Source organism: Solirubrum puertoriconensis (assembly GCF_001483135.1).
Classification (GTDB): Bacteria; Bacteroidota; Bacteroidia; order Cytophagales; family Hymenobacteraceae; genus Solirubrum; species Solirubrum puertoriconensis.
The window spans coordinates 972,463-1,029,373 of record NZ_LNAL01000006.1; the positions used below are offsets into that span (position 1 = coordinate 972,463).

At 60.3% G+C, this 56,911-nt stretch carries 50 protein-coding genes (2 of these 50 running past the window's edge); 22 read left to right on the plus strand and 28 right to left on the minus strand.

All coding sequences use genetic code 11. The features are described 5' to 3' along the window. The 3 genes in view from ASU33_RS08970 to ASU33_RS08980 are tightly spaced (each overlapping or abutting the next) and all read left to right on the plus strand, a layout consistent with a single transcriptional unit that may run on beyond the window. Nucleotides 1-411, plus strand: partial view of a (2Fe-2S)-binding protein gene (locus tag ASU33_RS08970; RefSeq protein WP_059070350.1) — the 3' portion only. The gene continues 123 nt to the left of window position 1, outside the view; the window shows 411 of its 534 coding nt (coding positions 124-534); its start codon lies beyond the left edge, outside the window; the stop codon is at nt 409-411. Then, nucleotides 408-1,427, plus strand: a complete 1,020-nt coding sequence (locus tag ASU33_RS08975) for an FAD binding domain-containing protein (RefSeq protein ID WP_059070352.1) — start codon at nt 408-410, stop codon at nt 1,425-1,427. The genes ASU33_RS08970 and ASU33_RS08975 overlap by 4 nt, the downstream gene beginning before the upstream one ends. After that, a complete protein-coding gene (locus ASU33_RS08980; protein WP_059070354.1) occupies nt 1,424-3,655 on the plus strand; it encodes a xanthine dehydrogenase family protein molybdopterin-binding subunit in 2,232 nt (743 codons plus the stop codon). The genes ASU33_RS08975 and ASU33_RS08980 overlap by 4 nt, the downstream gene beginning before the upstream one ends. Before the next feature lie 77 nt (nt 3,656-3,732). On the opposite strand, the gene arr is transcribed toward ASU33_RS08980, so the two are convergent. Continuing rightward, nucleotides 3,733-4,173, minus strand: a complete 441-nt coding sequence (arr, locus tag ASU33_RS08985) for an NAD(+)--rifampin ADP-ribosyltransferase (RefSeq protein WP_216818552.1) — start codon at nt 4,171-4,173, stop codon at nt 3,733-3,735. A gap of 288 nt (nt 4,174-4,461) precedes the next feature. Between arr and ASU33_RS08990 the strand changes: the two genes are divergently transcribed. Then, a complete protein-coding gene (locus ASU33_RS08990) occupies nt 4,462-5,682 on the plus strand; it encodes an XdhC family protein (RefSeq protein WP_059070355.1) in 1,221 nt (406 codons plus the stop codon). 85 nt (nt 5,683-5,767) lie between these two features. On the opposite strand, the gene ASU33_RS08995 is transcribed toward ASU33_RS08990, so the two are convergent. Together ASU33_RS08995 and moaD are read right to left on the minus strand one after the other, a co-directional pair. Beyond that, on the minus strand, nt 5,768-6,184 hold the full coding sequence (locus ASU33_RS08995) for a molybdenum cofactor biosynthesis protein MoaE (protein ID WP_059070357.1): 417 nt from the start codon (nt 6,182-6,184) through the stop codon (nt 5,768-5,770). Between the two features lie 85 nt (nt 6,185-6,269). Beyond that, nucleotides 6,270-6,512, minus strand: coding sequence for a molybdopterin converting factor subunit 1 (moaD, locus tag ASU33_RS09000; protein WP_059070360.1), 243 nt, complete (start codon nt 6,510-6,512; stop codon nt 6,270-6,272). 146 nt (nt 6,513-6,658) lie between these two features. On the opposite strand from moaD, the gene moaA reads away from it, so the two are divergent. Beyond that, nucleotides 6,659-7,651: a GTP 3',8-cyclase MoaA gene (gene moaA, locus ASU33_RS09005; RefSeq protein WP_059070362.1), complete on the plus strand. Its 993-nt coding sequence runs from the start codon at nt 6,659-6,661 to the stop codon at nt 7,649-7,651. A 40-nt stretch (nt 7,652-7,691) separates the two neighbouring features. On the opposite strand, the gene ASU33_RS21460 is transcribed toward moaA, so the two are convergent. Then, nucleotides 7,692-7,856 carry a hypothetical protein gene (locus ASU33_RS21460; RefSeq protein WP_160328165.1) on the minus strand — a complete coding sequence of 55 codons (165 nt, stop codon included), beginning with the start codon at nt 7,854-7,856 and terminating at the stop codon, nt 7,692-7,694. 253 nt (nt 7,857-8,109) lie between these two features. Here ASU33_RS21460 and ASU33_RS09015 point away from each other — a divergent pair, with 253 nt between their 5' ends. Continuing rightward, nucleotides 8,110-8,901: an alpha/beta hydrolase gene (locus ASU33_RS09015; protein ID WP_059070365.1), complete on the plus strand. Its 792-nt coding sequence runs from the start codon at nt 8,110-8,112 to the stop codon at nt 8,899-8,901. 32 nt (nt 8,902-8,933) lie between these two features. On the opposite strand, the gene ASU33_RS09020 is transcribed toward ASU33_RS09015, so the two are convergent. After that, complete coding sequence (locus ASU33_RS09020) at nt 8,934-10,097, minus strand: putative sulfate/molybdate transporter (RefSeq protein ID WP_059070367.1); 1,164 nt, start codon at nt 10,095-10,097, stop codon at nt 8,934-8,936. 312 nt (nt 10,098-10,409) lie between these two features. Between ASU33_RS09020 and map the strand changes: the two genes are divergently transcribed. Continuing rightward, complete coding sequence (gene map / locus ASU33_RS09025) at nt 10,410-11,174, plus strand: type I methionyl aminopeptidase (protein ID WP_059070370.1); 765 nt, start codon at nt 10,410-10,412, stop codon at nt 11,172-11,174. Between the two features lie 76 nt (nt 11,175-11,250). Here the strand turns inward: map and moeB are convergent, their stop codons facing one another. The 5 genes from moeB to ASU33_RS09050 form a co-directional block, all read right to left on the minus strand. Then, nucleotides 11,251-12,357, minus strand: a complete 1,107-nt coding sequence (gene moeB / locus ASU33_RS09030) for a molybdopterin-synthase adenylyltransferase MoeB (protein ID WP_059070372.1) — start codon at nt 12,355-12,357, stop codon at nt 11,251-11,253. Between the two features lie 134 nt (nt 12,358-12,491). Further along, nucleotides 12,492-13,115, minus strand: coding sequence for a nucleotidyltransferase family protein (locus ASU33_RS09035; protein WP_059070375.1), 624 nt, complete (start codon nt 13,113-13,115; stop codon nt 12,492-12,494). Between the two features lie 16 nt (nt 13,116-13,131). Next, a complete protein-coding gene (locus tag ASU33_RS09040) occupies nt 13,132-15,366 on the minus strand; it encodes a xanthine dehydrogenase family protein molybdopterin-binding subunit (protein ID WP_059070377.1) in 2,235 nt (744 codons plus the stop codon). A 13-nt stretch (nt 15,367-15,379) separates the two neighbouring features. Then, the gene (locus tag ASU33_RS09045) at nt 15,380-16,360 is read right to left on the minus strand and encodes an FAD binding domain-containing protein (protein ID WP_059070379.1); all 981 of its coding nucleotides are present in this window, start codon (nt 16,358-16,360) and stop codon (nt 15,380-15,382) included. Next, nucleotides 16,357-16,998, minus strand: coding sequence for a (2Fe-2S)-binding protein (locus ASU33_RS09050; RefSeq protein WP_059070382.1), 642 nt, complete (start codon nt 16,996-16,998; stop codon nt 16,357-16,359). Before ASU33_RS09050 ends, ASU33_RS09045 begins: the two co-directional genes overlap by 4 nt. 342 nt (nt 16,999-17,340) lie before the next feature. Between ASU33_RS09050 and fdhD the strand changes: the two genes are divergently transcribed. The 3 genes from fdhD to ASU33_RS09065 all read left to right on the plus strand — a co-directional run bounded on the left by fdhD (nt 17,341) and on the right by ASU33_RS09065 (nt 21,280). Beyond that, complete coding sequence (gene fdhD / locus ASU33_RS09055; RefSeq protein ID WP_059070384.1) at nt 17,341-18,219, plus strand: formate dehydrogenase accessory sulfurtransferase FdhD; 879 nt, start codon at nt 17,341-17,343, stop codon at nt 18,217-18,219. A gap of 4 nt (nt 18,220-18,223) precedes the next feature. After that, nucleotides 18,224-18,565, plus strand: a complete 342-nt coding sequence (locus ASU33_RS09060) for a DUF7009 family protein (RefSeq protein ID WP_059070386.1) — start codon at nt 18,224-18,226, stop codon at nt 18,563-18,565. A gap of 159 nt (nt 18,566-18,724) precedes the next feature. After that, complete coding sequence (locus tag ASU33_RS09065; protein WP_059070388.1) at nt 18,725-21,280, plus strand: FdhF/YdeP family oxidoreductase; 2,556 nt, start codon at nt 18,725-18,727, stop codon at nt 21,278-21,280. A 60-nt stretch (nt 21,281-21,340) separates the two neighbouring features. Here ASU33_RS09065 and ASU33_RS09070 read toward each other — a convergent pair whose 3' ends face one another. Then, nucleotides 21,341-22,303: a hypothetical protein gene (locus tag ASU33_RS09070; RefSeq protein ID WP_149867124.1), complete on the minus strand. Its 963-nt coding sequence runs from the start codon at nt 22,301-22,303 to the stop codon at nt 21,341-21,343. Nucleotides 22,304-22,607: 304 nt separating this feature from the next. Between ASU33_RS09070 and ASU33_RS09075 the strand changes: the two genes are divergently transcribed. Both ASU33_RS09075 and ASU33_RS09080 read left to right on the plus strand, forming a co-directional pair. Next, entirely contained in the window at nt 22,608-23,423 is an 816-nt protein-coding gene (locus ASU33_RS09075) for an SDR family oxidoreductase (RefSeq protein ID WP_059070392.1), read from the plus strand. A 79-nt stretch (nt 23,424-23,502) separates the two neighbouring features. Next, a complete protein-coding gene (locus tag ASU33_RS09080) occupies nt 23,503-26,184 on the plus strand; it encodes an MGH1-like glycoside hydrolase domain-containing protein (protein ID WP_059070394.1) in 2,682 nt (893 codons plus the stop codon). Nucleotides 26,185-26,271: 87 nt separating this feature from the next. Here the strand turns inward: ASU33_RS09080 and ASU33_RS09085 are convergent, their stop codons facing one another. The 8 genes from ASU33_RS09085 to ASU33_RS09120 form a co-directional block, all read right to left on the minus strand. Then, nucleotides 26,272-26,820, minus strand: a complete 549-nt coding sequence (locus ASU33_RS09085) for a hypothetical protein (protein WP_059070396.1) — start codon at nt 26,818-26,820, stop codon at nt 26,272-26,274. A gap of 40 nt (nt 26,821-26,860) precedes the next feature. Further along, on the minus strand, nt 26,861-27,424 hold the full coding sequence (locus tag ASU33_RS09090; protein WP_059070399.1) for a CYTH domain-containing protein: 564 nt from the start codon (nt 27,422-27,424) through the stop codon (nt 26,861-26,863). Between the two features lie 131 nt (nt 27,425-27,555). Beyond that, nucleotides 27,556-28,008: an ankyrin repeat domain-containing protein gene (locus tag ASU33_RS09095; RefSeq protein WP_059070401.1), complete on the minus strand. Its 453-nt coding sequence runs from the start codon at nt 28,006-28,008 to the stop codon at nt 27,556-27,558. 126 nt (nt 28,009-28,134) lie between these two features. Beyond that, on the minus strand, nt 28,135-29,523 hold the full coding sequence (locus ASU33_RS09100; RefSeq protein ID WP_078062997.1) for a T9SS type A sorting domain-containing protein: 1,389 nt from the start codon (nt 29,521-29,523) through the stop codon (nt 28,135-28,137). Nucleotides 29,524-29,600: 77 nt separating this feature from the next. Beyond that, nucleotides 29,601-30,644, minus strand: coding sequence for a bile acid:sodium symporter family protein (locus ASU33_RS09105; protein ID WP_059070405.1), 1,044 nt, complete (start codon nt 30,642-30,644; stop codon nt 29,601-29,603). A 72-nt stretch (nt 30,645-30,716) separates the two neighbouring features. After that, the gene (locus ASU33_RS09110) at nt 30,717-30,977 is read right to left on the minus strand and encodes a hypothetical protein (RefSeq protein ID WP_059070407.1); all 261 of its coding nucleotides are present in this window, start codon (nt 30,975-30,977) and stop codon (nt 30,717-30,719) included. Nucleotides 30,978-30,992: 15 nt separating this feature from the next. Then, nucleotides 30,993-31,595 (minus strand): glycosyl-4,4'-diaponeurosporenoate acyltransferase CrtO family protein, encoded by a 603-nt coding sequence (locus ASU33_RS09115; protein WP_059070409.1) that lies wholly within the window; start codon nt 31,593-31,595, stop codon nt 30,993-30,995. Nucleotides 31,596-31,625: 30 nt separating this feature from the next. After that, the gene (locus ASU33_RS09120; protein ID WP_286130450.1) at nt 31,626-33,218 is read right to left on the minus strand and encodes an MDR family MFS transporter; all 1,593 of its coding nucleotides are present in this window, start codon (nt 33,216-33,218) and stop codon (nt 31,626-31,628) included. 122 nt (nt 33,219-33,340) lie between these two features. Between ASU33_RS09120 and ASU33_RS09125 the strand changes: the two genes are divergently transcribed. Then, nucleotides 33,341-34,120: a sulfite exporter TauE/SafE family protein gene (locus ASU33_RS09125; protein ID WP_059070411.1), complete on the plus strand. Its 780-nt coding sequence runs from the start codon at nt 33,341-33,343 to the stop codon at nt 34,118-34,120. An 83-nt stretch (nt 34,121-34,203) separates the two neighbouring features. On the opposite strand, the gene ASU33_RS09130 is transcribed toward ASU33_RS09125, so the two are convergent. Beyond that, entirely contained in the window at nt 34,204-34,695 is a 492-nt protein-coding gene (locus ASU33_RS09130) for a hypothetical protein (protein WP_059070412.1), read from the minus strand. A gap of 183 nt (nt 34,696-34,878) precedes the next feature. Here ASU33_RS09130 and ASU33_RS09135 point away from each other — a divergent pair, with 183 nt between their 5' ends. Both ASU33_RS09135 and phhA read left to right on the plus strand, forming a co-directional pair. After that, complete coding sequence (locus ASU33_RS09135) at nt 34,879-35,931, plus strand: SDR family NAD(P)-dependent oxidoreductase (protein WP_059070414.1); 1,053 nt, start codon at nt 34,879-34,881, stop codon at nt 35,929-35,931. A gap of 270 nt (nt 35,932-36,201) precedes the next feature. Next, complete coding sequence (gene phhA, locus ASU33_RS09140) at nt 36,202-36,942, plus strand: phenylalanine 4-monooxygenase (protein WP_059070416.1); 741 nt, start codon at nt 36,202-36,204, stop codon at nt 36,940-36,942. 170 nt (nt 36,943-37,112) lie between these two features. Here phhA and ASU33_RS09145 read toward each other — a convergent pair whose 3' ends face one another. The 4 genes from ASU33_RS09145 to ASU33_RS09160 form a co-directional block, all read right to left on the minus strand. Continuing rightward, complete coding sequence (locus ASU33_RS09145) at nt 37,113-37,613, minus strand: lipocalin family protein (protein ID WP_059070419.1); 501 nt, start codon at nt 37,611-37,613, stop codon at nt 37,113-37,115. Between the two features lie 298 nt (nt 37,614-37,911). After that, nucleotides 37,912-38,727: a DNA-formamidopyrimidine glycosylase gene (gene mutM / locus ASU33_RS09150; protein WP_059070421.1), complete on the minus strand. Its 816-nt coding sequence runs from the start codon at nt 38,725-38,727 to the stop codon at nt 37,912-37,914. Nucleotides 38,728-38,872: 145 nt separating this feature from the next. Then, the gene (locus ASU33_RS09155) at nt 38,873-39,769 is read right to left on the minus strand and encodes a PhzF family phenazine biosynthesis protein (RefSeq protein ID WP_059070422.1); all 897 of its coding nucleotides are present in this window, start codon (nt 39,767-39,769) and stop codon (nt 38,873-38,875) included. 145 nt (nt 39,770-39,914) lie between these two features. Beyond that, nucleotides 39,915-40,799, minus strand: a complete 885-nt coding sequence (locus ASU33_RS09160; RefSeq protein ID WP_059070424.1) for a M48 family metalloprotease — start codon at nt 40,797-40,799, stop codon at nt 39,915-39,917. A gap of 221 nt (nt 40,800-41,020) precedes the next feature. On the opposite strand from ASU33_RS09160, the gene ASU33_RS09165 reads away from it, so the two are divergent. Then, nucleotides 41,021-43,096, plus strand: a complete 2,076-nt coding sequence (locus tag ASU33_RS09165; RefSeq protein WP_160328166.1) for a matrixin family metalloprotease — start codon at nt 41,021-41,023, stop codon at nt 43,094-43,096. A gap of 75 nt (nt 43,097-43,171) precedes the next feature. On the opposite strand, the gene ASU33_RS09170 is transcribed toward ASU33_RS09165, so the two are convergent. The 4 genes from ASU33_RS09170 to ASU33_RS09185 all read right to left on the minus strand — a co-directional run bounded on the left by ASU33_RS09170 (nt 43,172) and on the right by ASU33_RS09185 (nt 50,063). Beyond that, nucleotides 43,172-44,986 carry an ABC transporter ATP-binding protein gene (locus ASU33_RS09170; protein WP_059070427.1) on the minus strand — a complete coding sequence of 605 codons (1,815 nt, stop codon included), beginning with the start codon at nt 44,984-44,986 and terminating at the stop codon, nt 43,172-43,174. Nucleotides 44,987-45,046: 60 nt separating this feature from the next. Beyond that, nucleotides 45,047-45,394 carry an STAS domain-containing protein gene (locus ASU33_RS09175; RefSeq protein ID WP_160328167.1) on the minus strand — a complete coding sequence of 116 codons (348 nt, stop codon included), beginning with the start codon at nt 45,392-45,394 and terminating at the stop codon, nt 45,047-45,049. Nucleotides 45,395-45,531: 137 nt separating this feature from the next. Further along, a complete protein-coding gene (locus ASU33_RS09180) occupies nt 45,532-49,155 on the minus strand; it encodes an ABC transporter permease/M1 family aminopeptidase (protein ID WP_059070432.1) in 3,624 nt (1,207 codons plus the stop codon). Continuing rightward, nucleotides 49,152-50,063: an ABC transporter ATP-binding protein gene (locus ASU33_RS09185; RefSeq protein WP_059070775.1), complete on the minus strand. Its 912-nt coding sequence runs from the start codon at nt 50,061-50,063 to the stop codon at nt 49,152-49,154. Before ASU33_RS09185 ends, ASU33_RS09180 begins: the two co-directional genes overlap by 4 nt. Nucleotides 50,064-50,332: 269 nt before the next feature. Here ASU33_RS09185 and ASU33_RS09190 point away from each other — a divergent pair, with 269 nt between their 5' ends. The 6 genes from ASU33_RS09190 to paaZ all read left to right on the plus strand — a co-directional run. Next, a complete protein-coding gene (locus ASU33_RS09190) occupies nt 50,333-51,358 on the plus strand; it encodes a sensor histidine kinase (RefSeq protein ID WP_059070434.1) in 1,026 nt (341 codons plus the stop codon). Beyond that, complete coding sequence (locus ASU33_RS09195; protein WP_059070436.1) at nt 51,327-52,055, plus strand: LytR/AlgR family response regulator transcription factor; 729 nt, start codon at nt 51,327-51,329, stop codon at nt 52,053-52,055. Before ASU33_RS09190 ends, ASU33_RS09195 begins: the two co-directional genes overlap by 32 nt. Nucleotides 52,056-52,399: 344 nt before the next feature. Then, entirely contained in the window at nt 52,400-53,188 is a 789-nt protein-coding gene (locus ASU33_RS09200; RefSeq protein WP_059070438.1) for an MBL fold metallo-hydrolase, read from the plus strand. Nucleotides 53,189-53,747: 559 nt separating this feature from the next. Beyond that, a complete protein-coding gene (gene pcaF / locus ASU33_RS09205) occupies nt 53,748-54,953 on the plus strand; it encodes a 3-oxoadipyl-CoA thiolase (RefSeq protein WP_059070776.1) in 1,206 nt (401 codons plus the stop codon). Further along, complete coding sequence (locus tag ASU33_RS09210) at nt 54,950-55,549, plus strand: acyltransferase (RefSeq protein WP_059070440.1); 600 nt, start codon at nt 54,950-54,952, stop codon at nt 55,547-55,549. Before pcaF ends, ASU33_RS09210 begins: the two co-directional genes overlap by 4 nt. 92 nt (nt 55,550-55,641) lie before the next feature. Then, nucleotides 55,642-56,911, plus strand: the 5' portion of a protein-coding gene (gene paaZ, locus ASU33_RS09215) for a phenylacetic acid degradation bifunctional protein PaaZ (RefSeq protein WP_059070442.1). It continues 782 nt past the right edge of the window; 1,270 of the gene's 2,052 nt are visible here — the first part of the coding sequence; the start codon lies at nt 55,642-55,644; its stop codon lies off the right edge, out of view.

Sequence of the window (56,911 nt, forward strand, 5' to 3'; positions counted from 1 at the left end):
CTGCTCGACGCCCTGCGCGAGTATGCGGGCCTAACGGGCACCAAGAAGGGCTGCGACCACGGCCAGTGCGGCTCCTGCACAGTACTCGTTGATGGCAAGCGCATTAACTCGTGCCTTACGTTGGCCATGCTGCACGAAGGGGCCGAAATAACCACCATCGAAGGCCTAGGCCAAGAAGATAACCTGCACCCCTTGCAGCAAGCTTTCCTCGACCATGATGCTTTCCAGTGCGGCTACTGCACGCCGGGCCAAATCTGCTCGGCGCAGGGGCTCATCAACGAAGGCAGAGCCCACACCGAAGATGAAATTCGGGAGATGATGAGCGGCAACCTGTGCCGCTGTGGGGCCTACGTGGGCATTCTGAACGCCGTGAAGGAAGTAGTGGACGCCCAAACCGCCCGTCGCCAATGAACCCGTTTACCCTGACCCGCGCCGAAACGGTGGAAGGAGCTGTGCGCGATTTCCGCGACAGCGACAGCCCGGCCTTTATTGCCGGCGGCACCAACATCATCGACCTGATGAAGGAAAACGTGGCGCGGCCCACGCACCTCATCGGGCTGAACAAGCTGCCGCTCAACACCATTGAGCCCACAGCCGAGGGCGGGCTGCGCCTAGGTGCCACTGCCACCAACGCCGACACGGCCTGGCACCCCGAGGTGCAGTGCCGCTACCCCTTGCTGAGCCAGGCAATTTTGGCCGGCGCCTCGCCGCAGCTGCGCAACATGGCCACCAACGGCGGCAACCTGATGCAGCGCACCCGTTGCTACTATTTCTACGACACGGCTACGCCCTGCAACAAGCGCGAGCCGGGCTCGGGCTGCGGCGCCATAGGCGGCTACAACCGCATTCATGCCATCTTGGGGGCCAGCGAGCAATGCATTGCCACGCACCCTTCGGACATGTGCATTGCCCTGGCCGCGCTCGAAGCCGAGGTGCACGTGGTGGGCCCCGGGGGCAGCCGCGTTATCAAGTTTGAAGACTTTCACCGGCTGCCAGGCAACACGCCCGAGCGCGACAACACCCTGGAGCCCGGCGAGCTGATTGTGGCCTTGGAGCTGCCCAAAAAAGGCTTTGAGAAGCACTTCAGCTACCTAAAGCTGCGCGACCGAACCAGCTACGCGTTTGCGTTGGTGTCGGTAGCGGCGGTGCTGGAGCTCGATGGTAGTACCATCGAAGATGCCCGGCTGGCCCTAGGTGGCGTGGCCCACAAACCCTGGCGCGACAAAGCCGCCGAGGCCCTGCTGATTGGCCAGCCCGCTACCACCAGCACCTTCAAGAAAGTGGCCGAAGCCGTGCTGAAAGACGCGGTAGGGCAGGGCACCAACGATTTCAAGATTGAGCTGGGCCGGCGCGCTATTGTGCGGGCGCTGCAGCAAGCCACCGCAGGCGGAAAAGCATCCGACGTATTTCTGAACAGCAACCCATGACCATCAATACCAAATACGTCGGCAAAGCGCCCAACCGCGTGGAGGGCCCGGCGAAAGTAACCGGCACGGCTAAGTATTCGGCGGAGTTTGAGGTGCCCAACCTGGCTTACGGCGTGGTTGTCAGCAGCACCATTGCCAAGGGGCGCATCAAAAGCATTGGGGCCGATAAGGTGCTGGCGCTGCCGGGCGTGCTGCAGGTGTTCTCGCACGAAAACGTACCTAGGCAGGCCTGGTTCGACCGCGCCTGGAAAGACGACATTGCGCCCGGCGGCTCGCCCTTCCGGCCCCTGCACGACGACGAAGTAAAGTTCAGCCAGCAGCCCGTGGCGCTGGTAGTAGCCGAAACCTTCGAGCTGGCCCGCTACGCCGCCGGCATTCTGGAGGTGGAGTACAAAGAGGAGAAGCACGAAACCGACATCGAGCAGAAGCGCGACGAGGGCCACGCGCCGGGCAAGGGCAAATCGGGCTATAAGCCACCCAAAAGCCGCGGCAACGCCAACAAGGCCCTCGACGAAGCCGAGCACCGCATCCGGGAGGAGTACATCCACGGCACGCAACACCACAACCCCATGGAACTGTACGCCTCCACGGTGCACTACCACCCCGATGGCAAGCTCACCATCTACGACAAAACCCAGGGCGTTTACAACTGCCAGCAGTACGTGGCCAAGGTGTTCGGGCTGAGCAAGGACGACGCCCGCGTCATCAACCTCTACAACGGCGGCGCCTTCGGCTCGGGGCTGCGGCCGCAGTACGAGCTGTTTTTGTCGGTAATGGCAGCTTTGGAGCTGAAGCGTTCGGTACGTGTCACGCTCACGCGGCAGCAGATGTTTTCCATCGGGCACCGACCGCACACGCTGCAAACGCTGGAGATGGGCACCAACCCCGATGGCACCCTGGCCGCCCTAAAGCACTATTGCCTGCACGAAACTTCGCGCTTCGAGGAGTACACCGAAAACGTGGTGAACTGGTCGGGCATGTTGTACCAGTGCGACAACGTGCACCTGAGCAACCAGGTGGCCGCCTTGGATGTGTACACCCCGCAGGACATGCGCGCCCCCGGCGCCGCCACCGGCTCGTTTGCCCTCGAAGTGGCCATGGACGAAATGGCCTACGCCGCCGGCCTCGACCCGCTGGACTTCCGCATTCGCAACTACGCCGAAACCGACCAGAGCGAGAACCTGCCCTTCAGCAGCAAGCGCCTGCGCGACTGCTACCACCTAGGGGCCGAGAAGTTTTGCTGGAGCAAGCGGCCCATGGCCCCGCGCTCCATGCGCGAGGGCAACCGGCTGATTGGTTGGGGCGTGGCCGGCGGCGTGTGGGATGCGCAAATGAATAAGGCCTCGGCCAAAGCCACCATCACGGCCGACGGGTACCTGACCGTGGAAAGCGCCGCGGGCGAAAACGGCACCGGCACCTACACCATCATGACGCAGATTGCGGCCGAAACCCTGGGCCTGCCGCTCGAAGCCGTAACCTTTCGCCTCGGCGACACCAACATGCCCGAAGCGCCCGTGCAAGGCGGCTCCTGGACGGCCGCTACCGTGGGCACCGCCGTGCAGAAGGCTTGCCAGGCCCTAGGTGAAAAACTGCTGAAGCTGGCCCAGAAGATGGACGACTCGCCCCTGAAGGGCGCCAGCCTCGACGACGTGGAGTTCGTAAACGGCCAGCTGCGCCTGCGCACCGCTCCTGAGCAATCGGTGGTGCTGCGCGATGTGCTGCAAACCAGCGGCGAGCGGGAAATAGCGGCCGACTCCACGGCCATTCCCAACCTCATCAACATGGCCAAGTACTCCATGCACTCGCACAACGTGGTGTTTGCGGAGGTGATGGTGGATGAGGACCTAGGCACCGTGCACGTGTCGCGCGTGCTCAATGTGTGCGCCGCGGGCCGCATCCTCAATCAAAAAACGGCCCGCTCGCAGGTGCTTGGTTCGGTGGTGTGGGGCATCAGCATGGCCCTGATGGAGGAAACCGTGCCCGACCACCGCTTCGGGCGCTACATGAACCACAACTATGCCGAGTACCACATTCCCGTCAACGCCGACATTCACAATATCGAGGTGCTGTTTGTAGAGGAGGAGGACCCCTACGTAAATCCCTTAGGTGTGAAAGGCATCGGAGAGTTGGGCCTGCTGGGCGTAGCTGCCGCCATTACCAACGCCGTGTACCACGCCACCGGCAAGCGCGTGCGCCGCTTGCCTATTTATTTGGACAAGCTGCTGTAGAGGAAACCTTCCTTGCACGTCATGCTAGCCAGGCAAAGCATGACGTGCAAGGGAAATTTTAGCGAAAGAGCTAAATCTTAGTCCTCAATGGCTTCAATGCCTTGCTCTTTTAGCTGCTCTAAGTGCGCTTTCATAGCGTTGAGGTGTTCGGGAGAATGGCCTTGCCAATTGGTAACTTCCCCAACCACTCGCAGCGGGTGTTGCGTGCGGTAGGATTTGGTTGGGTTGCCCGGAAACTTCTTGTCCGTCAGGTTCGGGTCGTCTTCGAAAGGGCCGGTTGGCTCCACTATGTAAATGCGGCCGGGCCCGTCGCCTAGGGCAAGTTCAGCGCCCCAAGTGGCCGCGTCCAGGGTGGCAGTGAGGTACACGTACGCTGCCTTTTTGCGCTGCCCATAGTTCGAGTTGAAGCCGGGCTGTATCAGGTCGCCTAGGTGCAGGTTGGCCTTGGTGCCATGATAGAAGGGCGGCTCGTTCTGGTTGTGGATAGCGGCTGTGCTCATGTCCTCGTATTTGCTCATTATGATTGTAGCCTTGGCTTCTGTTGCGCTTACGGATAACCGCTGAACAGCTGGCATATATGTGCCCAACGACGGTGTTGATGCTTCAAGGCAAGCATATGTAACCCGGCTACTGCGCGTTATCTGCTACCTCCACACCTAGCGGGGAACCGTGCCGATGCTGCCTTAGTGCACAACCGCTAGCCTTGGACCGGCGTACTGCCCAAAGCCGCTTTCTTTACCAAGCTTATCATGGCAACAGGCACCCGCGGCGGGCTTTTGCCGGTACCTGTCGCTTTTTATCACCCGATGACCGAACTTCAACGTCTGCTTGCTGCCTACGACGACTACCTTGCCGCCGGCCGCGCCTGCGCCCTGGCCACGGTGGTAGAGGTTGAGGGCTCGGCCTACCGCCGCCCCGGTGCCCGCATGCTCGTTACCGACGACGGCCAGCTTACCGGTGCCATCAGCGGTGGCTGCCTCGAGGGCGACGCCCGCCAGCGCGCCCGGCAGGCGTTGCAGCAACAGCGCCCCACGCTTGTTACCTACGACACCAGCGACGAAGACGACCCGCGCCACGGCCTCGGCCCCGGCTGCCAGGGAGTAGTGCGCATCCTGCTCGAACCCCTCGATTTCACCGACCCCGACAACCCCTTGGAGCTGCTGCGCGGCTTCGCCCTGCACCCCGAGCCAGCCGTACTAGGTACGGTTGTCAGGTGCGCCGCCGGGCAGGCCGTAGCCGACCTAGGCCAACGCCTGCTGCTAATGCCCGACGGACAGGTGCGCGGCTCGGCGCTCGATAATCTTCCCCTTACGGCCCAATTGCGCCGCGACGCTGCTCAGGCCCTAGGTCAAGATCAATCACTGATTCGCGAGTACCCAGCACCGGCGGGCGGCACCGTGCGCGTGTTTCTGGAAGTGCTGCGCCCACCGTTGCGCCTTACCGTGTACGGCGCCGGCAACGATGCCCAGCCGCTCGTTCGGCTGGCGGCTTCCCTAGGTTGGCAGGTAAGCGTAGTAGATGGCCGGCCCCGCCAGGCCGCGCCGGAGCGCTTCCCCGAAGCTGCCGAAGTGCGCGTGGTGCCCCTGGCCGAAGTGCCCGCATTGCCGCTTTCGGCCGATTACGCCGTGCTACTTACGCACAACTATGCCTACGATTTGGCCGTGCTGCAGCGCCTGCTCGAAGCACCCACGAACTATATCGGCCTACTAGGCCCGCGAACCAAGGCTGCCCGCCTACTCGAGGAGCTAAGCCAGGAGGTAACCGACGCCGAAACCCGTTTGCAAGGTCGCCTCTACAGCCCCGTTGGCCTGAACCTAGGGGCCGAAACCCCCGAAGAAATTGCCTTATCGATTGTGGCTGAGATACAAGCCGTGCGGCAAGGGCGGCCGGGCGGTATGCTCACCCACACCACCGACCCAATCCATGCCCGGCCAACCAACGTAGCCAGCCCCGATTCTGAGGAAGCTTCTGACAGCAAAGCCCGCTACCGCCACGTGGTGGTTACTGAACCCAGCTGCGGAGTGTAACCTCGGTTAAATTGCTCGCCTAGTGTTACCAGGCGTAGGGGTGGTATGAGGTGATGCTACCTGACCAACTCCTGCACGCATGCACCTAGGGGTGCGCTGCTACCCACACAGTGCCGTCTTCGTACTCCTCTTTTTTCCAGATTGGCACCACTTCCTTCAGCGTGTCGATGATGTACTGGCAGGCGGCAAACGACTCGGCGCGGTGCGGCGTCGAAACGGCCACTACCACGGCCACATCGCCAATTTCGAGGGTGCCTTTGCGGTGTAGCACGGCCACTTGCTGCAGCATCGGCCAACGCTCCTGAGCTTGCTCGGCCACGCGGCGAAGTTGGTGCACGGCCATGGCATCGTAGGCTTCGTAGTGCAGGCGCACCACGCGCCGGCCCGTGCTTTGGTTGCGAATAGTGCCGATAAAGGAGTTTACCGCGCCGGCGCCATCGGCTTGCACGGCCTGCAGTACGGCCGCAACGTCAATGGGCTGGTCGGTGAGCTGGATGAGCATGTTGTTGATTCTGGATTGGGAATTCTGAATCAGGAAGTGGGCGTAGCCACTGGTTGAAACCTAATTCATCAGGAGCAATTGTCCGTTAGCCACCACTCACGGGCGGAATCAGGGCTATTTCGTCGCGCTCCTGCAGCAGGGCGTCGGCGGGGGCGTACTCATTGTTCACGGCTACGGCCAGGCTGCGGAGCTCACCTAGAGCCGGGTAGGTTTGGTGCAGCTGCTCGAGCAGCTGCTGCACCGATTGGCCGGGCTGCAGCGCAACCTCGAGCGTAGGCGCGCCAACGATTTCGCGGGTAATGCCGAACAGGGCAATGGATAAGTTCATGAGTGCAACGGAAGAAATGCGCGGCAAATGGCAAAGAAAAAGAACGGAAATGCCAGCTTTACGTTTTTCTGACGCGGAGCCGACAAACCCAGGGCAACTGGGGGAGCGGCTCGTGCCTGTAGTACATGCCTAACTCTGCCACACCGGTGCTATACGACAACCACGGGCGTCCGCTCGAATACGTACGTGTGGCCGTTACCGACCGGTGCAACCTACGCTGCTTTTACTGCATGCCCGAAGAGGGCATCAATTACGTACCCCGGCAGGCGCTGCTAAGCTACGAAGAGCTGGAGCGCGTGGTGCGGGTGTTGGCGAGCTTAGGCGTGCGCAAAGTACGCCTAACCGGCGGCGAACCGTTTGTGCGCCGCGGGTTGCTCCCGTTTATCGAGCGCCTCAGCAGCATTGCCGGCATCGATGATATTGGCCTGACCACTAACGGTGTACTCACGGCGCCCCACGTGCCCGAGCTGGCGCGGCTGGGCGTGCGCTCCGTCAACCTCAGCTTGGATACGCTTGATCGGGAACGGTTTCTGCGCATTACGCGCCGCGACGAGCTACCTCGGGTGCTCGAAACATTCCATGCCCTGCTGGCGGCTGGTATCCGCGTGAAGATCAACGCCGTGGTGATGGACGGCCAAAACATCGAAGACCTGGTGCCCTTGGCCGAGCTGACGCGCGAACTGCCTGTGGAGGTGCGCTTCATCGAGGAAATGCCCTTCAACGGCGGCAGCCACGCCACCCCGGCTTTGCTGCCCTGGAACCACGTGCGCATTCGCGAGCATTTGGCCGCGCATTTTGGCCAGTTGCTGCCGCAAAACTCTGCTCCGGGCGCTACCGCCACAAGCTACCTTGTGCCGGGCCACGCCGGGCGCCTTGGCATTATTGCGGCGTACACGCGTACGTTTTGCGGCACCTGCAACCGCATCCGCCTCACGGCCGAAGGCGGCCTGAAAACCTGCCTTTACGACCAAGGCGTGCTTGATGTGCGGGCTTTATTGCGCGGTGGCGCTTCGGATGCCGAACTGGGCGCGGCCCTCGCCAATGCCTTCCGGTACCGGGCAGCCAACGGCTTCGAGGCCGAGCAGCGCCGCCCGGTGCACCAAATCAGCTTTGAATCGATGTCGACGATAGGCGGCTAAGTCAGCTGGGCAACCTGCTGTCAGTATCCCCGGGCCTAGGTCAGGAGGACTGCTCGAGGCGTTGTAGCACCTCATCCAGCGTAAGCTGCCCCAGGATAAACCGCGCCAGCAAGCGGCGCTCCTGCTTATTGGGGTCGAGGGCGGTTTGCCGAGCTACGCGCAATGCCCACAACACCGCCCGTCGGCGTTGCTCAGCACTTTGCAAGGGGGGGTAGTTCGGGCACATTGCAAACTAAAAAGCCTAGCCCCTTGCCCGCAACCGAGGAAATACTGCTTTTAGCGACTACGAGTACGTATAGATAATTACGAATATACCTGCGTGATTAAGTACTTATGCAGGCCTTGGTATGGCACGCATGAGCTTGGCAAGTCGTGCGTTATGTTATGTAAGCACCTCACTAGGTTGCAGCGACCCAAAGTTTTGCGTAGGCTTTACCAGACTATTTGCAGGTGCTGCTATGAAAGCTTTGCTGATTACCCTAAGCGTAGCCGCGGGGCTTTACGCGCTGGTGTGCTTACTGCTGTACTTCGGGCAAGAGCGCATGCTTTTCTTTCCTGATAAGCTGCCCGCCAACTTTCGGTTTTCCTTCCGCACCCGGTTTGAGGAACGCTGGATTACCGCGCCCGATGGGGTTCGGTTGCACGGGCTGCTCTTCCGCGCCGCGGCACCTAGGGGCGTAGTGTTTTACCTGCACGGCAACGGCGGCGCCCTCGACAATTGGGGCTACGTGGCCGATGCTTACACGCGCTTGGGTTACGATGTGTTTATGCTCGATTACCGCGGCTACGGCAAAAGCCAGGGCCGCATCAGCAGCGAGCAGCAACTACTCGAAGACGTACGGGCCGCCTACCAGCACGTGCTAGCCGAATACCCCGAAAACCGCACGGTTGTGCTGGGCTATTCGTTGGGCACCGGCCCTGCGGCTTGGCTGGCGGCCAATTACCAGCCCCGCCTGCTGATTTTGCAGGCGGCTTACTACAGCCTCGAGCGCGTGGCGCGTCACCATTTTCCGTGGGTGCCGGGCTTCTTGGTGCGCTACCCGCTGCGCACCTATCAGCTGCTGCCGCGCATCAAAGCGCCCATTGTGCTTTTCCACGGCGACCACGACGAAGTTGTGCCCTACACCTCGGCTACCGAATTAAAGCCGCTGCTCAAGCCCCACGATCAACTGATTACCCTAGCAAATGCTGGGCACAACGGCATTACCGAAAACCCGAAGTACTTGCGCGTTCTGGCCGAGGTGCTGTAGCTAATTTGGGCATGGCCATACGCCGGCAGGCGCTACTTGCCCAAGCCTACCCAGCCCCGCTGCATGGCATAGTAAAGCGCCGTGCCCACCACCAAGCCAACCAAGTAGCCATAGGGCAAACCACTGCACAGAAGGCCCACCAACAAAGCTACCAGTAGGTTGGCTTTCGAATCGGCGATATCGCGCAACAATCCGGCCAGCGCTAACGCCTCAAACAACAAAATGACACCTAGGATAGGCAGCGGAAAAAGCTGCACCACCTGCTGAAAACCCTGGCTGAAGAACAAGCCCATCGTGAGGAACAGGCACCCGTAGAGCACCGCCGAGCCTCCGGTGCGGGCCCCAAAGGCGTAGTGGCCCACCAACCCGCCCGAGCCGTGGCACACCGGAAAACCACCCAAAAAGGGATTCACGATATTCATGAGGGCGTAGGTAAAGCTGATTTGCCGCACGGTGATGTTCCGCTCCGGAAAGTGGTCGTGCAGCACTTGGCGAGTGGCCAGCACCGAGTTGCCCAACGACAAGGGTATTTGGGGCAGAGCCAACAGCACCGCCCCGGTAAGAATATCGGCCGTGTTGGGCAGGTGCCACGTGGGCAAACGCAAGCCAAAGGCCTTTTGGGCCGTGGCCAAATCGAGCTTGAAGAGCAAAGCATAAGTGGCACCTAGGGCAATTACCACCAACGCCGCCGGCCAGCGGCGGTTGCCCAGCAGCACCACCGTAATCAAGAAACCCGCCGCTGCCAGGGCGTAACCAGCGGCGCCGTCGGCGGGTACGTACTCCTTAAGGGCCAGCGTAGTTAGCTGCATGGCAAGCCCAAACTGAATGCCGCGCACCACGGGTTTGGGCACCAGCCGCGCCAGCGCATCAATCAGCCCCGTAACCGACAGCAGCAGCATGCCCAGGCCCACGGCCAACCCGCCGCCCAAAATGGTGCGCTCCGGAATTTTCTGGGCAATTACCAGCGCGGCAAAAGCTTTCAATGGTTGCACGGGCATAGGCAAGCCGTACCACAACCCCGAGAAAACCTGCATCAGCCCGAACATGACCAGCACGCCCGCGCTATCGATGCCCGAGGCTGCAATAATGCCAATGAGCAGTGGCAGATCGGTGCCTAGGTCGCCGAAGGCCCCGGCCAGCTCGTTGCGGTCGAAACGCAGGCGGGGGCGCGATGGAGAAGTAGCGGTAAGCGGCATTGGCAGAGGTATACGCAGTCGGCTAAGTAGCAGCGAAATTGGTTTGGCAACAAGATGTAGTTGGCGCTGCCCGAACCCTGAGGCCGCGAGCGGATTAGCCAATACGAATGGATGAAGGTAAGCGGTAGGGCTGTGTTTGTACGGCTGCTTCGCCGCCGTGCGTGCAAACCGGCGTGCCTTGGTGCGGTTATAAGCTGAGACTTTGAAGCACATCTTCAGCTCGAAGCAAAAGCCTAATCCCAACACTAGCGTACTTTGGTGCAGCAGGCAAGTAAGGTCGTATCGCGCACCAGCGTTTAGCATTTCACGCCCATGTCCATCACCTCCCAAGCCGATTTAGCTGGGCTTCAGCTTATCAGCGAAGCCGTTGGTACCACCCTCAAGCAAATGCGCGAGTATGCCAAGCCGGGCATGAGCACCAAAGAGCTGGACGAGTACGGCGGCAGCATCCTCAATGCCTTAGGTGCCAAATCGGCCCCGCGGCTAACCTACGGTTTTCCGGGCTGGACGTGCATCAGTGTGAACAACGAAGTGGCGCACGGCATCCCGTCGGCTCGCAAGGTGCTGCACGAGGGCGACTTGGTGAATATTGACGTATCGGCCGAGTTGGGCGGCTACTGGGCCGACAACGGCGGCTCGTTCGTGCTCGGGGCTGATATCCATAACCACCAACCGCTGGTTGATGCTTCGCGGCAGATCTTGCGCACGGCCCTCAGCCGCATTCGGGGCGGCGTACGCATTGCCGATGTGGGCGGGCTGATTGAGGCCGAAGCCCGAAAAGCAGGATTTCGGGTGATTAAGAACTTGGTAGGGCACGGTGTGGGGCGCAGCCTGCACGAAGAGCCCACCGAAATACCCTGCTACTACGACCGACACAACTTAAAACGCTTCAAGAAGAACTCGGTGGTGGCCGTCGAAACCTTCATTTCTACCCGCGCTACCCTGGCCCACCAGCTCGGCGACGGCTGGACGCTGGCCACCAAAGACGGCTCGTTCGTAGCTCAGCACGAGCACACCATCGTCATCACCGATGGCCAGCCGATCATCCTCACGGAGGCAAATAGCATTTGGGCGTAAGCCGCGGGCACTAGCGCCATGTGCTTGCCCTAGGTAGCAGCTGAGCTGCCAGTCAAACAAAGCAAAACGCGACGCCCTAGTACCTAGGCATCTGCTTGTCGACCTCGGTAGCCCAGGCATCAATGCCGCCTTCGAGGTTGAGCAGGTTGCTGAACCCTTGCTGCTCGAGTTGCTGAATGGCGCGGGCGCTGCGGCCGCCGCGGTGGCAGTACACCACAATAGTGCCTTGGCGGGGTAGCATGGCTACGCCATCGGCAAGGTGCGAGAGGGGGAGCAGAGTGGCTTGGGGCAAGTGGCAAAGCTCGTACTCGTCGGGCTCGCGCACATCGAGCATATAAGGCGCTTGGCCGGTTTGCAGTAGCTGCTGCAACTCGCGCGGTTTGATGCTGCCCATAGTGGGGGCGCACACCTGCTGGTAGGCCGTAGCGTCGGCCGTATCGAGGTTGATGAGGCTGCGCTCGGGGTGCCGCGCGAAGCGCAAGGTGCGCGTTTGAAACGTGAGGGCATCGAGCACCCACAGGCGGCCGCTTAACACGTTGCCTAGGTGCAAAATCACCTTCAGGGTTTCGAGGGCTTGCGTGGTGCCTACTACCCCGGGCAGCACGCCCAGTACGCCGGTAGTATCGCAGTTGGGGGCTTCGTGGGGGCCGGGTGGCTCCGGAAACAGGCAGCGGTAGGTTGGGCCTCCTTGGTAGTTGAAAACCGACACCTGCCCCTCGAACTTGTAAATAGCCCCCGAAACCAACGGCTTGCTCAGGCTTACGCAAGCATCGTTGAGCAAGTACCGGGTGGCGAAATTGTCGGAGCCGTCCACCACTACATCGTAGGCAGCCACCAGCTCGCGCACGTTGCCGGGGCCAACGCGCAGGGTATGCACCTCGCACTGCACCAGCGGGTTGAGGCGCTGCACCTCGCGGGCGGCCGTGGTGGCTTTGGGTTGCCCTAGGTCGGCGGGGCCGTAGAGGATTTGCCGTTGCAAGTTGCTGAGCTCCACTTGGTCGGCATCGGCAATGCCTAGGGTACCCACGCCTGCCGCGGCCAAGTATTGCAGCACGGGGCAGCCCAGGCCGCCGGCGCCTACCACCAGCACCCGGGCCGAGCGCAGGCGCAGTTGGCCGGCCTCGCCAATTTCGGGCAGTTGCAAATGGCGGCGGTAGCGGTGGCGTTCGTCGGGAGTAAGCACGGCAGCTAAGGCAGATTTCTGCCGAATACGTGAGAAAACAAGGGTAAGCTAAGCGGCCCGCTGGCCTTAAGGCCGGTGCACCAACCTAGGGCTGCACAGCGGCCAACACCCTCAGCAAAGGTAGAAGCACGGGGCTAGCTGCTGGCGAGTAGCGCGGCGTACTGCTCGGGCGTATCGATATCGAGGGCGGCGGGGGCAAAGTCGATGGTTGCTACCTCCGGACCTAGGTGCTCGAGTAGCTTTTTGGCGCCTTGCTGCGGTGGCAAGCTGGCCAAGCGCTGCAACTGACTACGGGCGAATACAGCGGGCACGCCAATGCTGCCCGCGTACCGCGTAGCTACCGCCGGGGCATCGGTTGTGCAGTGCAAGGCTATAAGGCTTTGGAGCAGCTCGGTAGTTACCAGCGGCTGGTCGCTGAGCAGCACCAGCACGCCGCTAAGCTGCTCGTAGGCGGTATGCTGGTCCAATGCTTGCAGGCCAATCCGCAGCGAGCTGCCCATACCTAGGGCCCAAGCGGGATTATGCACGCTGATGATGGGTAAGCCGTGCACCTCGCTCAGCAGCGGCTCGTGCAGATGGCCCGTAACGAGTACTATCGGCGCGCAGCCCGCTGCCACCGCCTGCTCCGCCACGCGGCGGAGCAGGGTAGTGCCTTGGTAGTTAAGCAGCTGCTTGGGCTTGCCCATGCGCGATGAGCTGCCGGCCGCCAGAATGATAGCCGCAACCGCATGCGGCGCCCTAGGTGAAAACTCGCTCATGAAGTGGAAGGCGCCATCAGATCAGCTTATCGGGCGTAATGGGCAGCTCGCGGATGCGCTTGCCGGTGGCGTTGAAGATGGCGTTGGCAATGGCGGGGGCCACGCCGATGGTCGCAATTTCGCCGATGCCTTTGGTGCCCAGCGCGTTCACGTGCGGGTCGGGTTGGTTCACGAAGTACACCTCCACGGCCGGCGCGTCGGCGTGCACGGGCACGTGGTATTCGGCCAGGTCTTTGGTTACGTAACGGCCAAACCGGTCGTCAATCACCGCCGCTTCCGTAAGGGCCATGCCAATGCCGCCCACGGCGCCGCCTTTCATTTGGTTGCCGGCCGTTTTCTCGTTGATGATGGTACCCGCATCGGCGCACGACACCAGCTTGCTCACCCGGACCTCACCCGTGAGTTGGTGCACCCGCACCTGGGCAAAATGCACCGAGAAGGAATACATCGAGTACTCGCGGCCCTTGTCGCTGGGCTTGGACTCTACGGTTACGGCCTGCCCGCCCGCTTGCTTTACTAGGTCGGTGTAGGTAACGCGGGCGGTAGCGTTGCCGGCCAGCGTGAGGTAGCCGTCGGCAAACGTCACGTCTTCCTTGCGGGCCGCGGCAAAGGCGCCGTTGCCGGCTGCGGCCAGCTCGCGCAGCTTATCCTTGAGGGCCAGGCAAGCTTCCTGCACGGCCGGGCCCACGGTATTCACAATGGCCGAGCCACCCTGCGTAGGAGCCCGTGCGAAATCGGAATTGCCCCATTCAAACCGAACCTTTGCGGGAGTTACGCCCAGCGTGTCGGCGGCAATTTGGGTCATGGCGGTGCCGGTGCCCGGGCCAATGTCGGTTACAGCGCTTTGCAGCAGCACGGTGCCGTCGGGCAGCAGCTTAGCGGTGGCTTTGGAGGTGCCGCGGTGCGCCCCGAAGGTGCCCACACCCATGCCGTAACCAATCAGCCAGTCGCCCTCGCGTACGGAGCCGGGCTTGAGCTGCCGCTTGTTCCAGCCGATGCGCTCGGCGCCGGCCTGGTAGCACTCTTTCAGAAACTTGCTCGACCAAGGCTTGCCGTTTTCAGGGTCCTTATCGGTGTAGTTGCGCAGCCGAAACTCCAGCGGGTCAATGTTCAGCAGGTAAGCCATTTCATCCATAGCCGACTCCAAAGCAAAAGCGCCGGTGGCCTCGCCGGGGCCCCGCATCCAAATGGGCGAGCCGATATCCAGCGCCGCCAGCCGGTAGCGCGTCGTCATGTTCGGGGCTTGGTACATCATGCGCGTCTGGCCCAGCGTCGCTTCGGTAAACTCCTCGTAGGTCGACGTCTGCCCAATGGCCTCGTGCGTGATGGCCGTGATTTTGCCATCCGGCGTGGCGCTCATCCCAATTTTCTGCCAGGTGTGAGGCCGGTAGCCCACCATCGTAAACATTTGCTCGCGGGTGAGCATCAGCTTAACCGGCCGGTTTACCACCTTGGCCGCGACGATGGCGGCCGACTCGTGCGGCCAGCTGTGCAGGCCGTTGCCGAAGGCGCCGCCCACGTAGGTGGCAATTACCTTCACGTTTTCCTCGGGCAAGCCCCATTCCCGGGCAAAGTCGCGGCGGGTGGCCATGGTGCCCTGAGTTTTATCGTAGAGGGTGAGCCGGTCGGGTGCTTCCCAGTGCGCCGTGATGGACTGCATCTCGATGGGGTGATGCACCTCTGTTGGAATCACGTACTCGGCTTCAAGTTTGAGCGCGCCGGTTTTGTAGGCATCCACTTGGCCGCGCTGGTAATCGGCTACCGGCGACTTGGGATTCTTTTTGGCTTGGGTGGGCAAAAAGGCGTTCGGCTTGTTGGCCTCCAGGTTGGTCTGGTGCGCTTCCTGCGCGTACTGCGCCTTCACCAAACGCGCCGCGTAGCGGGCCCGCTCCCACGAATCGGCCACCACCACGGCAATGGGCTGGTCGTTGAAGCGGATTTTGTCGTCGGTAAACACGCGCAGGGCGCTGCCTACGGTTTGCGGCTGCGAGGGGTCTTTGCCTACCGGCTTGTGGCCGGGCAACTTGGGCCCGTTTTGGTGGGTTATCACCGCCAGCACGCCAGGGGCGCGTTCAGCCGCTTTCGTGTCGATGCTGCTGAGGCGGCCTTTGGCTATGGTGCTGCCCACCAGCACGGCGTAGGCCATGTTCGGCAACTGGTACTCAGCCGAGTACTTGGCCGCACCTGTCACTTTCTGCCGGCCGTCCACCCGGTTCATCGGGGCTCCGATTTGCTTCTGTGGTGTATTCATCGAAAATCGGGGGTTAGGCGGCAGCGGCGTTTTTAAGAGCCTGCACGATGGAATTCGGGCCCAGCTTCAGCTTGTAAGCATTGTGCTGGAAGGCTTTGGCACCGCGCATGGCTACCTCGGCCGCCTGCCGGAAGGTTTCGTCGGTGGCGGGTTTGCCTACCAGCGTCTTTTCGGCATCGGCGAGGCGCCAGGGTTTGTGGGCCACGCCGCCCATGGCTAGGCGCGCATCTTTGATGGTGCTGCCGTCGAGCTGCAAAGCCGCAGCCACCGAAACCAGTGCAAAAGCGTAAGAGGCTCGCTCGCGCACTTTCAGGTAGTGCACGTGGCGGGTGAAGGCGTTGTCGGGCACCTCCACGGCTGTTATCAGCTCGCCGGCACCTAGGGTGGTGTCGATGTGGGGCTGGTCGCCGGGCAGGCGGTGCAGCTCAGCAAACGGAATGCGCCGGTCGCCTTTAGGGCCGCTTACCAGCACGGTGGCATCGAGGGCAGCCAAGGCCACGCTCATGTCCGAGGGATGCACGGCAATGCACTTGTCCGAGAAGCCGAAGATGGCGTGCATGCGGTTGTAGCCCTCGAGTGCGCCGCAGCCCGTGCCGGGTTCGCGCTTGTTGCAGGGCATGGCTGTGTCGTAGAAATACGGGCAACGCGTGCGTTGCAGCATGTTGCCGCCCACCGTGGCCATGTTGCGCAGCTGCGCCGAGGCGCCAGCATTGAGTGCCTGGGCCAGCAGCGGCAGTTTTTCGAGCACCAGCTTGTCCTCGGCTACGGCGCCGTTCAGCGCCAGGGCGCCAATCCGGATGTTGCCTTCCTGCCGTTCAATCTTGTCGAGCGGCAGCTTGTTGATATCGATGAGCTTTTGGGGCGCCATTACGCCGCGCTTCATCAGATCGAGCAGGTTGGTACCGCCGGCAATAAACTGCGCGTTCGGGTCGCGGGCCAGGGCCTCGATAGCCGCCTTGGGCTTGCTGGCCCGCACGTATTGGAACTGGTTCATACTCGTTGGCCTCCGTTTTTCACCTCCTGAATGGCCGCCACGATGTTGGTGTAGGCCCCGCAGCGGCAGATGTTGCCGCTCATGTACTCGCGTATTTCGCCTTCCGAATCGGCGTGCCCCTCGCGGATGCACGCCACCGCCGACATAATCTGGCCCGGCGTGCAGTACCCGCACTGAAAACCGTCGTGCTTAATAAAAGCCTCCTGCATGGGGTGCAGCTTGTCGCCGCCCGGGGCCAGGCCCTCGATGGTGGTAACCTCTTTGCCTTCCTGCATCACGGCCAGCGTAAGGCACGAATTAATGCGCTTGCCATCGACGTGCACCGTGCAGGCACCGCACTGGCCGTAGTCGCAGCCTTTTTTGGTGCCCGTAAGGTGTAGTTGCTCGCGCAGCAAATCGAGCAGGGTGGTGCGGGGCTCTACTTGCAGCTTGTAGCGCTTGCCATTCACGGCGAGCTTCAGCGGCACCTTCTCAAAAGCCGCGGCCACTTTCTCATCCAACTCGGCTGCGGCGGCGCGTACCACGGGCCCAGGCGTGAATGCAAGCGCCGTGAGCAGCGAGGATTGCTTCAGGAAGGTGCGGCGGGCCTGGCTGTGCTCGTCGTGGTCGAGCGAAAGTCCTGGTTGTTCGTCTGCCATGAGTTGATATTGGAGTGTCCCCGGCTGGGCAGGCCAGTAGGGTAGTGGTCGAAACGTAAGGTAGCCAAAACAGCGGCCCTAGGTGGCGGCTTCGCGCGGTAGGCAAAGGACCTGGACGCGCCCGAGTGTAGTAGCCTGAAGCTAGTATGTACGGCTAAAAAAACAAGTCGTTGGGGCGGTGCTGGCTGTTTCTTGGATAGCTGCTGGCATCTTGGGCAGGCGGCGGCCCTGCACCAATAATGTTACCTTGCCCGCAGGGTTCGGCCTTGCGTAAACTTGGGCCACAGGGGGCCAGATTTTCCCTACCGCAACCTTCACCCTACAACTGCTTACTTGCTCGTGATGGATGTTTTTTTGCCGCCCACCAGCTACGAGTACGCCACCGTGCATAAGGTGGTAGGCGGCACTATTGCCCCAGCTACCGACGTGCTGGCTGCCGAGGAGCCGCTGGAAATACGGGTGGGCTTTGGGCCGGCTGCTGCCCGTACGCACCGTACCCTGGCCATAACCATGCGCACCCCCGGCCACGACATGGAGTTGGCCGCCGGCTTCTTGCTCTCGGAAGGCATCATCAGGCGGCGCGACGACCTGACCGGACTAGTTTATTGCCCCGACGTGCAAAAGCCCGAAGAGCGCGAAAACGTAGTGCGGGCCGAGCTAGCTGCTTCCGTACCCCTCGATTTGCCTAGGTTGGAGCGGCACTTCTATACCTCGAGCAGCTGCGGCGTCTGCGGCAAAACCAGCATCGAGGCAGTGCATGCGGCTGCCTGCCCAGTACTGCCTACCACTGGCCCCAGGGTAGCTGCCGAGGTAATCCACGCCTTACCCGAACGGCAGCGCGCTGCGCAGGCCGTGTTCGAGCAAACGGGCGGCTTGCATGCGTCGGCGTTGTTTGATGCCCACGGCGAGTTGCTGCTGCTGCGCGAAGACGTAGGCCGCCACAATGCTTTGGATAAAGTAATTGGTGCCGCCTTGCTCGCCAACCAGCTGCCCTTGCACCAACACGTGCTGCTGGTAAGTGGGCGTGCTTCCTTCGAGCTGGTGCAGAAGGCCGCTGTGGCGGGTATACCCGTGCTGGCTGCCGTGGGCGCCCCTAGCAGCCTGGCCGTGCAGGCTGCGCACAACTTTGGCATGACGCTGCTGGGCTTTGTGCGGCAGCAGCGCTTCAATATTTACACGCATCCGTGGCGCATCCAGCCCGAAGCCACTGCGTTATTCTAGGTTCATGAAGCTCCGCCTCGAAGACAACACCTTGCGCTTGCGCCTCTCCGATGAGGAAGTGCAGCAGTTTGCCCAAACCGGCCACTTGGCCTCGGTAGTGCCGCTGGCGCCCGGCCCCGATGGCCGCCTGACCTACGCCCTGCAAGTAGCCGACGACGACTCGACGGCGGCCGAGCAAACCTTGCGAGTAGCCTACACGCCGGGTACGCTCTCGGTGCTGGTGCCGGCCTCGTTGGCGCAAAGCTGGCTGGCGCCCGACCAGATTGGCCTAAGTGCTACCATGCGCCTGACCGACGGAAACGAATTGCGTATACTGGTGGAGAAGGATTTAGGCTGCCGGCATTGAGTGGGGTGACAGGTTACACGTAACACGTAACACGTCTTCATCAGGTGAGCACAGTCCAGTTCTTGCTTTTGTATCACAATAAAAACCTCCCTAGGTCGTCAGGCTCCCCTCTCCCTCGGAGAGGGGGTTGCGCCCCGGAGGGGTCCCGTGAGGCCACCCATGGAAAAATCACCCGCGCACGAGCCCGATAAAGCTGGCCAAATGCCCGAGCAAACCGCCAGCAACAACATGCCGGTAAGCGGGCAGCGCCCCGACCAAGGCGCCGCGCCCACCAACGACCACTACGACAACGGCGGCAAGCCCAACGCCGATACCCGCCCCATGCACGCTCCCGATACCTTAGGTGCCAAGCACAACCACCCGGTGCTGGCCCAGCCGCCCGAAGAGTTTACCGGCCTCACCATTACCGAGCCCAGCAAAGTGGCCGCGGGCATCACGGCCGTTATCAAGTCGATGCAGTTTTCTTGGGGCGAGGCGGGCCTTACGCGGGGCACGCAAGCCCTGCTGAAGCTGAACCAGAAAGACGGTTTCGACTGCTCGAGCTGCGCCTGGCCCGACCCCGACGACCACCGCTCGGTGGCCGAGTTCTGCGAGAACGGCGCCAAGGCCACCGCATCCGATACCGACCACCACACCATTGGGCCCGAGTTCTTTGCCAAGCATAGCCTGGCCGACCTCTCGCGCTTTACCGACCGCGACCTGAACAACGCCGGCCGCATTACGCACCCCTTGGTGAAGCGCCCCGGCGACACGCACTACCGGCAAATCTCCTGGACCGAGGCGTTTCGATTGGTAGCCGATGAGCTGAACGCGCTGCACTCGCCCGATGAAGCCGCATTTTATACCTCGGGCAAAGTGCCCAACGAGCCGGCGTTTGCCTACCAGCTGTTCGTGCGTGAGTTTGGCACCAACAACCTGCCCGACTGCTCCAACATGTGCCACGAGAGCAGCGGCACGGCGCTGACCAACACGGTGGGCTTGGGCAAAGGCTCCGTTACGCTCAACGACTTCTACGAGGCCGAGGTCATCATCATCATGGGGCAGAACCCGGGCACCAACCACCCGCGCATGCTCACGGCCCTGCAGCAAGCCAAGCGCAACGGTGCCCAAATCATCAGCGTGAACCCGCTGATGGAAGCCGGCCTCAACCACTTCCGCAACCCCCAGGATTTCATGAACCCGCTGCGGGCCCTAGGTGCCTTGCTCGGCGACGGCACTCCCATAACCGACCTGTGGCTGCAGGTGAAGGTGAACGGCGACATGGCCGTGCTGCGCGGCATTATGAAGTACCTGCTCGAAGCCGAAGAGCTGAACCCCGGCATGGTGCTCGACCACGCCTTCATTCGGGAGTACACCGCGCACTATGAGGAGATGATTGCGGAGCTGCGCAACACCTCCTGGGAGGATATTGAGGAGATGGGCGGCGTGCCGCGCGAGCAGCTGCGCGAAGCCGCGAACATGATTGCGACCAAAAAGAAAATCATTACCTGTTGGGCCATGGGCCTCACCCAGCAGAAAAACGCGGTGTACAGCATCGGCGAAATCGTGAACCTGCACCTGCTGAAGGGCGCCGTGGGCATACCCGGCGCGGGCCTGTGCCCGGTGCGCGGCCACAGCAACGTGCAGGGCGACCGTACCATGGGCATTTGGGAGCGGCCGCACAAGGACTTCCTCGACGCCCTAGGCAAGGAGTTCAAGTTCAAGCCGCCTTACGAGCATGGGCTCGATTCGGTGGAAACCGCCAAGGCCATGCACGACGGCCGCATTAAGGCTTTTATCAGCATGGGCGGCAACTACCTCTCGGCCATGGCCGATACCGAGTTTATTGCCGAAGGCATGCGCAAGCAAAACCTCACGGTGTTTGTGGCGCCCAAGCTCAACCGCGGGCACTTGGTTACGGGCCGCACCTCGCTGCTGCTGCCTTGCCTCGTGCGCTCCGAGGTGGATATGCAGCGCGCCGGCCAGCAGTTTACCTCCTGCGAAAACTCCATGGGCGTGGTGAGCATGTCGAAGGGTATTCTGAAGCCCATCGGGCCGGAGGTGCTGAGCGAGGTAGCCATTGTGTGCGGCATGGCGATTGCCACCCTGGGCAGCCGCACCCAAACCGATTGGGTAGCCATGACGGAGAACTACGACGTAATTCGCGACCATATTGCCCGCGTGATTCCGGGCTTCGAGAACTTCAACGTCAAGGTGCGGCACCCCGGCGGCTTTTACCTGCCCAACGGACCTAGGGAGCGAAAGTTTACCACCACCAACGGCAAGGCCAATTTCACCGTCACCGAGTTCAAGAAGCACACGGTAGCGCCCGACCAGCTGGTGCTGATGAGCCTACGTAGCCACGACCAGTTCAACACCCAGATTTACGACTACAACGACCGGTACCGCGGCATCCACGGCGAGCGGCGCGTCATCTTCCTGAACCCCGACGACATGGCCGCGCGCGGCATCCGCAAGCGGCAGCTCGTCAACATCACCAGCCACTTTGAGGGGCAGCAGCGCATGGCCGAGCGCTTTGTGGCCGTGCCTTACGACATTCCGCGGGGCAACTGCGCGGCCTACTTCCCCGAGATGAACGTGCTGGTGCCGGTGGCCAGCGTGGCCGATGTTAGCAACCAGCCTACCTCCAAGTGGGTGGTAGTTACGGTTGCGCCCCTGCCCGAAATGTTGCCCGAAGGAACCACCCAACCCGAAAAGCTGGTAGCCACCACCTAGGGCCGAACGAGCGCCGCTTGCAGCCACCGCGCCGCCAATTAACCGGCGGCGCGGCTGGCCTTACTTCTGGCTGCGCTTGGTGCTGTATTTTGAGCTGGCAGGCGGCACCTGCTCGAAGAACTTGTGCTGGTGTTCGGAGACGGGCCACACGTATTCGCCGTATTTGGCCGCTACCAGCCCGGTGCCAGGACGGTAGATAAAATCTTCTGCCCCGCTGAAACCCAAGGGTGGGTGCGAGTAGCCCGTAGGTACGGTGGAGAAGTGGTAGTCGGCCGCCGATTGGCGCTCTAGCACTATGCACGAGCGCATCAGGTATGCCAGGTCCCGGGGTTTGGAGCCAAAGTAGTCGGACATCTTGCTTTCGTGGGTCCAAAGCTGCCGCTGCGGAAAAGGTGTGGCGCCTAGGTTCAAGGTTACGTTATCCGAGTCGAAGGGCAGGCGGGTGGCAAATTGCGTAACGACGAAGCATTCCGTTACCGTCAGGTTTGGGGTCGTGTAATAGTGGGTACCGTCGAAGAGCACAGGCTGCAAATCGAAGCGCCGGGTAATGTTGTTGTTGAGGTCGGAGCTGCGTTTGTAAGCAACGATGCGATGCTCGGTTTGCTGGCGCAGATCCGGCAGGCCCAGAATAGCCTCGGCGGGCAGGCTTTGGCGGTCTACTTTAGACCATTCCAAGGTGCCTGATTCTTTGTTTGGCAACACGGCCAGGGCAATCAGCACCCGGTCGTCGGGGCGCATAAACCGAATGCTGTCGTTTGGTGCTGGCCATAGCGCGGGCGGCACGTAGCGGAAATCGACCGGGCCCGTGGGTTTCTGCATGGCTGCCAAGCGCGGCGTAAACTCCAGGTTGAAAATCTCGAGGTGCTGCGTGCCTTTGGGCAGCGTTCGTTGCAGGCGCACGCGCTTAAACTGCGCCGCATCGACGAAGACGTACTTTTTGGTTGGCAAGCTCAGCGTTTGAGCGGCTACCACCCACGGCAGCAGACAAAGTAAATAGGCCAATAAACAGGAGGCGGCTTTCATGCGGTCAAGGTTACAAAGAATCGGCTGTGGCGCCTTGGTGCTGAGCCCTACAAAAGCACCGAGGTGGCCAACGTGTGAGTTAATTCAGCGCAGTCGTCAAAGTTGAGCTTCAAAACCACCCAAATCACTGTGCGACTTAGGCAAGCTTTAGAAAAGTCAGTGATTTATTTCATTGCCAGTGTCTTATGCAACCGTTTGCACATTGCCCCGGCCCAAGCACCTAGGTAACTGTTTGGCCGAAAAATCAGTAGGGGCATGTGGTTGCCGCCAATACTGATGAGTTCTGCGAAACAGTTACCCATGTATGTCTGATACTTCTGCAAAGCGCCTGGCCGGCCAGGTGGCGCTGATTACCGGCGCTAGCTCGGGCATTGGCCTAGGTGTGGCGCTGGCCATGGGGGCGGCGGGCGCATCGGTGGTGGTAAACTACCGCTCCGATGCCGAGGCCGCCCAACAAGTAGTCGAGCAAGTTCGGCAGGCCGGCAGCCAGGCCGTGGCTATCGAAGCCGATGTAAGCAAGGAAGACGAGGTGCAGGCCATGTTCCGGCAAGCCAAGGAGCACTTCGGCACGGTCCACATCCTGGTCAGCAACTCCGGCATTCAGCAAGATGCCCCGCTGATTGATATGAGCCTGGAGCAGTGGCAACAGGTTATCGATGTAAACCTGACCGGGCAGTTTTTGTGCGCCCGCGAGGCTGCTCGCGAGTTTATTCGGCGTGGCATCGAGCCCCGCTTGTCCAAAGCCGCCGGCAAAATCATTTGCATGAGCTCGGTGCACGAAACCATTCCGTGGGCCGGGCACGTGAACTACGCCGCCTCAAAGGGCGGCCTGATGCTGCTGATGAAATCGATGGCGCAGGAGCTGGCCCCGTACAAAATCCGGGTCAACAGCATTGCGCCGGGCGCTATTAAAACCCCTATCAACCAAGAGGCCTGGGAAACCCCCGAAGCGGCCGATCGGCTGCTCAAACTGATTCCGTACGGCCGCATCGGCGAGACGGAAGACATTGGAAAAGTGGCCGTTTGGCTGGCATCCGACGAGGCCGATTACGTACACGGAACTACCCTGTACGTTGATGGCGGCATGACCTTGTACCCCGGCTTTGTTGGCAACGGGTAAGGCACCTAGGGCTTAGGCGGCCGCGGGCCGTATCCCTCATCATACCCGCTACAACCCGGGTATACTTTGCGAGTACTTTATGACGCAGGAACAACTACGTTTGGCCGAAGCCAAAGCACAAACGGCGCACTGGCAGCGGTTCGGGCCATACCTTACCGAACGCCAGTGGGGCACCGTGCGCGAAGATTATAGTGCCGAAGGCAACGCCTGGGACCATATCACCCACGACATGGCCCGCAGCTACGCCTACCGCTGGGGCGAGGAGGGCATCGGCGGCATTTCGGACCACCGCCAGCTGCTGTGCTTTTCGGTTGCGCTCTGGAACGAGCAGGATAGCATCTTGAAGGAGCGGCTGTTTGGCCTCACCAACGGGCAGGGCAACCACGGCGAAGACGTGAAGGAGAGCTACTACTACCTCGACAACACGCCCACGCACTCCTACATGAAGATGCTGTACAAGTATCCGCAGCAGGAGTTTCCGTACCTGGAGTTGGTGGAGGAAAACGCCCGCCGCACGCGCCAAGAGCCCGAATACGAGCTGCACGATACGGGCATTTTCGACGAAGGCCGCTACTTCGATGTGTTCATCGAGTACGCCAAAGCCGACCCCGACGACATCCTCATTCAGGTTACCGCTTACAACCGTGGCCCCGAGGCCGCGCCTTTGCGCTTGCTGCCGCAGCTCTGGTTCCGGAACACCTGGGCCTGGGGCACCGATGACTACCGCCCCGCCATGCGCCAGGCTGCGCCCGGCGTAGTGCAGATCGACCATAAGGAGCTGGGTACCCACTGGCTGTACTGCGACGAGGCGCCCGAGCTGCTGTTCTGCGACAACGACACCAACGGCGCCCGGCTGTACGACCTAGAAGCTACTGATTTGTACTTCAAAGACGGAGTAAACGACTACGTGGTGGATAGCAACTCCAAGGCCGTGAACCCCAAGCGCGAGGGCACTAAAGTAGCTGCGCATTACTGCGCTTTGGTGGAGCCGGGCAAGGCGCGCACCGTGCGGCTGCGCCTAAGCAAAACCGAACACGCCAAGCCCTTCGCCGACTTTGCCGATGTTGTAGCCCTACGCCTGCGCGAGGCCGACGAGTTTTATGCCGAGCTGCAGGAAAAGCTGCCCAGTGCCGATGCCCAAAACATTCAGCGGCAAGCCCTGGCCGGCATGCTCTGGAGCAAGCAGTTTTACTACTACGACGTAGCGCAGTGGCTCGACGGCGACCCCGCCATGCTGGCCCCGCCCACTGAGCGCCGCAACGGCCGCAACAACAACTGGCGCCACCTCTACAATGCCGACATCATCTCGATGCCCGACAAGTGGGAGTATCCCTGGTACGCCGCCTGGGACTTGGCCTTCCACTGCGTGCCCTTGGCTATGGTCGACCCGTACTTTGCCAAAGGGCAGCTGCGCCTGCTCACCCGCGACTGGTACCTGCACCCCAACGGCCAGCTGCCCGCCTACGAGTGGAATTTTGGCGACGTAAATCCGCCCGTGCACGCCTGGGCCACCTGGCGCGTGTACAAGATGGACAAGAAGCAGAACGGCGGCGAAGGCGACCTGCACTTCCTCGAGTCGGTGTTTCACCGCCTCACGCTCAACTTCACGTGGTGGGTCAACCGCAAAGACCGCAACAACCACAACATCTTCGAGGGCGGCTTCCTGGGGCTCGATAACATCGGGGTATTCGACCGCTCGGCGCCGCTGCCCACGGGCGGCTATATCGAGCAGGCCGACGGCACCTCCTGGATGGCCATGTACGCGCTTAACCTGATGCGCATTGCCCTGGAGCTGGCCAAAACCAACCCCGTTTACCAGGATATAGCCAGCAAGTTCTTCGAGCACTTCCTGTACATCGCCGAGGCCATGACCAAGGCCGGCGACGGCAGCTTCAACCTCTGGGACGAGGAAGACGAATTCTTCTACGACGTGCTGCACCTGCCCGACGACCAGCGCACCAAGCTAAAAGTGCGCTCCATCGTGGGGCTAATTCCACTGTTTGCCGTGGAGGTGCTCGACGAGGAACTGCTCGAGGCCATGCCCGATTTCACACGGCGCCTGCGCTGGATGTTCGACAACCGCCCCAACTTGGCCGACTTGGTTTCTAGGTGGCAGGAGCCCGGCAAGGGCGAGCGGCACTTATTGTCGCTGCTGCGCGGCCACCGCATGAAAAAGCTGCTCGAGCGCATGCTCGACGAATCGGAGTTTTTGTCGGAATACGGCATCCGGGCCCTGTCGCGCTGCCACCGCGACAATCCCTACGTGTTCCGCACGCTCGAGGCCGACTTCACCGTGACGTACGTGCCGGGTGAGTCGGAATCGGATTTGTTTGGCGGCAACTCCAACTGGCGCGGGCCCATCTGGTTTCCCATCAACTACCTCATCATCGAGTCGCTCAAGCGCTTCCACTTTTACTACGGGAAAGAATTTAAGGTGGAGTATCCCACCGGCTCGGGGCAGCACTACAACCTGCTCGAAGTAGCTGCCGCGCTGGCTGGCAGGCTCAACAAGCTGTTTCTGCGCGATGCCGCGGGGCGCCGCCCAGCCCTCGGCAGCTCCGAGCTGCTGCAGCACGACCCGCACTTCCGCGACTACCTGCTCTTCCACGAGTACTTCCACGGCGACGACGGCCACGGACTAGGTGCCAGCCACCAAACCGGCTGGACGGGCCTCATTGCCCGCCTGCTGCAAATAAGCCCCACGCCCGAAGAAACACCGACGCAGCAATCAGCGGTGGCAGGTGGTGCCGTAGGTAATTAGATTCTTTTCGGCGTTTGTCTGCCCATAAAACGGAAACCCGCCTAGGCACCTAGGCGGGTTTCCGTTTTATGGGCAGCATTGTTACTACTAGGATGCCACAAGCTTGTTAATGCGCGGCTGAATCAGCCACACACCCACCGGAAACAGCCAAAGCAGCAGAAAGTCGGCCACTACTTCACTAAACCCTACAGGCCGTTGTTCCTCAGCAGCCTTCAGGACGTGGGCCACTTGGTACACGCTGTAGAAAATACACCCCATCGACAGCAAGTGCAGTGGCGCTATGAGAGCAAACCAAGATGGGTTTATATCTGGTTGATGAATAAAGCCAGCTATTAAGGCCATTACCGCAACTGCATACAGGATTGGGAGCAGCAAGGCGAAACGGATACGGTTAGGGTACGCCTTCACTGTTTCGGGAAGCAGCCTGGGTAACGTGGTGCTTGCTGCCCAATACCATGCGAACAACACGCCCATCATCAGCAAAGTAGAAACCGCAAAGCCAACGATGAAGAGAGACAAATTCGGGGTGGAACCGCTGAACAACAGCGTTGTAGTTACTCCCTGTATGAGCATGGGAGCGACAAAGCTTACTAGGAAGAGTTGCCAGTGCTTTAGGGAAAGTAGAAAACGCGCCATGCGGATAGCAGAACTGAGATTGTATCAGCTTGCAAAATAGCTACGAAAGCAGCCGTTTTGTGGCTCCAGGCACCTTAAGCTGCGGCAAGTACCCGTTATTCAGCAACTCGCTGGGCGAAATGCCCAACCTTTGCAAGAACTCCAGGCATTCGGCCCTGAGCTGTTTCAGTGTGCGCTGCCCTAGGTGGTCTTGCACTTCAACCTCCACAAACTGCTCGCCCGTGGCGAAAGAGTCGAGGTGAATTTTGATGTGGCCCAGGCGGTAAATGCAGCGCGTTTTCTCCACAATGCCCAACACGGAGCGGTTGGTTAGTACCTCATTCAGCAACTCGGGCGAGGGGTGCTGGTCGTAGCGGTACACGTGGGTGCGCTCGAGGCCGTGTGCGTCGGGGAGGCGCTCGTAGTGGATAAGGATGTGCTCGATGTTGCCTTCGCGCAGTTTGAGCTTCCCGCGGGAGGTGGCGTAGTACGTATCGCGCTGGTGGTCGGTGCCTATAAAATGCGCGCCTAAGTGGGCAAGCACTGCCGCAAGGGGCGCCGCATCGAAGCAGCGTGCTTTGGCCGAGAAATCTTGGTAGCGGTGGGTAGGCTCAGTACTACACATTTGGCGGACGAGGTTAACCTAAGGCCCTTGCCAAGGCGAGTAGGCAACTGGGTGCTTGTGCGAAGCTAAAAACAAAACGGCCAGGCTTTGAGCCCGGCCGTTTTAATGCGGATGAAAGCAGGAGCGTGTTACTACTTCGATTTCTGCTCCAGCAGGCTGATGACTTCTTTGTTGCCACCTGCCTTGGCCGAGTTCAGGGCCGTGTTGCCTTGGTTGTCGGTGGCTTTGGCATCGGCGCCGCTGGCCAACAGAAACTCCACCATGGCTTTGTCGCCTTTGGCGGCTGCAGCCATCAGGGCGGTTTCCTGACCGGCGTCTTTGGCGTTTACTTGCGCCTTATATTGCACTAGCGTCTTTACAATATCCAAATTGCCGTTAGTGACAGCGGTAATCAGGTAAGTCGTTTTGAAGCCCGGCATTACCTCGATGGCTGCGTTGGCGTCGGCGCCGCCTTTGAGCAGGGTTTCCACCGCGGCAGCGTCGTTTTTCATCACTGCCTTAAACAAATCCTTGCTGGGCGCCTGGGCAGCACTTGTAAATACCACGCCTAACAGAAGGCCGAAAAGGAGTAAAAGCTTTTTCATTGCAATAAGAAGAAGTACAGCGGCGGAAGCCGTAAAAATACTACTTCCTTGGCATAGCGCAATTTCTTAATTGCGCTATGGATTTAACCCGCAATGCTTCAGCCTGAAATATGTAAGCTCTAAGGCTTACTGTTTCTGCAAGCGTTGCCGTACTACCTGGCCGTTGGCCAAATGAACGGCCAGTACATACATGCCAGCTGCTTGGGTGCCTAGGTTGAGGCGCAGGGTTTGTTGCCCAGGGGCAGGGGCGTAGCTGCGTACTAAGCGGCCTTGCACATCATACAACCTTAGCTGCTGCACTGGCCAGCCTGTGCCAAGGCTGACAAGCACGTACTCGTTGGCCGGATTGGGGTACAAGCTAACCGGAGCAACACGCTTTGAGCGGGGAGTGCTCGTGATAAGCCCAACGTTGGTGCGGTACACGGTTTCGTCGAGCAACTGCACCATAAACACTTGCCCGTCGGGAAATTCGGCGAACTGCTGATGTTCACGTACTCCATTAATGCTGGTGCCCAGCCCACTCGTAACCAAGGCCCAAGTGGCGCCTTGGTTTTGCGATACCAGCGTGCCGCCCGAGCGCGGGGTGCCAAACCGCGAGCTGTACCAATAGCCGTTGCGGGCAAAATGAATAAGCCCTAGGTCCGTATCCACCCACCACATGGGGGTGCTCGGGTTGGCGTGTACCCGCCACCGTATGCTGGGGTCGGTGGCATCGCGCAGGTGTTTGCTCATGTTCAGCACCACGCCCACTCGCCCCGAGGAGCCCGATACCGAAGCAACAAGCGAATCCTGGGGACTGATGGCCAGTGCCGTGAACTCGTAGGTATTGATGTCGTCGAAGATGGCGTTGCGGCCGTTGATGCGCACGGGCAGCCACCGCCAGCTGAGGCCGTTATCGGCGGAGGTGTAGAGGCCGGGCTGATCGTTGGTGGTTTCGCTGAGCGCGGCGGCGAACAGGCGGCCGTGGCGGTCGGAGGTGAGCTGGTTGATGTAGCGGGCCGGACCAAACCCCGTGCTCCGCTGCTCCCAGGTGCGCCCGCCATCGGCTGAGTAAAATACGCCGTCGCCGCGCTGTACGCCTTGGGCTGCGTACAACCCCGTGCCCGCCAGCAGTGCGCCGGTAGTGGTTTCGGAAAGCACCGTAACGGGGTAAGCCGTGGGCAAGGCCACGGAGTCCCAACTCAGACCGGCATTCAGGCTGCGGTACACTTTGCCCAGGCCACCAGCCAGCATTTGCCCACGGCGCGCGGCGTACAAGCCGCCTACCCCGTGGCAGCGCAGGGCCAACTGCCAGGTGCGGCCGCGGTTGTTGCTCACCAACAGCCCTGCCTGCACGGTGGTGAGCAGGGTAGAGTCGCCGGTGGCGACGAGCTTGTCTTTGGGACCGTAGGGTGCTAAGCCCGGTATCCAGAAGGTTTGCGCGTGCAGGGCTGAGCCGCTACCGAATAGCAACGCCAGCAGCAGTAACAAGCAACCCGAATTTTGGAAGCGAAGGGGATTAGCTGATTTGTTCATGGTAGGGCAGGAGCAGTGCACCAAAACTACTGCCCACGCCTCAGCACCACTATCGCATGTATATGTGGTGCAAGGCCCTAGGTAGCCGATTGCAAGCGGGCAGCCATGCGCCGGCCAATGGCCTGGGCAATTACGCTGGCTAGCAAAATTTGCAGGGCATGGTAAAGCATGGTGGGCAGCAGCAGCACACCCGTAGCGGCTGTGCTGGCAAACAGCACCTTAGCCATAACGGTACCGTGCACCAGCGACTTTTTGGACCCGCAGAACAAGGCGGTAACTTGGTCTTCGGCGGAGAAGCCCAACAATTTGCTTACCCCGATGATGATGGCATACACTACCACGAACAACGCCACCATACCTAGGGCAAGCAGCAGCAAATCGGTAGTGCGAATGTCGCGGAACACGTTTTCGGCAAACGACTCGCAGAACGAGGTGTACACCATCAGCAGAATGATGCTCTGATCGAACAAGCGCAGGCCCTGCTTGTGGCGCTCGGCCCAGCTCCCGAAGCGCCCGTGCAGCAGCACCCCTAGCACTACTGGCAGCAGTACTTGCAGGGCCAGATCAGTAGCCATGCTGCCCAGGTTGGTGCCGCCCGCATCGCCGGTATGCAGCACCGCACTTACCCACAGCGGGGTGAGTACAATGCCCAGCAGGCTGGAAATACTGGCGTTGAAAATGGCGCCGGGCAAGTTGCCGCCCGCGATGCTCACCATTACCACCGAAGTGGAAACGGTACTGGGTAAGGTGCACAGGTAGAACACGCTGGCCCATAAGGTCTGGCCGGCTTCGCTGCCAAACCACGGGCGAGCTGCCAAGGCCAGCAGCGGAAATGCACCAAACGTGGTGAACTGCACCACGGCGTGGAGGCGCCAGTTGCGCATGCCGGCTTTAAGCTTTTCGGGGCTGAGGCGCAGGCCGTACAGAAAGAAGATAACCGCCACCCCCAGGCTGGTAATGCGGCGCCAGGGCACCGGACTGCCGGCACTGCCAATGCCCGGCGCCAGGTAGGCCAGCACCACCACACCAATCAGCCCGAAAAAAAACCAATCGAGCCCGACGCGGCTGAGCAGGGCGCTTAAGCGGTTTGATGACGCAGTGGTGGCAGGAGTAGCGGGCATAGCAACAACGGAGCGGCAAGGGGCCGGGCTGCAAGCTTACGCAGAACCCTGGCAACTCGCCTAGCAAGCCACTTACACCAAGCGGCCTGTTACGCGCAAAATCAGCAGCACAATGGCAACCCCCAGCATGCCCAGAATCAGCACCCGGGCCCAAGCCGGGCGGCTGTGCGTGGGGTAGAGGCCCATAAGGGCGAAACCCGTGAACAAGGCAACAGAGCTGGCGATGCGCGGCCAGGTAGTGCCATCCTGAATGCTAAGTACCAGGGAAATAGCAATGGCGCCGGCAGCAAGCCAATACAAATAGCGCGTGCGGGAGGCAGGGGAGAAAGCCATACAGATGAAAGAATGCTAAAGCGAAGGATGAAGCTGGGCAGTACGGGGTTGAGTCATCAGGCCCAACCGAAGTAAGCGAGAACGGTGCTGGCGCTGCAGCACAATGGGATAAAAGTTGCCGAACAAGTTGCCCACTGCGGCTCCGGCCGCCAAATCGTAGCGGCCTAGGTGCAGAAAGTACGGCAGCAGCAGCAACTGGGCTACAAACGCCAGCACGTGACAGATTTCGGCGCCTTGAGTGTTGTGGAGCAGTAATGCCAGCCGGGCTCTGCCGCCGCCGTAAAAGGCTTGCCGAGGTTGGGGTTTGTGGTAGTGAATCCAGCACAGAAAGCGCCGCAACCACTCCACGTGCAATGCGCGGTACAGGCGGCTTACCAGGTTTGCTTCGAGGCAATTGTAGAACCTAGGGCCCGGCAATTTGTGCAAGGGTACAACCAGGCCCAGCATGCCAAACACCCCCGCCACGGCCGTGGTGCAGGCAAAGCCCCCGAGCCAAAACGCGGCCGCTACCGAGGGCTGCCCCGGATGCTCCTGCAAACCCTTGAGTGTGCTCCAGAGCGTAAGCAGCAGCAGGCCCGAAGTGCCAAGGTAAAAAGCCGATTTGCCGAGCTTCTTCATGGCCGGAAGCTAATGATTTAGCTACAAGGATTATTCTGCCAGCACTGGCGGCGCCGCGGCGTTGGTTTTGCGCAGCGGCAACTCCGGAATAAGCAGGGTGGCGCCTAGGCCCAGCACCACCAAGCCCATCGTGATGAGGTAGATGTTGCCGATAGCATTGACGAATGCTTGCCGCACCGCCGGCTCGGGCTTGTTGCCCGTGGGCATGGCGGCTGCAGGCAGGGCTGGGCCTTCGCTGATGACGGCCTGCTCGGTGGTGGACGGTCCGGCGGGTGCGGCGTGGGCGGGCAGCGCTTTTGCGAGTTGCAGCGTCAGCACCGTGCCCAGTAGCGCGGCCGCTACCACGCCGCCAATCTGTCGGAAAAACTGACTGGCCGAAGTAGCTTGCCCAATCAGGCGCGGTTCGGTAGCGTTTTGAACGGCCAGGGTATACAGCGGCATGCTGGGGCCCACGCCCACCCCGCACACAAACACGTACAGCAGCACCTGCCAATAAGTGGTATTGGCGGTTAAGGTTGTCATCAGGCCCAAGCCCACCAATAGCAGCGCTCCGCCAGCCAGCATCCAGCGTTTGTAGTGCCCGCCCCGCCTCGATACCATTTGCCCCGCCACGTTGGAGCCCGTTACCACACCTAGGGAAAGCGGAATCAAGCTCATGCCGGCGCGCGTGGCCGAGGTGCCCAGCACATTCACCATGAACAACGGCTCGAAAATGATGATGCTCAGGAAGGTGCCGCCCAGCAGAAACAACGCCGCATTAGCCGAGCGAAATACTTTGTTACCGAACAAACTAAAATCGAGAATGGGGTGCTCGGAGCGCACCGAGCGCAGCACAAACAAAGCAAGCAGGAGGGCGGCCATGCCAATTAATCCAAGGGTGGTAGCCGATGTCCAGGCGTATGTAGCTTTGTTGAGCTGAAGGGCCACAATGAGTGCGCCCACCCCGCTAATGAGCAGCAAAGCCGCCAGGACATCGAGCCGGGTGCTGGCCCCGGTAGGGCGCAGCTTGGGCATGTTCTTCAGGATAAACCACAGGGCCACGGCACCTAGGGGCAGGTTCACGTAGAAAACTAGCCGCCAGCCGGCCACGCCGGGCAGCAGGTCGTCGCCTAGGTCGGTGAGCAGCCCACCCAGGAAAGGACCCAGCACCGACGAGATGCCGAACACGGCCCCCACGTACCCTTGGTACCGCCCGCGCTCGGCCGGCGGAAACAAATCGGCGATGATGATGAAGGCCAAGGCAAACAGGCCGGCACCGCCAAAGCCCTGCACTACCCGGAAGATGATCAGCTGGCTCATGCCGTCGCCGAGCAGGGGCAAGGAGCCAAACTCGCCGGCTAACCCGCACAGCGCCGAGCCCAGCAGAAAAACCGATACCGCCACGATTTCGATGTTGCGCCGCGGGAAGGTATCGGCCAGCTTGCCGTAAATGGGCACGAAGGCCGTGCTAGCGGCTAGGTACGCGGTGGCTACCCACGTAAACCGGTCGAGCCCCTGCAAATCGGCCACAATGCGCGGCAGCGCCGTTGATACAATGGTTTGATCGAGCGCCCCCAGAAACATGGCAATCAGTACGCCGGCCAGGGTAAGCATTCGGTCGCGGTGCGTAAGCGGGTGGTGCATGGGCCTTTTTGTTGCGGAGCAGGGGTAGAGCTCTGCATACGTAAAAGCACCTCGTAATAGTCTAGCCGGTGTTCTTGCGGCGCTCAACCAGGCAGGGCATACCGCTATCTTTACGGCCTTTTATGGAACACCTCGACGCGACGTTGGCGCTGCTTTGCGCTTTTGCTTTTCTGGCTGGTTTTATCGACTCAATTGTGGGCGGCGGCGGGTTGATTCAGCTGCCCGCTATGTTGCTATTGCTCAAAGGAGTGCCGGTGCCCACGGTGCTCGGCACAGGCAAAGTTTCATCGGTAGCCGGCACGGCTGCGGCGCTGCGGCGCTACGCCGGGCAGGTGCCCATTCGGTGGCGGGCAGTTGGCGCTGCGGCCGTTTCGGCGGGGCTGTTCTCGTTTTTGGGGGCGCGCGTGGTATCGCTGCTGCCCTCGGAGCTGTTGCGGCCGCTGGTGTTGGGTTTGCTGGTGGTTATTGCCATCTACACCTTTTGGCGCAAAGATTTCGGCTCCATTCATGCGCCGCGCCTGCCCGAAAGCCGCGAGCCGTACTACGGCGTACTCATCGGTGTGCTCATCGGGTTCTACGACGGTTTTTTCGGTCCCGGTACGGGTAGCTTTCTGCTCTTTGCCTTTGTGGGGCTGTTTGGCTACAATTTTCTTAGCGCGTCGGCTTCCTCAAAGGTGGTCAACGTAGCTACCAACCTCACGGCACTGGCTTATTTTGCTTACACCGGGCACATTATGTGGCAAATAGCCCTGCCCATGGCTGCCTGCAACATGCTGGGCTCAACCCTAGGTGCGCGCACTGCGCTTAAGCAAGGGGTAGGCTTTGTGCGCGTGCTGTTTTTGGTGGTGGTCGGCGGCATTATTCTGAAGCTTGGCGCCGATACCCTAGGGCTGCACTTTTAGCCAACTGCACCCAACCCAAACGCTCCGGCCCGCCTGCACACACGTAGTACAGGCGGGCCGGAGCGTTTAAGTACAGTCCTGGGCTACTCTTCGCCGCGGCCCGGCGGGAGGCCCGGCACGGCGTTGCCCTGGTTGCCTTGGGTATTCGGAATGCCCATCTTCTTTTCGCGGGCCTTCTGATACTTGTCGAACTGCGCAACGGTCAGCACGTCTTTAAGAGCAGCCATGCGCGACTGGCCGATGTCTTCAATAATCCCGTTAAGCTTGCGCAAATCGGCCCGGTGCCGAACGCGGGCTTCCTCCACCTGCCGTACGCTGCGCAGGTTTATCTGGCGTACTTTTTCTTCCTGCTGCGGGCTCAGGGCCAAGGCCTGCTTTAAGCTTTGGGTAAGGCCATTGGCCTGGGCTTCAATCTTGGCGTCGTCGAGCTTGGGTGCCGGAGCCGCCTGCGCAGCGGTGGCCTTTGTTCTGGCCTCAGCAGGCTTTGTTTTAGAGGCGGCAGTTTGGGCCCAAGCGGCAGGAGCAGCTAGTAGCAGCGCCGCAGCTAGCAAAATCGATTTCGTGGGAGTGTTCATCTCGTTGAGTAAGCAAGGAGGCCAGCGCGGGGCGCCGGCACTCAGCACTGCGAAAATAGCGTGCCAGAGTTCATCAGCTGCTCAACGCTGCCACAAGCACTTTTATTCCCGAGCCTAGGCCCAATGTGAGCAATTCGCCTAGGTGCCTGTAACCTTTACTGCAGCTAAGCAATAGAAGGAGGCATGAAGCAGCAATCCTCTCGCAACACCTGGCTGAAAGCCGCCGGCATTGGTGCCGCCGTAGCAGCCGTTGCCCTTTGGGCTAATCGCCGTGGTTCGTACGACTTGCGCGGCAAAGTAGTGTTGATTACCGGCGGCTCGCGCGGCCTAGGGCTGGTGCTAGCCCGCCAGGCCGCAGCCGAGGGTGCCCGGGTGGCCATCTGTGCCCGCGACACCGACGAGCTGGAGCGCGCCCGCAAGGAGTTGCTGACTGAAGGAACCGAAATCCTGACCCTGGCGCGCGACCTCAGCGACGAAGCCGAAGTGCGCACCATGGTGGCCGAAGTTCGCAACGAGCTAGGGCCCATTGATGTGCTCATCAACAACGCCGGCATCATCACGGGCGGCCCGCTTGAGCACATGGATGTGCGTGACTATCAAGAGTCGATGGATATTCACTTTTGGGCGGCGCTCCACGCCATGTACGCCGTGCTACCCGACATGAAGCGCCGCCGCGGCGGGCGCATCATCAATATTGCCTCGGTTGGGGGCAAAGTATCGGTGCCGCACCTTGCGCCTTATTGCGCCAGTAAGTTTGCGCTGGTGGGCTTATCAGAAGGTTTTCGGGCCGAGTTGCTGCGCTACGGCGTGTATGTTACCACGGTGTGCCCCGGCCTCATGCGCACCGGTTCGCCGCGCCAGGCCATCGTGAAAGGGCAGCACCTGCTGGAGTTTGCCTGGTTTATGGTGGCCGATTCGCTGCCCGTGCTTACCGTGAGTGCCGAGTACGCTGCCCGGCAGGTGTGGAACGCCGCCCGCCGCGGCGATGCAGAGCTGATTTTGGGCATGCCAGCTAAAATCATTTCGTTGCTGCACGGCATTGCGCCCGGCACCGTGGCGAACATGCTCAGTATGGTAAACCGAGCACTGCCCGGCACAACCGGCGAAATCGGCGACGAACGCCGCCGTGGTTTCGAAAGCGAATCGCCGGTGACCAAATCCTGGCTTACAACGCTAACGCGCAAAGCAGAGAAAGAAAACAACGAGCTAAACAACCATTCGCCGTACCCGGCCTAGGAGGCAAGGGTGGGTTGCGTACCAAAAAAATAACCCAAGGGTAGACGGTTCATCCCGAAACTCTTCCCATATTTACCCCATGCACCTGTTCAGCCAGTCGTACTATTATTATTACCCGACCTGCCAGCCCACCGGCTTCGGCAACGGTCGTGTATGTACGACGGCATCCGAGCAGACCCAGTAACGTCTCCGCGAAACCGCTTCATACCGCCCCCGTCCGATAGCCGGACGGGGGCTTTTTGTTTTTACCTCTTTCAAACCCTAGGTACCATGAAAGCTCTCCAGCAACACTACGACCAGTACACCGACGAAGACCGCCAAGTGTGGCAACTCCTTTTCGAACGCCAGCTGCAGGCCTTGCCGGGCCGCGCGGCACCCGAGTTTATGGAAGGGCTGGCCCGCATTGGCTTCACCGCCGACCGCATTCCCGATTTCAGGCAAGTAAACCAAGTACTGCGCCGCCTTACGGGGTGGGAGCTGGTGGCCGTGCCCGGTATTGTGGATGATGCCGTGTTCTTTGGCATGTTGGCGGCCAAGCAGTTTCCGGCTACTACCTGGCTGCGCAAGCTCTCGGAGCTGGATTACCTGGAAGAGCCCGACATGTTCCACGACGTGTTCGGCCACGTGCCGCTGCTGGCTAATGCCGAGTTCTGCCGGTTTTTGCACCAGCTAGGCCACATTGGGTTGCGCCACGCCTCCGACGCGGCCGCCGTGGAGCTGTTGGCGCGGCTGTACTGGTTTACCGTTGAGTTTGGGCTGATTCGCGACGCCGGCAGCGGAGAGGCGCGCATCTACGGGGCGGGCATCTTGTCATCGGCCGGCGAAACGCGTTACAGCCTCGGCGAAGTACCAACCCGTTTGCCTTTTAACGTAGCCACCGTTACCGACACGGCCTTCCGCAAAGACGAATTCCAAACAACCTACTTTGTGCTGGAGTCGCTCGATCAGCTATACGCCACGTTGCCACAAATGCAGCAGCTGTTGCGCGAAGCCATTGTAGCCGAGCTGTAGAAGAAGCTACCAATGGGTAGCCATCGCCCCTAGGTGAACTACCACCTAGGGGCTTTTTGGTGCTGAATACCACAGCACCGGCCAAGTGCTGAAAACAAAAACGCCCGACCGCGCAGCGGTCGGGCGTCCCCATTGGGTGGAGCCAATGGGACTTGGGAAATCGTTATGGCTTAGTGAGCGAAGGTGCTCACGTAGCTCGTGGCGTTGGCACCTTCGCCTTCGGTCATTTTCAGGCGGAGGGTGTTAGCCGAAAGTTCTTCTACTGCGAACTTGCGCTCCGAGTCGCCAACCTTTACGGTCAGGGTTTTAGCGTCCTCGCTGAGCGTGTAGGAGCCGGCTTTTTGCTGCTCGGCTTGGGGGTTGGCTTTGGTAGCACCTTCGTCGAGCACGTAGCGGCCGTCGGTGGTGAACTGGGTGAGGTTGTCGCGCAACGTGGTCTTCATGTGCGCAAACATGCTTACGGTTACAGCCTCATTCGAACCAGCGGGGGTTGATACGGTGGCAAGGTCCGTCATATGCCATTGTCCTGCTGCAAGTAATTGCTGCGGGGTCTGCTGCACCTGTGCTTCGGCTTTAGCGGTGGGCTGCGCTACTTCTTCCAATTCTTTCTCACACGATGCCAGGCCAGTAAGGGCTAGCGCCAAGCTCAGGTAAACGGGCAGTTTCTTCATGAAAACAGGTAATGGGTTTGGTGAAGAAAAATGAGCAACTACACTCAGGCGTTTTTGCATTCTGTACACTTTCCAACTTCACGCCTCAAGGGGTTTCTACCGCCCTTCGTCGCCGTTGACAATGCTAAACTAGAAAACGTTTTTCACACTTTCGCGGAAAAAGTCAATAATTCAAACATTATGTTCGGAAAGTGCCATACAATTTAATATTGTACTTTAACATGTCAGTAAAATACAAAAGCTGCTTGCGTAAAACGCTAAGCAGCTTTTAGTTGAATGCTGTTTGTAAACTTACTTCTTAAGTCTCTTTTTGGCAAATAGGGCAGAAGTAGGTAGCACGGCCACCTACATACTTTTTTACTATTGCTGTTTTGTCGGTGGGGCAGTACTTATAGGCGTCGGAGTTGGGGGTAGGGTAAGCGTCCCATTCGCGAGCATGTATAATAAAAGAAAGAGGGAAGCGTTGGTAGCTGGCTTCGTGCTCAATGGCTGTGCGCAGCACTAGCTGTATAGCAGCATGTAAGCGGCCTACCTCGTCGGGGGTAAGCGAAGAAGCAACCCGCTCCGGATGAATGCTAGCTTGGAACAGCACTTCATCGACAATCCAGTTGCCCAAACCAGCCGTGAGGCGCTGATCGAGCAGCACGGGTTTAATCAAGGTCTTCTTGCGCGCCAGAGCTGCAGCCAGCTTCTCAACGGTAAGGTCTAACGCATCGGGCCCTAGGTGCTTTTCGTGCTGGTAAGTAGCCACGCTAGCAGCCAAGCGGATCCGGCCAAACTTGCGCGGATCGATAAATGCCACGCGCAGGCCATCTTGCAGGTGCAAGGCAACGCGGGTAAAGCGGGGCCGGTCGTGGTCGTCGCGGTAGGCGCCTACGTCGCCAGTCATACCGAAGTGTAGCACCAACACTTGCTCGCCGGAGAGTTCCAAAAAGCAGTTTTTGCCGAGCCGCTGGGTAGCCGTAACGGTAGCTCCCACAAGGGCCGCGCGCAAGGCATCTTCTTTTAAGGCCAGTACGTGTGCATCGAATACCTCAACGGCAACAATGCGCTGGCCAACCACGAGGTCGTCCAGAAATCGGCGGTAGGTTTCTACTTCGGGTAATTCGGGCATCGGCTTGCGAAATGGTAAAGGCGCAGGTAATAGTCATTCCGGAGGCTATAACCATTGTGCCTAGGTGCCAAGGGGCACAACAGGGGCAGAGCTTAGTAACCTCGTCGGTTACTAAACCCAACAGTTCGCAGAACGTTCCCGCGTGTCATAGCTGAAGCGTGCCCTCTACCACCACCACGGCACTGCCACTAATCTGTACCGTTTCGATGGCGTCGCGGCTACCCACTACGCGCACTTGCACATTGCCGGGGCGGTTCATCCAGTGGCCCTGCTCGGCTACAAAGTCGGGGCCGGGCAGGTAGTTGTGGTGCCACAGGTATGCTGCCATAGCTCCCGTAGCCGACCCCGTTACCGGGTCTTCCGTGATATCGGGCGGCGTGCCAAAGTGGCGGGCAAAGGTGCGGCCGGCTGAGGTAGCACCACCTAGGCAGAACAAGTGGGGGCTGAAGAAGTCGCTGCTGCTTCGATACTTATTATACGTGTCAGCTTCAGGGGCTTGGGCGCGGCGCAGGGCGTCGTGGTCGCGCAGCAGGATCATCAACTGCGGTGTGCCAGTGCTTACCGTCTGTATAGGAGCCCCAGGCAGTACGTCGTCGGGCGTGAGGCCAAACAACGGCATTACCACTGCGGGGTCGTGCAATGCGCCAAACACGGGGCGGCGCTGGGTCATGGTTACCTGAAGCGCGTGCGTGGCCGAGGCCGGGGCAATGTCGACGCCAATGGGCCCGTCGCGCAGCTCAAACTGTAGCGAAACTGGCCCACCCGTAAGCGAAACTCGCCCGGCATGTACCAGCGCGGCGGCAGTAGCTATGGTAGGGTGGCCGGCCAGGGGGATTTCCTCGGCTGGGGTAAAGTAGTGCACGGCAACATCGGCCAGCGAAGAGCGGCGCACAAAGGCGGTTTCGGATTGATTGAACTCGCGCGCCAGCCGTTGCATGGTTTCGGGCGTGAGGTCGTCGGCGTCGAGAACCACGGCGCAAGGGTTGCCGCCCATAGGCCGCGTGGTAAATGCATCGACGAGCAGAAAAGGATAAGCAGGCATAGCAGAGCGGAAAGTTTGCTGTGGAGCAATGATAACCCTCGGCGGCGAGATTGGACGTGTGCGTTGTGGGTGGCGGCGGGTCAACGAAAAAAGCCAGCCTCTAGAGCAGAAGCTGGCTTTCGGAGAAAGGAGGAAGAAATGATACCTAGGAAGGATCGGTGAGGCGGCCGATTTGCTGACCCTGCGGGTTGTAGATGCCGCCCTGCGCGCTTACGTAAAGCATACGCTGCTGCGCATCAACCAGCACAAAGGGGAAGTCGGCGCTGCTAGAGCGCGTAAGGCGGCCCACAATTGCAGCGGTGCGCTCTTGCGAATCGAGGCGTACGACACTCAGATTGCGCGTAACGTAAAGCGGATCGTTGGGGCTGTTGCGGAAAGTGAGCTTACCTAGGAAACCCGTTGAAGCAGGTTGCACCACCGCAGGGCGCGGCGTAGCCGGCCGAGATGCCATGGCTACCGGCTGCGCCGAAGGAGCTACCACGCGGGCACTGGCCACAATCTGCTGATTGGCTTGCTGCCAACCCCGGCCAATTGCCGTGAGGCGGGTGGGGCGGCCCGGGTGCGTGGGCGAGTCGTAATCCTGCGCTACCATAGCCATAGCGGTTTGCGCTTCGGCAAGGCTGGCGCCCATCTTGCGCAATACAAAGCCCGAAAACTCATCGGCCTCCAGCTCGTCGGCGGGGTTGGAGCCGCCGGGCTTAAGCGTGTGCCCGTTGAGGTGGTGGCCCATTTCGTGCGCCAGAATGCTGATGCCGGCCCAGTCGGTGCGGCCCGCACGGTTTACGGCGCCCACAAAATTGGGGTTGTATAGCAAAAATCGCTTGCCCCCGTACACCACGGCGGCGGCGTTTTCAACTTGTGCAGTGGCGCGCAGTTCAAAACGCGGTTTCAGGCCCACGACATCCGTGATTTCCCGCAGCACATCGCGCTGCGGCGCTGGCTGAGCAGCCGTGGCCTGCCCACCCGTAAGCAGGCTCCAGCTTAGGAGCATACCCGAAAACAGGCGGCGAAAAATGCGGTTGTGGTTCATGAAAAAGTCCTTTAAGCCTTTGCCCAGTGGTGCAATTTTGTTGCCAATTTTTGAGAGCGGCAGCCAGGCTTGCCTACCTCAACTATAACGCGTGAGCGGGGTGTTTTCGTTTGATTATGCCTAAAAATTTGCTACCAGGAATTAAGGCGAGCTGCTAAATGTTTGCACCGGACCGACAACCTCGGCAGATGGTTGTCTCGGACAAGTACAAAGCAGTGCGTATGACCAAACACCAACCGTTCGCGTTTATTCTGTTTTTATGGTTTGCGGCAGCTACTGCCGCCCAAGCACAAGAGGCGTGTATGCTCGAGCCGGTTGCATTGAGCCGCCGAGCCACCGAAGCCTCGCTGGTAGTTGAAGCGCGTATTGTTGGGCAGCAGGCCGTTACGGATGCGGCAGGGCGGATTTTTACCCTTAATCAGCTTGAGGTATTTAAGGTGTTTCGGGGGCAGGTGCCGGCTGCCGGAATTCAGCTGGCCGAGCCCGGCGGAACACTAGGGCTGCGCCGCGAAGATGTAAGCGGCACCGCCGGCTTGGTGGTAGGCGAGCAGGGCATGTTCTTTCTCGAAGCCGATCCGGCTGCACCCCAGCCAGGCGCACTACGCTTGTTTGCCGGTCCGCAAGGTTTTGTACGCTACGATGCTGCTAGGCATGTGGCAGCCGAGCCGTTTGCCCGCTACAACTCCATTGAAAACGAACTGTATCCAGCCGTAGAACGCCACTCCGGGCGCCGCTTTCTGGAGCTGCGGCGCAATGCCGAGCTAAGCGCCCCGGCAGTGGTAGCGCGAGGCACGGCGGCCCCCGTGATTACGGGGTTTTCGCCGACCAGCTTGTCGTCGGGCACGGGGGCTGTACTAACCATTACGGGTTCGGGCTTTGGCAGCACCCGCGGTACGGGCAAAGTTGAATTTCCGAATGCCGACCAAGGCGGCCTCAACAAAGTTGCCGCTAATAGTAGCGACTATGTTTCCTGGAGCGACACAAAAATTGAAGTGCGCGTGCCCTCCAGCGCAAACGGAGGCGGTGCGGGCTCCGGTAAGTTTGTGGTGTACGCCGACGGCAGCGCCAGCATAGCTAGTGCCACCAACCTAAATATCGTTTACTCCTACAGCAACATTGGCTCCACACCCGCTCGCCCGCGCCTGATCAACAAAGACCAGCAAGGCGGCTACACGCTGCAGTACAACCCCACTTTTGCCGACCGCCCCGCCGCACGTTCTGCGTTTGAGCGGGCCCTAGGTACGTGGGCTGCTGCAACCCGTCTGAGACGCTTCGTTGGTAACACTGTAAACATCAATACTGCTGCCTCCGACAACGTTAACGTAGTGCGTTTCGATGTAGGTGCCGAGCTGCCCGCCGGGGTGTTGGGGCGCACCACCTCGTACTACAGCGGCTGCTCTACCGGCGGTGTAACGAATTGGTCGGTGGCCGAAACCGACTTCACCTTCAACGACGACACCAACTGGAACTTCAACGCCACGGCGCCGGCTTCAACGCAATACGATTTCGAGAGTGTAGCGCTGCACGAGCAAGGCCACGCTCATCAGCTAGGGCACATCATTCGGCCGGGGGCGGTAATGCACTATGCCATTGCCAACGGGCAACAATCGCGCACGTTGAGTGCTGAAAGCGACATTGCCGGTGGTCTTGGAGTCATCAATTTTAGCCTCACCAGCCCCAACCCCTGCGACTTTGCTCTGATTCAGCTGCTGGCGGCCGCTACTCCGCTACCCGTTGAGCTGGTAAGCTTTACTGCCCGCTACGAGGCTACCCTGCCGGGTGCAAAAATTAGCTGGGCCACGGCCAACGAACTGAACAGCAGTTATTTTTCGGTGCAGGCCGCCGACGAGCAAACGGCTAGCACCTGGCAGGAGGTTGCCCGCGTAAATGCAGCCGGCCAAAGCAACATCCGGCGTACCTACGAAGCCACCGATACGCGCCCCCTAGGTGCCGGACAGGTGCGGTACTACCGCCTACGCCAGGTAGACACCGACGGCTCGGAGCATTTTTCGAGTGCAGTAGCGGTTTCGGGGGGCGATGCGCCGCGCGAGCTACAAACCTTCCCGAACCCCGTGGCCGATGTGCTGCAGGTGCGCGGGCCGGTTGTGGCCTCCACAACAGCGGTTCGTATTTTGCTGATCGACGCCGCTGGCCGCACGGTAAAGGAACTGCGCTTGCCCACGGGTACCAGTGCGGCTGCAATACCCGTAGCCGATTTGCGCAATGGCTTGTATACCCTGCAGTGGCAGGCTGAGGACAGCAAGGCGCTACGCGGCCGCGTGTTGGTGCAGCATTAAGCCAATAAGCACCAAAAAAAGGCCCCGCAGAGCTATCCTCGGCGGGGCCTTTTTGCTTGATGCCTGCAGTGGCACCTAGGCAGGCTGCTTGTGTGTGGTTGCCTCGGCTCCGTTTGAGGCGGCTTTGGCGGTGGGGCGCTGCCGCTCGCCAATTTGCTGGCGCCACATGGCGTAATACAGCCCTTTACGCTCGAGGAGTTCATCGTGGCGGCCGGCCTCCACAATGCGCCCGCGCTCGAGCACGAAGATGCGGTCGGCGTGCAGGATGGTGCTGAGGCGGTGCGCAATCAGAATAGTAAGGTGCTCGCGCGTAGCCGATAAGTCGCGCACGGTGCGGCTGATCTCCTCTTCGGTAAGGGAGTCGAGGGCTGACGTAGCCTCGTCGAACACGAGTAGGGTGGGGTGGCGCAGCAAAGCCCGTGCAATGCTCAGGCGTTGTTTTTCGCCGCCCGATACTTTTACGCCGCCTTCGCCAATCACCGTATCCAAGCCTTGCGGGGCGCGGCGCAGCAACGAGTCGGCAGCGGCTTGCTGCAGGGCTTGCAGGCACTCTTCGTCGGAAGCATGCGGCGCCACAAAGCGGAGGTTGTCGCGAATGGTGCCTGCGAACAACTGCGCATCCTGCGTCACAAAGCCAATCTGCTCGCGCAGAGCGTCTAGGTCGAGGTCGGTGCCGGGTACATCGTTGTACAAAATGCGCCCCTGCGCCGGCGGGTACAACCCAACCAGCAGCTTTACAAGCGTGGTTTTGCCCGAGCCCGAAGGCCCCACAAAGGCAATGGTTTGGCCTAGGTCAGCCCGGAAGGAGATGCCGTCGAGAGCGGCCGTGCTGGCCGAAAGATGCCGGAAATGCACCTGCTCGAACTCAAGGGTACGCAACTGGCCAATCGACCTAGGGGCGGCTGGTTTTACTTCGCGAGGAGTATCGAGAATCTGTTGAAAATTAGCCAGCGACGCCTCCGTTTCGCGGTAGATGTTGATGATGTTGCCAAGCTCTTGCAGCGGCCCGAAAATGAAGAACGAGTAGATGAACAGCGAGAAAAACTCGCCCACCGTAATGCGCCCGTCGAACACGAGGTAGAGCATCAGCAGCAGTATGCCGTTGCGCAACAGGTTTACGCACGTGCCCTGCACAAATGCCAAGGAGCGGATATAGCGCACCTTTTTCAGCTCGAGGGCTAGTATGCGGCTCGTGGTGTCGTTCAGTCGCTTGGTTTCCTGTTGCGCCAGCCCTAGGCTTTTCACCAACTCAATGTTGCGCAAGCTTTCGGTGGTGGAGCCCGCCAGCGCCGTGGTTTCGGCCACGATGGTTTTCTGAATCACCTTGATCTTCTTGCTAAGCACCGACGATAAAATGCCGAGCACCGGAATGGTCAGGAGGTAAATCGGGGCAATCAGCCAGTACACCGTAATGGCGTACACCACCACGAAGATGATGCCTACCAGCGAAGTGAACAGCACGTTGACAAACGACGAAATAAGCCGCTCGACATCGGTGCGCACCTTCTGCAGCTTACCCAGGGTTTCGCCGGAGCGCTGATCTTCGAAAACCTGATACGGCAGATCGAGCGAGTGCCGCAAGCCATCGGAATACAGCTGCGCCCCTAGGCGCTGCGTAATGACGTTGACGTAGTAGTCCTGGAAGTTTTTGGCGATGCGCGACACCATGGCTACGCCCATGGCAGCCACAATGAGCAAGCCTGCGCCCTCCATAAAACCCGTGGCCCCAAGCTCTTGCTTGCGGCCCACCGGCAACACCACGTACTGGTCAATTACCTTCCGGAAAATCCACGGATCGAGCAGCGAGAAGATTTGGTTGATGGCCGCCAGCAGCAATGCCAACGCCAACAAGCCCCAGTACTGGCGCAAGTACCCATACAGTAGTTTCATGCAGCGGAAGGTAGGAGGAAAGACTCCTAACAACTACGCCACCGCTGCTAAGTTTAGCTTCTACTCGGGCTGAGCCTCGGTTGTCCTGATTTCAGGCCGAGCATCGGGAGCTACGTCCGCAAAGGCGTGTTGCACTTCGGCGTTGGGTTTGCTGAGCACCAGTTTAACCGAGCGCCTACCTAGGCGCTTCTGGTAGCGCAAAAGCAAGTCGCGGGCATTGGCTGGCAAGTGGTGCAAGCGGCTGCAATCAACCCACACGCTGGTTTTGCCACTGCGCCAAGCCTGCAGCAGGCAGCGTGCAAGGGTATCGGCAGCGGTTCCGTTGGCCGATACGGGGCTTTCGGTAAGCAGTAGTACGTACCGATCGGGCAGGATTTCGTGGTACACGTCCATGGCTGAGTGCAGCATATTTTGCGCTGTTGCGCTGCTATACGCACTTAGGGGCTGGAAGGATGAAGCGGCGTGCGTAGCCAGATTAAAACCTTTCTGGGTGGCTACCATGTTGCAATGCTCGCTCACTTAGGCGAATGCACAGCACAAATAGCCTAGTTGCCGGGCATAAGCACCTTATAGTTGTTTTGCTGATTCCAATCGATGAGCAAACTGCGTGGGTCGACGCCAATCTTGGCGGGGCGGTCGGCAAGCGTCAACGCAATCGTCTGCCGGCCGGATTTAATCAGGTGCTTTTGCCGGTAGAGCTGCTTGCCCGTTTCCTGCCCTTCCTTGGCGGGCGCGAATACGCCGATTTCCACCCAATCCTGCATGGGCCGCTTGGTTTCGGTGCCGATGCTATCCACCACCAGCTTGCTGCCCTGCAAAGTCAGCGTCACCTGCCATTTGCCGGCGTTTGTTTGGTTAACGACAGCGCTTTCCGCCGCCAGCTCCCAAAACGTATTGGTCTTAAACAAATCATGTAGGAGCGGCTGGAGGGAATCGGGCGTAACCGCCTGCAGCTCCCGGTACAGATCTAGCGAGGTGGGCCGCGGAACGGTGCCGGGGCGGTGGTTCACGAGTAGCTGCCGCAACGCTTGGTTGACGCGAGGCCGACCCATGTATTGGCTGAGCGTGTACAGCGCTAGTGGGCCTTTGCGGTACGTCTGGTACCAGTCGTCGGCCTGCAGCAGTGGTTGGGCCGCCCTCGTGCGCGGGGTTGCATTTTCTTCCCGCAAAAAACTCAGTAGCCGGACTAGGTGCTCGGCGCCGTAATTGTCCTCCACTACGCCCATGGCCGAGTACCACGCCAGGCTTTCGGTTATTAGGCCGGCACCCGCCACGTAGGCTTGCTTCAGCTGATTGCCCCACCACTGGTGCGCCACCTCGTGCGCCACCACGGCCGTCACCAGATCGAAGCCCCGCGGGTCGGCCTTGGGGTTTAGCAGAAAAAAGCCCTCATCCGCCGTGATGTCGATGGGCGCGGCGTGATGGCCGAAACCGGTGCTCGGGTGAGCTACAAAGCGCAGCTGCCGGTGCGGATAAGGCCCGAACTCCTTGGTGTAGTAATCCAGCGAAGCCTGCGCGCTCCTAACCATTCTCGCCGGGTTTTCCGTGAGCCCCGTAGGGTAGTAAATCTGAATGGCAACTTCCTGGTTCGAGCCAGCCGCCGGGTTGCGCCACTTGCTTTCCTGCACCGCGTAGTTGGCCGAGAACAGGGCGTACTCATTGCGGATGGGCGCCTCCGTGGCGTAGTGGAAGTAGCGGCGGTTTGCCTGGGTCCAGGCTCGGCGTAGGCGGCCCGGGGCAACCGCCTGTTGGTCGGCGTCGGTACCTACAATGGCCTCGAAGCGGATTGGCTCGGCAAACGGTGCGTATCGCCGGGCCGTCTTGTCGTAGAGCGAGGCGGTGGCGGGGCGCGGGGGGAGGCTGTAGGCCTTGCGGGAGCCGGCTTCGTCCAGTTCCCGGTAGGGTTGGTACCCGATAACGGGCAACCACTCCATGTTCCGGAAAGTGCTGCCGTTGGCTACCACCTGCGCATCGGCTCCTTCGTTAGAGAAGCCCTGCGGCCTGTAACGCACCTCAAAGTGCAGGCGGAGCGAATCGCCGGGCAAGAGGGGCCGCGCCAGGGCGTACAGGTGCTGGCCGTGCTTCGCATCCACGAGTACGGCTTTGGCCGGGCGGTCGAAGCGAAGCACGGTGGTTTCCCCGCCGCCCCAACCCGAGGCCAGCAGCACCGAGTCGATGGGCATTTGGGTGTTGTTTACCAGTTGGTAAATGCCCAGGATTTCCGCTGCCCGCTGCTGGGGGTACAGCTCTATTCCCAGGCTTACGCCAGTGAGCAGGGGCTGGGGCAGCTCGTGGTAGCGCCGGAAGCGCTGCTCGTAGGCCGCCCGTTGCGCCAAAGTGGCCGAGGCACTGGTGTAGTTGTGCAGTACGTTGGTGTTATAGAAAATGAAGCTACCGGCCGCCAGAATGCCAACCGTTGCCGCGGCCGCCACCCGCGGCAAAGCGCCCGTAAAGCGCTGCCGGGCCAGCTGCAGCCGGGCCGCGAGGCCGACGTCCCGGCCCCGCACCCAGAACAGCACCGCCACCACTCCCAGCAGCAGCGCCCACGCGAGCCAATAGCCTTTAAACCATAGCCAGGGCGCCAAGGAAGGTCCGAAGCCGGCCATATCGGTATAAGTCCAGGCCGGGCTAGCGCCGAAAATGAGCAGCTTGTGCTCGAGGCCCAGGGTGGGAGCAAACACGATAGCCCCGTAAGCCAGCAGCGCCACCAAGTGTCCTAGGTATTTTTGGTTAACGAGCACGTGCACTACCAGGGCCAGCAGGGCAAACAGCAGGCCGTCGATTAGCTGCAGGCCAAAGAGCACCGGCAGGTACAGCCCCAATTCCGCCGTGGCGCCGCCCATCGCCGCCTGCGCACCCAGGCCCGCCGCCAGCAGCAGGGCCAGCCAGGCTACCAGCACCAGCCCAAGGGCTAAAAACCGGCCTAAAAACTGCACCCACTCCGGTACGGGCGCCGCATTGACTACCTCACTCACGCCGCTTTCGCGTTCGCGCCACACCAGCTCCCCGGCGTAGAAGATGGTGAGCACGGCAATGAGAATCCAGAACCGCTCCGGCTGCGCTAGCGGCGCGGTCAGGTAATCCAGCACGAAATCGGTGCGGGGCAACAAGGGCACACCTTTGCCACGCAGGTTATTGGGCAAAAGCGCCCCAATCAGCACGGCCAGTGCAATCAGCAGCGGCAGGCCGGCCTTGCTGCTGGCGAGTTGCCACAAGGCGCGGGTGGTAATTACGCGCACCTGGCGCAGCCGCGTGGCAAGGTTATGCTTGCCGCAAACGGGCGGCAGCGGCTGCCCGGTGGTCCAGTGCAGGCTTTTCTGAACAGTCTCGGTTACCAATTGCTGCCGAGCGGACTTTGATTTACGGCTGGCCTCGGGTAAAACAAACTGAAAGCGGCGGTAAGTAAAGGCCAGCAGGCCCAGTGAGATGCCCAGCCACAGTAGGCGGTTGAGCAGAAAAGGCCCCTCGAGCAAAAGCAGGCGGGTGTTCTTCTCCAGTGGGCTCCAGTCGCTTGACAAGTGGTTTAGCACCGGGCCGAAGCTCATCGGATCGGCCAGGTTCACCCAGTCGCCGCCCTGCTCCAGCACCGGCCAAATAAGATAAGCCGCCGCGAACAGGGCCGCCCCCACCACGTAACTGGCCAGGGCCCGGCGGCTGAGCGCCGCCAACGAAAACTGAATGGCCGTAGCGAAAAAGGCGTTGGGCAGTGCGATGAACAGGAAGGTTGTCAGGTAGGGCGCTACCCGGAACGGGCCCAGAATGTCAGCCTCTATCCCGGCGAAGTGATTAGCCACCAGAATGCCCGTTGGGACGGCCAGCAGTACTAGCACGCTCAGCGCAAAGGCTGCCAGAAACCTGCCGCCTAGGTACGCCGCTTTGCTAGCCGGGGCCGGGTAAGTGAGCAAATGCATGCGCGTCTGCACGTCGCGAGCGGCCGCATCGCCCGCCACCGACGCGCCAATCAGCAGCCACTTGACGCTGCAGATAACCGTAACGGACGCCATAACGATAGGAGCGTTGAGCAGGAAATACCCGTCGCGTGCATCGGAGGCGTAATTGGCAATAACGATCAGAAAAGCAATGATCAGGAGAACTCCGAAGTAAAGCCAGGTTGTAGCCCTTTGCAGCTGATAACGGAATTCCAGCGCAAAAATTCGTCTGAACTTCATAGGGCTACCACCGTTTTGGGTTGCTGATTGACCTCGCCGAAGCAGCCTTTAAGTGCACTGAAATACACATCCTCTAGGTCCGGCTCAGCTGGCTCAAACCCGGAGCCGGGAGCCTCCTCACTGTACACGTGCACCAAGGTGCGGCCGCTGAGCAGCTTAGCCGAAACAATCTGGTGCTCCTGCTCCAGCGCGGGCAGCGCCTGCTTGTCGGTAAGCTTGCGCCAGATGCGGCCGGTTAGTGCAGCCACGGCACCTAGGGGCGAGGCTTCGAGCAGGATGCGGCCCTGGTTGATGATGGCCATGTTGGTGCAGAGCTCGGCCACGTCCTCCACGATGTGGGTGGAGAGAATCACGACGCTGTTTTCGCCCAGCTCGCTCAGCAGGTTGAGGAAGCGCACGCGCTCGGCCGGGTCGAGGCCGGCCGTGGGCTCGTCGACGATCAGCAGCTTCGGCTGGCCGAGCAGGGCCACGGCCACGCCGAAGCGCTGCTTCATGCCGCCCGAGAAGCCGCCCAGCTTTTGCCGGCGCACCTCCCAGAGGTTGGTTTGCCGCAGCAAATGCTCGACCGTTGCCCGCCGCTCGCTTTTGTTGCCGATGCCCTTGAGAATAGCGAAGTAGTCGAGCAGGTCTTCGGCCCGGGCCTTGGGGTACACGCCAAATTCTTGGGGCAAGTAGCCCAGCGTCTGGCGCACGGCTTCTTTCTGCTTGACCACATCAATGTCGCCCAGGTGGATCGTGCCCGCGTCGGGCGCCTGCAGCGTGGCGAGCGTGCGCATCAGCGTCGATTTGCCCGCCCCGTTCGGGCCCAGCAAGCCGTACATGCCCGGCGGAATATCAAGCGACACATTATGCAATGCCTGCACGCCATTCGCGTACCTTTTCGAAACGTTGCGGATGCTCAGGCCCAGCGGGTGCTTTCCCATGATAGCGGATTTGCTTCGGTGAATCTTCGAAAAGGAGCAAGCACTTAGGATAGGGCCTGCTCCAATTCAGTTCGAAGCAATGAGTACCCGCTTGGAAAGCGAAACCAGATATGCTAATGCGGGGAAGTAATCGACCAAAATCGGTTTTGCTGCCGCAAACCAACGGTTGGCCGCCTGGCGCCTTTCGTAGAGCAGAAAAGGCAGCTAGTCGAGCGGGGCGTGCTAGGTAAAGCCTGACAAAACACCTTTGTGCCATGGAGCGCGTCAAAAGAATCTTCTGGCTGATTCACCTGGTGGTGTGGGTTTTATTTGCCTTGTTGGTTGTGTTGCAACTGAGCAGTGACACCGACGCCAACTGGCGCAGCACTACAGCAGGGTTTATAGCTACCTGTGTGTATGTATTTTACGCTCATTTCTACCTGTTAAGCCAACACGCAGGCCAGAAGAAGGGGAAAGATTATTGGCTGCAGCTAGGGGCCATTGTGTTGACCGGGCCTCTGCCGTTTCTGCTTTTCCAGCAAAAAGCGTTCGATTTCGGGTTATACAGCATGCACCTGATCACTACGGTGCCCATCTTTCTCTTTCTGAGTTGGCTGGCTCGCACTACCGAAAACTTGGTGCTAAACACCATCCAGAAGGAGCAGTTGGAGAAACAAGCCGCGGAGGCCGAGCTGCATTATCTGAAAGCCCAGATCAACCCGCATTTCCTGTTCAATACGCTCAATAACATCCACACCCTGGTGTATAAGCAGGCACCGGCCGCCCCGGATGCGGTAATGCAGCTGGCGTCGTTGATGCGCTACATGATTTACGAGTCGAATGCCGCCACGGTGCCATTGACTAGAGAGCTGGACTACCTGCAGGATTACGTGAATTTGCAGCAGCTTCGCTACAAGCACAGCCCGGTGGTTGAGCTACAGGTAGAAGGCAACACAGACGCTTGCCACGTTGCGCCCTTGCTATTCATTCATCTGCTGGAAAACGCCTATAAGCATAGCCCTGCCCGCCTAGAGCCTGGCGACCTGAAAGTGCAGGTGGAGGTGCGAGCCGATGTGCTGACTTTCAGGGTGCAAAACCCAATCGCCACCAAGCCGGCTGCTACCCTCGACGAGCCGGGCGGCATTGGGTTGCCCAACGTCCGGAAACGACTGGCTTTGTTGTACCCCGACCAGCATACGCTCACCATTCAGAACACAAGCAACATCTTTACCGTCACGCTTATCATACACGGCCTGCACGTACCGGCGCATGAAAGAAAAGCTCAGCTGCTACATCATTGAGGACGAGTACCTGGCCCAGGAGATTCTGGAGGAATACATCCGAAAAGTCCCCTTTTTGGAGCTGAAGGGTACCTACGTAAGCCCCCTGGAAGCTGCCGCTCAGCTGAAGCACGACCAACCCGACCTGCTGTTTCTGGATATCAACATGCCCGATCTGGATGGGCTCAGTTTTATTCCGATGCTGAGCCCCAAACCCATGATCATTCTAACCACCGCCTACGACCAGTATGCGCTCAAGGCCTACGATTTGGAGGTGAAGGATTACCTGCTAAAACCCTTCACCTTTGAGCGGTTTTACCGCAGCGTGCTGCGCCTGTACCAAGAGCAAAGCCCTAGGTACAATCAGGACAAGCCGGAAGAGAGAGTGCAGCCCCAAAGTGAGCCGGGGTACATCTTCCTTAAGGTAGGCCACCGCATTCAGAAGGTAGCCATTCGGGACATCCTCTTCGTGGAAGGAATGAAGGACTACCTGCGCCTGCATACCCCGACCGAAAAGATCATGACGCTGTTAAGCTTCGCTAAACTAGAGGAGCTGCTGCCCCCGCAGGACTTTGCGCGCGTGCACCGCTCGTTTCTGGTTGCGGTGAATAAAATCGACCACATCGAGAAAAACAGAATCCAGATTGCCGACCAGATCATTCCCATCAGCGAAACCTACGCCGAGGGTTTTTACCGAATGCTGAAGGGGCTGCAATAGAGTAGGGCAGCAGTTTAGCTGATCCTTTATACCGAGTTGGGTAGCGGCGAAAAATTGGAGCCAGCTCACCTAGGGGCTGCCCCTGCGCGGCAGCGAAAAGATTGCTGCGTAAGAGGAGGTGATAATGCGCCGGCAACCAAGCGGTGCTCACTCCATGAGTTATTCAAACGAAGCAGCGCCAACCAAGGCCCGCAGCTGAATTCAGAGTTAGGCAGGTTAGTAGAAAGAATGCACGAACTTATAGCAAGGAATTGGGTTATTGCCCCGGCTTCATGGGCTAAAACGGGGCAACCTGCTGCTCTAAACCTGAGGCTTCCACTCCAACGAATCCTATACCAACACCAATGAAGTTTACCACTATGCTCTCGGCCGCGCTGGCGGCGTTAACAGTGCCGGCTCTGGCGCAAACCACTGCCCCTAGCGCAGCCACGCGCGTAGCCGCCGACCAGATTGCCACTAAGCAGGGGGCTCTAACAGTGCAGCCCATCACCCACGGCAGCGTGGTGTTTACCTGGAACGGCAAAACCATTTACGTCGACCCTTACGGCGGAGCCGAGGCCTATGCTGGCCTGGCCGCGCCCGATGTGGTGCTGATCACCGACATTCACCCCGACCACATGGACGCCAAGACACTGGCGGGCCTGAACGTGAGCAAAGCCCTGATGGTAGTGCCGCAGGCGGTAGCTGAAAAGCTGCCGACGGAGTACAAAGCGCAGGTGCGCGTGCTGCGCAACGGGCAGCGGCTCGATACGCTGGGCATGACGGTAGCAGCCGTGCCGATGTACAACCTGCCCGAAGCGGCCGATGCCATGCACCCCAAAGGCCGCGGCAACGGCTACGTGCTCACCCTGGGCGGCAAGAACGTGTACATGTCCGGCGACACCGAAGACATTGCCGAAATGCGCGCACTGAAGAACATCGACGTGGCATTTGTGTGCATGAATCTGCCCTACACCATGGACGTGCCCCAGGCCGCGCAGGGGGTGCTGGCCTTCAAGCCCGGCATTGTGTATCCCTACCACTACCGCGGCCAGAACGGCCTGAGCGACGTGGCTACCTTTCAGAAAACCGTGAACGCGGCCAACAAGAAAATTGACGTGCGCCTGCGCAACTGGTACCCCGCGGCTAAGTAGAAGCACCAAAGCCATACCAACGGGCCCGGCCAGGCACACAAGCCCGGCCGGGCCCGTTGGCGTTGTTGCCCGGCTTGAAATGCGAGCAACGGCTGGCACTCGGCAGGAAATCGTCCAGCAAATAAAAGCGACCTGGCCGATGTGGTCCTTGGAGTTGGCAACAGAAAATCTCCAACGACCGAGTGCTTGGATTCCGTCGCTCGCGCAAATACTTCAAGTCCTCGGTGGCGTCTCACGTCCCTACAAGTGGCTGCCAACTCAGAGCTGTTGTTCTCTTGTGCCATTGAATGACAATGGCTTAGCTATTGACCTAGGAGCCCCGAGCCCACAAAATGCAGAGCGGCAAAGCGTGTGTAGTTCCCACTAGCCAGCCCCCTTTTTACAGATTCTCTAACTAACATTCGTTAGATTTTCCTGAAACTTCAGAGCTTCACGGCCCGTGCGGCTGCCGCTTCTGCTTCCTGAGTGCTCTTGCACGCGGAAGTACTCAATGGCCAGCTACGGCCTCCGGACCGGGAAACCGGCCACTGCACCGCTCCGCAATTTTTTAGCTTTGCCCATGAACCAAGCCTATCTCGTCGACGGAATCCGAACCCCCATCGGCAACTTTGGCGGCTCGCTGGCGCCCGTACGCCCCGACGATCTGGCGGCGCTGGTAATCCAGGAGCTGCTGCGCCGCAACCCCACGGTGGACCCCGCCGGAATTTCTGACGTGCTCCTAGGTTGTGCTAACCAGGCCGGAGAAGACAACCGCAACGTGGCCCGCATGGCTGCTTTGCTGGCCGGCTTGCCGGTGTCGGTGCCGGGCGAAACGGTAAACCGCCTGTGCGCCTCGGGTTTGTCGGCCGCGATTGGCGCGGCGCGCGGCATTCAGGTAGGCGACGGAGACCTGTTCGTGGCCGGGGGCGTGGAAAGCATGACGCGCGGTCCGCTGGTAATCAGCAAGGCCAGCACTGCTTTTGGCCGCGACTCCGAGATGGTGGACTCTAGCTTTGGCTGGCGCTTTGCTAACCCCCGCATGCGGTTGCAGTACGGCCTCGACGCCATGGGCGAGACGGCCGAAAACCTGGCCGAGCGCGACCAGATTAGCCGCGAAGACCAGGACCGCTTTGCCTTTGCCTCGCACCAGAAAGCCACCCGCGCCCGCGACTCCGGCCGTTTTGCCGAAGAGATTGTACGGGTGCCCATTCCGCAACGCAAAGGCGAGCCGGTGCTTTTCACTCAGGACGAGTTTATCAAATCGAACACCAGCCTGGAGGGCCTGGCCAAGCTGCGCCCGGCCTTCCGCGAGGGAGGAACCGTAACGGCCGGCAACTCCTCGGGCCTCAACGACGGCGCGGCCGCCTTGCTGCTGGCCTCGGAAGCCGGCATCAGGCAGCACCAGCTCACGCCGCGGGCCCGCATCGTCTCAATGGGAGTGGCGGGCGTAGAGCCGCGCATCATGGGCATCGGTCCGGTGCCGGCCTCGCAACTCGCCCTGAAAAAAGCGGGCCTGACCCTGGATCAGATTGATTTAATCGAATTCAACGAAGCTTTTGCGGCGCAGGTGCTGGCCTGCATGCACGGCCTCGGGATCGAGCAAGGCGACGAGCGCGTGAACCCCAACGGAGGTGCCATCTCCCTAGGTCATCCGCTGGGCATGAGCGGGGCCCGCATCCTGAACACGGCCGCGCTGGAGCTGCACAAGCAAAACAAGCGTTACGCCTTGGTTACCATGTGCGTAGGCGTGGGCCAGGGCTACGCCGTCGTTCTCGAGAAAGTATGATCTACTCGTTTAACGGCATCGTACCCGTCGTGCACGTATCGGCTTTTGTGCACCCGCAGGCTGCAGTAACGGGCAATGTCATTATCGGCCGCAACGTGTACGTAGGTCCGGGCGCCGCCATTCGTGGTGACTGGGGCCAGATTGTGATTGAAGACAACTGCAACGTGCAGGAGAACTGCACTGTGCACATGTTTCCGGGCACCACCGTTCGGCTCCGCGAAATGGCCCACATCGGCCACGGCGCCATCATTCATGGGGCTACCATCGGCCGCAACGTGCTGGTGGGCATGAACACCGTAATCATGGACCGGGTTGAAGTAGGTGACGAAAGCATCATCGGCGCGCTTAGCTTCATCAAAGCCGACGAGGTGATTCCGCCGCGCAGCCTGGTGGTGGGCAACCCGCATAAGATTATCCGGCAAGTCAGCGACGAGATGCTGGCCTGGAAAACCGAAGGCACGCACATTTACATGCAAATGCCGGCCGACTTGCACCGCACCTTGCAGCCCTGCGAGCCGCTGCGCGAAGTTCCAGCCGACCGTACGGTGCAGCAGCCCAGCTACCAAACTTGGGCCGAGCGCAAAGCCGACCGTTAACTTACGTTTGAGCCGACCGCACTTTGCTTCCTGGCGGGCACCCCCGCCGGCTCACCCCCGCACTTCCCCTCTAATCATTCCCTCCCTTTCTTATGATTCCTACCCTTGAAAACTACGCCCTAGGTCGCTGGATGGCCGGCTCGGGTGATAAGCAGGAGCTCTACGACGCCTCCACTGGCGAAGTCATTGCCATTGCCGACGGCGAAGGCCTCGACTTTGCCGCCATGCTGGACTACGGCCGCCGCGTGGGCAACCCCGCCCTGCGCCGGATGACCTTCCATGAGCGCGGCCGGATGCTTAAGGCCCTTGCCTTGTACCTGTCGGAGCGCAAGGAGCAGTTCTACACCCTTAGCTACCGCTCCGGCGCCACCCGCGCCGACTCGTGGATTGACATCGAAGGCGGCATCGGCAACCTGTTTGCTAATGCTTCGCTGCGCCGCAAATTTCCCGACAAGCCGTTCTACGTTGATGGGGAGCCGATTGGGCTGTCGAAGGGCGGCTCCTTTATGGCTCAGCACATCATGGTGCCGCGCGAGGGCGTAGCCGTGCACATCAACGCCTACAATTTCCCCATCTGGGGAATGCTGGAGAAGATTGCCGTTAACCTGCTCGCGGGCATGCCGGCCATCGTTAAGCCGGCTGTACCAACGGCTTACCTAACCGAGGCCGTAGTTCGGGAAATCATTCAATCCGGCATTCTGCCCGAAGGCGCCCTGCAGCTGGTGGTGGGCTCAGGCATCGGCATTCTGGATAACGTTGACTACCGCGACGTAGTCACCTTTACGGGCTCGGCCGAAACCGGGCGCAAGCTCAAGGCCCACCCGCGCGTAATTGCCGAGGCCGTGCCCTTCAACCTGGAAGCCGACTCGCTGAACGCCGCCGTACTCGGCCCCGACGCCGTGCCCGGCACCGCGGAGTTCGACCTTTTCATTAAGGAAGTGCGCAAGGAAATGACGGCCAAGGCTGGGCAGAAGTGCACCGCCATTCGGCGTGCCATTGTGCCCGAGCACCTGGTGGAGGACGTGCAGATTGCCCTAGGTAAAGCTTTGGCCCAAACCACCGTTGGCCACCCGCTGGCCGAGGGCGTGCGCATGGGGGCGCTGGCCGGTCGCGAACAGTTGCAGCGCCTGCGCGAAAAGGTGCAGCAGCTGGCGAAAAACACGCCCATCGTGTACGGCGACCTGGACAACGTGCAGGTAATTGGCGCGAACTGCCAAACCGGGGCGTTTATTTCACCCATCGTGCTGCTCAACTCCGATCCGTTCCGGTTTACCGATTCGCACGAGGTGGAAGCCTTCGGGCCGGTAACCACGCTGATGCCGTACAACGATGTAACCGACGCGGTAAAGCTGGCCAACATGG

Bases quoted from the DNA above. Each gene is read 5' to 3' on its own strand.
- ASU33_RS09020 (WP_059070367.1), bottom strand. From the start codon at position 10,097: ATGCCGCTTACCGCTACTTCTCCATCGCGCCCCCGCCTGCGTTTCGAC.
- ASU33_RS09100 (WP_078062997.1), bottom strand. From the start codon at position 29,523: ATGAACAAATCAGCTAATCCCCTTCGCTTCCAAAATTCGGGTTGCTTG.
- ASU33_RS09170 (WP_059070427.1), bottom strand. From the start codon at position 44,986: ATGAAACTACTGTATGGGTACTTGCGCCAGTACTGGGGCTTGTTGGCG.
- ASU33_RS09175 (WP_160328167.1), bottom strand. From the start codon at position 45,394: ATGCTGCACTCAGCCATGGACGTGTACCACGAAATCCTGCCCGATCGG.
- ASU33_RS09105 (WP_059070405.1), bottom strand. From the start codon at position 30,644: ATGCCCGCTACTCCTGCCACCACTGCGTCATCAAACCGCTTAAGCGCC.
- ASU33_RS09135 (WP_059070414.1), top strand. From the start codon at position 34,879: ATGAAGCAGCAATCCTCTCGCAACACCTGGCTGAAAGCCGCCGGCATT.
- mutM (WP_059070421.1), bottom strand. From the start codon at position 38,727: ATGCCCGAATTACCCGAAGTAGAAACCTACCGCCGATTTCTGGACGAC.
- ASU33_RS09145 (WP_059070419.1), bottom strand. From the start codon at position 37,613: ATGAAGAAACTGCCCGTTTACCTGAGCTTGGCGCTAGCCCTTACTGGC.
- phhA (WP_059070416.1), top strand. From the start codon at position 36,202: ATGAAAGCTCTCCAGCAACACTACGACCAGTACACCGACGAAGACCGC.
- fdhD (WP_059070384.1), top strand. From the start codon at position 17,341: ATGGATGTTTTTTTGCCGCCCACCAGCTACGAGTACGCCACCGTGCAT.
- ASU33_RS09085 (WP_059070396.1), bottom strand. From the start codon at position 26,820: ATGGCGCGTTTTCTACTTTCCCTAAAGCACTGGCAACTCTTCCTAGTA.
- ASU33_RS09050 (WP_059070382.1), bottom strand. From the start codon at position 16,998: ATGGCAGACGAACAACCAGGACTTTCGCTCGACCACGACGAGCACAGC.
- ASU33_RS09040 (WP_059070377.1), bottom strand. From the start codon at position 15,366: ATGAATACACCACAGAAGCAAATCGGAGCCCCGATGAACCGGGTGGAC.
- map (WP_059070370.1), top strand. From the start codon at position 10,410: ATGTCCATCACCTCCCAAGCCGATTTAGCTGGGCTTCAGCTTATCAGC.
- ASU33_RS08995 (WP_059070357.1), bottom strand. From the start codon at position 6,184: ATGCTCATCCAGCTCACCGACCAGCCCATTGACGTTGCGGCCGTACTG.
- ASU33_RS09045 (WP_059070379.1), bottom strand. From the start codon at position 16,360: ATGAACCAGTTCCAATACGTGCGGGCCAGCAAGCCCAAGGCGGCTATC.
- ASU33_RS09130 (WP_059070412.1), bottom strand. From the start codon at position 34,695: ATGAACACTCCCACGAAATCGATTTTGCTAGCTGCGGCGCTGCTACTA.
- ASU33_RS09195 (WP_059070436.1), top strand. From the start codon at position 51,327: ATGAAAGAAAAGCTCAGCTGCTACATCATTGAGGACGAGTACCTGGCC.
- ASU33_RS09190 (WP_059070434.1), top strand. From the start codon at position 50,333: ATGGAGCGCGTCAAAAGAATCTTCTGGCTGATTCACCTGGTGGTGTGG.
- ASU33_RS09095 (WP_059070401.1), bottom strand. From the start codon at position 28,008: ATGAAAAAGCTTTTACTCCTTTTCGGCCTTCTGTTAGGCGTGGTATTT.
- ASU33_RS09110 (WP_059070407.1), bottom strand. From the start codon at position 30,977: ATGGCTTTCTCCCCTGCCTCCCGCACGCGCTATTTGTATTGGCTTGCT.
- ASU33_RS09075 (WP_059070392.1), top strand. From the start codon at position 22,608: ATGTCTGATACTTCTGCAAAGCGCCTGGCCGGCCAGGTGGCGCTGATT.
- ASU33_RS09070 (WP_149867124.1), bottom strand. From the start codon at position 22,303: ATGAAAGCCGCCTCCTGTTTATTGGCCTATTTACTTTGTCTGCTGCCG.
- ASU33_RS09155 (WP_059070422.1), bottom strand. From the start codon at position 39,769: ATGCCTGCTTATCCTTTTCTGCTCGTCGATGCATTTACCACGCGGCCT.
- ASU33_RS09120 (WP_286130450.1), bottom strand. From the start codon at position 33,218: ATGCACCACCCGCTTACGCACCGCGACCGAATGCTTACCCTGGCCGGC.
- arr (WP_216818552.1), bottom strand. From the start codon at position 4,173: ATGAGCAAATACGAGGACATGAGCACAGCCGCTATCCACAACCAGAAC.
- ASU33_RS09160 (WP_059070424.1), bottom strand. From the start codon at position 40,799: ATGAACCACAACCGCATTTTTCGCCGCCTGTTTTCGGGTATGCTCCTA.
- moaD (WP_059070360.1), bottom strand. From the start codon at position 6,512: ATGAACTTATCCATTGCCCTGTTCGGCATTACCCGCGAAATCGTTGGC.
- ASU33_RS09180 (WP_059070432.1), bottom strand. From the start codon at position 49,155: ATGAAGTTCAGACGAATTTTTGCGCTGGAATTCCGTTATCAGCTGCAA.
- ASU33_RS09115 (WP_059070409.1), bottom strand. From the start codon at position 31,595: ATGAAGAAGCTCGGCAAATCGGCTTTTTACCTTGGCACTTCGGGCCTG.
- ASU33_RS09165 (WP_160328166.1), top strand. From the start codon at position 41,021: ATGACCAAACACCAACCGTTCGCGTTTATTCTGTTTTTATGGTTTGCG.
- ASU33_RS08990 (WP_059070355.1), top strand. From the start codon at position 4,462: ATGACCGAACTTCAACGTCTGCTTGCTGCCTACGACGACTACCTTGCC.
- ASU33_RS09090 (WP_059070399.1), bottom strand. From the start codon at position 27,424: ATGTGTAGTACTGAGCCTACCCACCGCTACCAAGATTTCTCGGCCAAA.
- ASU33_RS09065 (WP_059070388.1), top strand. From the start codon at position 18,725: ATGGAAAAATCACCCGCGCACGAGCCCGATAAAGCTGGCCAAATGCCC.
- ASU33_RS09210 (WP_059070440.1), top strand. From the start codon at position 54,950: ATGATCTACTCGTTTAACGGCATCGTACCCGTCGTGCACGTATCGGCT.
- ASU33_RS09060 (WP_059070386.1), top strand. From the start codon at position 18,224: ATGAAGCTCCGCCTCGAAGACAACACCTTGCGCTTGCGCCTCTCCGAT.
- ASU33_RS09015 (WP_059070365.1), top strand. From the start codon at position 8,110: ATGAAAGCTTTGCTGATTACCCTAAGCGTAGCCGCGGGGCTTTACGCG.
- ASU33_RS08975 (WP_059070352.1), top strand. From the start codon at position 408: ATGAACCCGTTTACCCTGACCCGCGCCGAAACGGTGGAAGGAGCTGTG.
- ASU33_RS09080 (WP_059070394.1), top strand. From the start codon at position 23,503: ATGACGCAGGAACAACTACGTTTGGCCGAAGCCAAAGCACAAACGGCG.
- pcaF (WP_059070776.1), top strand. From the start codon at position 53,748: ATGAACCAAGCCTATCTCGTCGACGGAATCCGAACCCCCATCGGCAAC.
- ASU33_RS08980 (WP_059070354.1), top strand. From the start codon at position 1,424: ATGACCATCAATACCAAATACGTCGGCAAAGCGCCCAACCGCGTGGAG.
- ASU33_RS09125 (WP_059070411.1), top strand. From the start codon at position 33,341: ATGGAACACCTCGACGCGACGTTGGCGCTGCTTTGCGCTTTTGCTTTT.
- ASU33_RS09200 (WP_059070438.1), top strand. From the start codon at position 52,400: ATGAAGTTTACCACTATGCTCTCGGCCGCGCTGGCGGCGTTAACAGTG.
- ASU33_RS09035 (WP_059070375.1), bottom strand. From the start codon at position 13,115: ATGAGCGAGTTTTCACCTAGGGCGCCGCATGCGGTTGCGGCTATCATT.